The organism is Bradyrhizobium sp. OAE829 (assembly GCF_040546575.1).
Classification (GTDB): Bacteria; Pseudomonadota; Alphaproteobacteria; order Rhizobiales; family Xanthobacteraceae; genus Bradyrhizobium.
Genome location: NZ_JBEPOE010000001.1, coordinates 8,176,375 through 8,232,190, shown reverse-complemented (window position 1 = coordinate 8,232,190; position 55,816 = coordinate 8,176,375). Strand labels below are relative to the sequence as shown.

At 63.2% G+C, this 55,816-nt stretch carries 56 protein-coding genes (2 of these 56 running past the window's edge); 15 read left to right on the top strand and 41 right to left on the bottom strand.

What is annotated here, in order from left to right; genetic code table 11:
• Positions 1-314, top strand: the end of a protein-coding gene (locus tag ABIE49_RS39045; protein WP_192739472.1) for a GGDEF domain-containing protein. It extends 754 nt beyond the left edge of the window; the window shows 314 of its 1,068 coding nt (coding positions 755-1,068); its start codon lies off the left edge, out of view; the stop codon is at positions 312-314.
• 102 nt (positions 315-416) lie between these two features.
• On the opposite strand, the gene ABIE49_RS39040 is transcribed toward ABIE49_RS39045, so the two are convergent.
• From ABIE49_RS39040 to ABIE49_RS38990, 11 genes are all read right to left on the bottom strand, one after another.
• On the bottom strand, positions 417-872 hold the full coding sequence (locus tag ABIE49_RS39040) for a TfoX/Sxy family protein (protein WP_192739473.1): 456 nt from the start codon (positions 870-872) through the stop codon (positions 417-419).
• A 152-nt stretch (positions 873-1,024) separates the two neighbouring features.
• The gene (locus ABIE49_RS39035) at positions 1,025-1,414 is read right to left on the bottom strand and encodes a HesB/IscA family protein (RefSeq protein ID WP_192739474.1); all 390 of its coding nucleotides are present in this window, start codon (positions 1,412-1,414) and stop codon (positions 1,025-1,027) included.
• A 145-nt stretch (positions 1,415-1,559) separates the two neighbouring features.
• Positions 1,560-1,976: a VOC family protein gene (locus tag ABIE49_RS39030; RefSeq protein WP_192739475.1), complete on the bottom strand. Its 417-nt coding sequence runs from the start codon at positions 1,974-1,976 to the stop codon at positions 1,560-1,562.
• A 6-nt stretch (positions 1,977-1,982) separates the two neighbouring features.
• The gene (locus tag ABIE49_RS39025) at positions 1,983-2,369 is read right to left on the bottom strand and encodes an SUF system Fe-S cluster assembly protein (RefSeq protein ID WP_192739476.1); all 387 of its coding nucleotides are present in this window, start codon (positions 2,367-2,369) and stop codon (positions 1,983-1,985) included.
• The gene (locus tag ABIE49_RS39020) at positions 2,366-3,613 is read right to left on the bottom strand and encodes a cysteine desulfurase (RefSeq protein ID WP_192739477.1); all 1,248 of its coding nucleotides are present in this window, start codon (positions 3,611-3,613) and stop codon (positions 2,366-2,368) included. Before ABIE49_RS39020 ends, ABIE49_RS39025 begins: the two co-directional genes overlap by 4 nt.
• Positions 3,610-4,935: a Fe-S cluster assembly protein SufD gene (gene sufD, locus ABIE49_RS39015; protein ID WP_192739478.1), complete on the bottom strand. Its 1,326-nt coding sequence runs from the start codon at positions 4,933-4,935 to the stop codon at positions 3,610-3,612. The genes ABIE49_RS39020 and sufD overlap by 4 nt, the downstream gene beginning before the upstream one ends.
• Before the next feature lie 20 nt (positions 4,936-4,955).
• A complete protein-coding gene (gene sufC / locus ABIE49_RS39010; protein WP_192739479.1) occupies positions 4,956-5,711 on the bottom strand; it encodes a Fe-S cluster assembly ATPase SufC in 756 nt (251 codons plus the stop codon).
• Between the two features lie 16 nt (positions 5,712-5,727).
• Positions 5,728-5,931, bottom strand: coding sequence for a GlyGly-CTERM sorting domain-containing protein (locus tag ABIE49_RS39005; protein ID WP_192739480.1), 204 nt, complete (start codon positions 5,929-5,931; stop codon positions 5,728-5,730).
• Positions 5,932-5,936: 5 nt separating this feature from the next.
• Positions 5,937-7,418, bottom strand: coding sequence for a Fe-S cluster assembly protein SufB (gene sufB / locus ABIE49_RS39000; RefSeq protein ID WP_192739481.1), 1,482 nt, complete (start codon positions 7,416-7,418; stop codon positions 5,937-5,939).
• A 91-nt stretch (positions 7,419-7,509) separates the two neighbouring features.
• On the bottom strand, positions 7,510-8,670 hold the full coding sequence (locus ABIE49_RS38995) for a cysteine desulfurase family protein (protein ID WP_192739482.1): 1,161 nt from the start codon (positions 8,668-8,670) through the stop codon (positions 7,510-7,512).
• A 170-nt stretch (positions 8,671-8,840) separates the two neighbouring features.
• Positions 8,841-10,055: an acyltransferase family protein gene (locus ABIE49_RS38990; RefSeq protein ID WP_192739483.1), complete on the bottom strand. Its 1,215-nt coding sequence runs from the start codon at positions 10,053-10,055 to the stop codon at positions 8,841-8,843.
• Between the two features lie 31 nt (positions 10,056-10,086).
• Between ABIE49_RS38990 and ABIE49_RS38985 the strand changes: the two genes are divergently transcribed.
• The 4 genes from ABIE49_RS38985 to ABIE49_RS38970 all read left to right on the top strand — a co-directional run bounded on the left by ABIE49_RS38985 (position 10,087) and on the right by ABIE49_RS38970 (position 13,177).
• On the top strand, positions 10,087-11,055 hold the full coding sequence (locus ABIE49_RS38985; protein WP_192739484.1) for a LytTR family DNA-binding domain-containing protein: 969 nt from the start codon (positions 10,087-10,089) through the stop codon (positions 11,053-11,055).
• Between the two features lie 173 nt (positions 11,056-11,228).
• Positions 11,229-11,876 carry an alpha/beta hydrolase gene (locus tag ABIE49_RS38980; protein WP_027536583.1) on the top strand — a complete coding sequence of 216 codons (648 nt, stop codon included), beginning with the start codon at positions 11,229-11,231 and terminating at the stop codon, positions 11,874-11,876.
• A 15-nt stretch (positions 11,877-11,891) separates the two neighbouring features.
• Positions 11,892-12,404 (top strand): DUF1697 domain-containing protein, encoded by a 513-nt coding sequence (locus ABIE49_RS38975; RefSeq protein WP_192739485.1) that lies wholly within the window; start codon positions 11,892-11,894, stop codon positions 12,402-12,404.
• 5 nt (positions 12,405-12,409) lie between these two features.
• Positions 12,410-13,177 carry a hypothetical protein gene (locus tag ABIE49_RS38970; protein ID WP_192739486.1) on the top strand — a complete coding sequence of 256 codons (768 nt, stop codon included), beginning with the start codon at positions 12,410-12,412 and terminating at the stop codon, positions 13,175-13,177.
• Positions 13,178-13,205: 28 nt separating this feature from the next.
• On the opposite strand, the gene ABIE49_RS38965 is transcribed toward ABIE49_RS38970, so the two are convergent.
• The 3 genes from ABIE49_RS38965 to ABIE49_RS38955 form a co-directional block, all read right to left on the bottom strand.
• A complete protein-coding gene (locus tag ABIE49_RS38965; RefSeq protein ID WP_192739487.1) occupies positions 13,206-13,535 on the bottom strand; it encodes a DMT family transporter in 330 nt (109 codons plus the stop codon).
• A 2-nt stretch (positions 13,536-13,537) separates the two neighbouring features.
• A complete protein-coding gene (locus ABIE49_RS38960) occupies positions 13,538-14,215 on the bottom strand; it encodes a glutathione S-transferase family protein (protein WP_192739488.1) in 678 nt (225 codons plus the stop codon).
• A 119-nt stretch (positions 14,216-14,334) separates the two neighbouring features.
• A complete protein-coding gene (locus tag ABIE49_RS38955; protein WP_192739489.1) occupies positions 14,335-15,438 on the bottom strand; it encodes an anhydro-N-acetylmuramic acid kinase in 1,104 nt (367 codons plus the stop codon).
• A 176-nt stretch (positions 15,439-15,614) separates the two neighbouring features.
• On the opposite strand from ABIE49_RS38955, the gene tyrS reads away from it, so the two are divergent.
• Positions 15,615-16,868: a tyrosine--tRNA ligase gene (gene tyrS, locus ABIE49_RS38950; protein ID WP_192739490.1), complete on the top strand. Its 1,254-nt coding sequence runs from the start codon at positions 15,615-15,617 to the stop codon at positions 16,866-16,868.
• A gap of 56 nt (positions 16,869-16,924) precedes the next feature.
• Positions 16,925-18,172: an MFS transporter gene (locus tag ABIE49_RS38945; RefSeq protein WP_354067724.1), complete on the top strand. Its 1,248-nt coding sequence runs from the start codon at positions 16,925-16,927 to the stop codon at positions 18,170-18,172.
• Positions 18,173-18,202: 30 nt separating this feature from the next.
• On the opposite strand, the gene ABIE49_RS38940 is transcribed toward ABIE49_RS38945, so the two are convergent.
• The 4 genes from ABIE49_RS38940 to ABIE49_RS38925 form a co-directional block, all read right to left on the bottom strand.
• Positions 18,203-18,493, bottom strand: a complete 291-nt coding sequence (locus tag ABIE49_RS38940; protein ID WP_192739492.1) for a GlsB/YeaQ/YmgE family stress response membrane protein — start codon at positions 18,491-18,493, stop codon at positions 18,203-18,205.
• Between the two features lie 131 nt (positions 18,494-18,624).
• Positions 18,625-18,939 carry a hypothetical protein gene (locus ABIE49_RS38935; RefSeq protein WP_192739493.1) on the bottom strand — a complete coding sequence of 105 codons (315 nt, stop codon included), beginning with the start codon at positions 18,937-18,939 and terminating at the stop codon, positions 18,625-18,627.
• A gap of 116 nt (positions 18,940-19,055) precedes the next feature.
• On the bottom strand, positions 19,056-20,159 hold the full coding sequence (locus ABIE49_RS38930; protein ID WP_192739494.1) for a mandelate racemase/muconate lactonizing enzyme family protein: 1,104 nt from the start codon (positions 20,157-20,159) through the stop codon (positions 19,056-19,058).
• Between the two features lie 94 nt (positions 20,160-20,253).
• Entirely contained in the window at positions 20,254-23,979 is a 3,726-nt protein-coding gene (locus ABIE49_RS38925; protein WP_192739495.1) for a YhdP family protein, read from the bottom strand.
• 228 nt (positions 23,980-24,207) lie between these two features.
• On the opposite strand from ABIE49_RS38925, the gene ABIE49_RS38920 reads away from it, so the two are divergent.
• Both ABIE49_RS38920 and ABIE49_RS38915 read left to right on the top strand, forming a co-directional pair.
• On the top strand, positions 24,208-25,017 hold the full coding sequence (locus ABIE49_RS38920; RefSeq protein ID WP_192739585.1) for a redoxin domain-containing protein: 810 nt from the start codon (positions 24,208-24,210) through the stop codon (positions 25,015-25,017).
• Between the two features lie 101 nt (positions 25,018-25,118).
• On the top strand, positions 25,119-26,468 hold the full coding sequence (locus ABIE49_RS38915) for a M23 family metallopeptidase (protein ID WP_192739496.1): 1,350 nt from the start codon (positions 25,119-25,121) through the stop codon (positions 26,466-26,468).
• A gap of 77 nt (positions 26,469-26,545) precedes the next feature.
• On the opposite strand, the gene ABIE49_RS38910 is transcribed toward ABIE49_RS38915, so the two are convergent.
• Positions 26,546-27,721, bottom strand: coding sequence for a DUF5666 domain-containing protein (locus tag ABIE49_RS38910; RefSeq protein WP_192739497.1), 1,176 nt, complete (start codon positions 27,719-27,721; stop codon positions 26,546-26,548).
• Positions 27,718-28,584 carry a DUF6502 family protein gene (locus tag ABIE49_RS38905; protein ID WP_192739498.1) on the bottom strand — a complete coding sequence of 289 codons (867 nt, stop codon included), beginning with the start codon at positions 28,582-28,584 and terminating at the stop codon, positions 27,718-27,720. The genes ABIE49_RS38910 and ABIE49_RS38905 overlap by 4 nt, the downstream gene beginning before the upstream one ends.
• 900 nt (positions 28,585-29,484) lie before the next feature.
• On the opposite strand from ABIE49_RS38905, the gene ABIE49_RS38900 reads away from it, so the two are divergent.
• The 3 genes from ABIE49_RS38900 to ABIE49_RS38890 all read left to right on the top strand — a co-directional run bounded on the left by ABIE49_RS38900 (position 29,485) and on the right by ABIE49_RS38890 (position 32,335).
• Positions 29,485-29,637 (top strand): DUF1127 domain-containing protein, encoded by a 153-nt coding sequence (locus tag ABIE49_RS38900; protein WP_016846063.1) that lies wholly within the window; start codon positions 29,485-29,487, stop codon positions 29,635-29,637.
• Between the two features lie 135 nt (positions 29,638-29,772).
• Positions 29,773-31,206, top strand: a complete 1,434-nt coding sequence (gene trmFO, locus ABIE49_RS38895; protein ID WP_192739499.1) for a methylenetetrahydrofolate--tRNA-(uracil(54)-C(5))-methyltransferase (FADH(2)-oxidizing) TrmFO — start codon at positions 29,773-29,775, stop codon at positions 31,204-31,206.
• Between the two features lie 4 nt (positions 31,207-31,210).
• Positions 31,211-32,335, top strand: coding sequence for an AMP-binding enzyme (locus ABIE49_RS38890; protein ID WP_192739500.1), 1,125 nt, complete (start codon positions 31,211-31,213; stop codon positions 32,333-32,335).
• Here ABIE49_RS38890 and ABIE49_RS38885 read toward each other — a convergent pair.
• From ABIE49_RS38885 to yajC, 5 genes are all read right to left on the bottom strand, one after another.
• Positions 32,332-33,195 carry a phytoene/squalene synthase family protein gene (locus tag ABIE49_RS38885; RefSeq protein ID WP_192739501.1) on the bottom strand — a complete coding sequence of 288 codons (864 nt, stop codon included), beginning with the start codon at positions 33,193-33,195 and terminating at the stop codon, positions 32,332-32,334. The genes ABIE49_RS38890 and ABIE49_RS38885 overlap by 4 nt on opposite strands.
• Entirely contained in the window at positions 33,192-33,587 is a 396-nt protein-coding gene (locus ABIE49_RS38880; protein ID WP_192739502.1) for an Mth938-like domain-containing protein, read from the bottom strand. Before ABIE49_RS38880 ends, ABIE49_RS38885 begins: the two co-directional genes overlap by 4 nt.
• A gap of 45 nt (positions 33,588-33,632) precedes the next feature.
• On the bottom strand, positions 33,633-34,634 hold the full coding sequence (gene secF / locus ABIE49_RS38875; RefSeq protein ID WP_192739503.1) for a protein translocase subunit SecF: 1,002 nt from the start codon (positions 34,632-34,634) through the stop codon (positions 33,633-33,635).
• 122 nt (positions 34,635-34,756) lie between these two features.
• A complete protein-coding gene (gene secD, locus ABIE49_RS38870) occupies positions 34,757-36,361 on the bottom strand; it encodes a protein translocase subunit SecD (RefSeq protein WP_192739504.1) in 1,605 nt (534 codons plus the stop codon).
• 39 nt (positions 36,362-36,400) lie between these two features.
• Positions 36,401-36,766, bottom strand: coding sequence for a preprotein translocase subunit YajC (yajC, locus tag ABIE49_RS38865; RefSeq protein WP_192739505.1), 366 nt, complete (start codon positions 36,764-36,766; stop codon positions 36,401-36,403).
• Positions 36,767-36,944: 178 nt separating this feature from the next.
• Between yajC and ABIE49_RS38860 the strand changes: the two genes are divergently transcribed.
• Positions 36,945-37,916: an ATP-binding protein gene (locus ABIE49_RS38860; protein ID WP_192739506.1), complete on the top strand. Its 972-nt coding sequence runs from the start codon at positions 36,945-36,947 to the stop codon at positions 37,914-37,916.
• Positions 37,917-38,099: 183 nt separating this feature from the next.
• On the opposite strand, the gene ABIE49_RS38855 is transcribed toward ABIE49_RS38860, so the two are convergent.
• Together ABIE49_RS38855 and ABIE49_RS38850 are read right to left on the bottom strand one after the other, a co-directional pair.
• Positions 38,100-39,485: a peptidoglycan DD-metalloendopeptidase family protein gene (locus tag ABIE49_RS38855; protein WP_192739507.1), complete on the bottom strand. Its 1,386-nt coding sequence runs from the start codon at positions 39,483-39,485 to the stop codon at positions 38,100-38,102.
• A 110-nt stretch (positions 39,486-39,595) separates the two neighbouring features.
• Positions 39,596-40,240, bottom strand: coding sequence for a protein-L-isoaspartate(D-aspartate) O-methyltransferase (locus tag ABIE49_RS38850; RefSeq protein ID WP_502915970.1), 645 nt, complete (start codon positions 40,238-40,240; stop codon positions 39,596-39,598).
• 257 nt (positions 40,241-40,497) lie between these two features.
• Here ABIE49_RS38850 and ABIE49_RS38845 point away from each other — a divergent pair, with 257 nt between their 5' ends.
• Positions 40,498-40,875: a response regulator gene (locus tag ABIE49_RS38845; RefSeq protein ID WP_192739508.1), complete on the top strand. Its 378-nt coding sequence runs from the start codon at positions 40,498-40,500 to the stop codon at positions 40,873-40,875.
• 114 nt (positions 40,876-40,989) lie between these two features.
• Here ABIE49_RS38845 and surE read toward each other — a convergent pair whose 3' ends face one another.
• The 12 genes from surE to ABIE49_RS38785 form a co-directional block, all read right to left on the bottom strand.
• On the bottom strand, positions 40,990-41,757 hold the full coding sequence (gene surE / locus ABIE49_RS38840) for a 5'/3'-nucleotidase SurE (RefSeq protein WP_192739509.1): 768 nt from the start codon (positions 41,755-41,757) through the stop codon (positions 40,990-40,992).
• Positions 41,758-41,853: 96 nt separating this feature from the next.
• The gene (locus ABIE49_RS38835; protein WP_192739510.1) at positions 41,854-42,399 is read right to left on the bottom strand and encodes a hypothetical protein; all 546 of its coding nucleotides are present in this window, start codon (positions 42,397-42,399) and stop codon (positions 41,854-41,856) included.
• A 12-nt stretch (positions 42,400-42,411) separates the two neighbouring features.
• Positions 42,412-43,746, bottom strand: coding sequence for a serine--tRNA ligase (serS, locus tag ABIE49_RS38830; protein WP_192739511.1), 1,335 nt, complete (start codon positions 43,744-43,746; stop codon positions 42,412-42,414).
• An 81-nt stretch (positions 43,747-43,827) separates the two neighbouring features.
• Entirely contained in the window at positions 43,828-44,652 is an 825-nt protein-coding gene (gene tatC / locus ABIE49_RS38825) for a twin-arginine translocase subunit TatC (protein ID WP_192739512.1), read from the bottom strand.
• Positions 44,649-45,170: a Sec-independent protein translocase protein TatB gene (gene tatB / locus ABIE49_RS38820; RefSeq protein WP_192739513.1), complete on the bottom strand. Its 522-nt coding sequence runs from the start codon at positions 45,168-45,170 to the stop codon at positions 44,649-44,651. Before tatB ends, tatC begins: the two co-directional genes overlap by 4 nt.
• Positions 45,171-45,325: 155 nt before the next feature.
• A complete protein-coding gene (locus tag ABIE49_RS38815) occupies positions 45,326-45,565 on the bottom strand; it encodes a twin-arginine translocase TatA/TatE family subunit (protein ID WP_192739514.1) in 240 nt (79 codons plus the stop codon).
• 230 nt (positions 45,566-45,795) lie between these two features.
• Positions 45,796-46,527 carry an SMC-Scp complex subunit ScpB gene (gene scpB / locus ABIE49_RS38810; RefSeq protein WP_192739515.1) on the bottom strand — a complete coding sequence of 244 codons (732 nt, stop codon included), beginning with the start codon at positions 46,525-46,527 and terminating at the stop codon, positions 45,796-45,798.
• Between the two features lie 21 nt (positions 46,528-46,548).
• Positions 46,549-47,379 carry a segregation and condensation protein A gene (locus tag ABIE49_RS38805; RefSeq protein WP_192739516.1) on the bottom strand — a complete coding sequence of 277 codons (831 nt, stop codon included), beginning with the start codon at positions 47,377-47,379 and terminating at the stop codon, positions 46,549-46,551.
• On the bottom strand, positions 47,376-48,398 hold the full coding sequence (gene nagZ / locus ABIE49_RS38800; protein WP_192739517.1) for a beta-N-acetylhexosaminidase: 1,023 nt from the start codon (positions 48,396-48,398) through the stop codon (positions 47,376-47,378). Before nagZ ends, ABIE49_RS38805 begins: the two co-directional genes overlap by 4 nt.
• Positions 48,399-48,444: 46 nt before the next feature.
• A complete protein-coding gene (locus tag ABIE49_RS38795) occupies positions 48,445-49,905 on the bottom strand; it encodes an SPOR domain-containing protein (protein WP_192739518.1) in 1,461 nt (486 codons plus the stop codon).
• A gap of 120 nt (positions 49,906-50,025) precedes the next feature.
• Positions 50,026-51,819, bottom strand: coding sequence for an arginine--tRNA ligase (gene argS, locus ABIE49_RS38790; RefSeq protein WP_192739519.1), 1,794 nt, complete (start codon positions 51,817-51,819; stop codon positions 50,026-50,028).
• Between the two features lie 24 nt (positions 51,820-51,843).
• Positions 51,844-53,052, bottom strand: coding sequence for a deoxyguanosinetriphosphate triphosphohydrolase (locus ABIE49_RS38785; protein ID WP_192739520.1), 1,209 nt, complete (start codon positions 53,050-53,052; stop codon positions 51,844-51,846).
• 107 nt (positions 53,053-53,159) lie between these two features.
• Between ABIE49_RS38785 and erpA the strand changes: the two genes are divergently transcribed.
• Positions 53,160-53,489 carry an iron-sulfur cluster insertion protein ErpA gene (gene erpA / locus ABIE49_RS38780; RefSeq protein ID WP_192739521.1) on the top strand — a complete coding sequence of 110 codons (330 nt, stop codon included), beginning with the start codon at positions 53,160-53,162 and terminating at the stop codon, positions 53,487-53,489.
• A gap of 16 nt (positions 53,490-53,505) precedes the next feature.
• On the opposite strand, the gene ABIE49_RS38775 is transcribed toward erpA, so the two are convergent.
• Complete coding sequence (locus tag ABIE49_RS38775; protein ID WP_354067271.1) at positions 53,506-54,345, bottom strand: amidohydrolase family protein; 840 nt, start codon at positions 54,343-54,345, stop codon at positions 53,506-53,508.
• Between the two features lie 17 nt (positions 54,346-54,362).
• On the bottom strand, positions 54,363-55,816 hold the final stretch of the coding sequence (locus ABIE49_RS38770; protein WP_192739522.1) for an efflux RND transporter permease subunit. It continues 1,675 nt past the right edge of the window; 1,454 of the gene's 3,129 nt are visible here — the last part of the coding sequence; the start codon falls outside the window, past its right edge — the gene reads right to left on this strand; it ends in the stop codon at positions 54,363-54,365.

Below are 55,816 nucleotides of genomic sequence, written 5' to 3'. Positions count from 1 at the left end.
TCACCGCGCGTTATGGCGGCGAGGAATTCGCGGTCGTCTTGCCCAACACCGCGCTACGCCAGGCGCTGACGGTTGCCGATCACATCCGCCGCGCCGTGATGGCGAAGGAATTGAAGAAGAAATCCACCGGCGAAATCCTCGGCCGCGTCACCATCTCGGTCGGCGTTTCCATGCTGAAGCCGGACGACGACACGGATTCGCTGATCGAACGCGCCGATGCCTGCCTCTACGCCGCCAAGCGCAACGGCCGCAACCGCGTGATCTGCGAAGTCGACCCCGAATACGCCGCCGACCAGCGCAGCCAGGTGGCTTGAAGCCAACTCCTCATGGTGAGGAGCGCATCTTGCGCGTCTCGAACCATGAGGCCTCGATCTCGCCCGCGGCCATCCTTCGAGACGCGACCAAGGGATCGCTCCTCAGGATGAGGATTTTTTTCGTGGCGCCTTCTTTTTCGCTGTCGGTTTCTTCTTCGCCACCGGCTTTCTCGCTGCAACCTTCTTCGCGGCTTTTGCGACAGTTTTCTTCGCCGCCTTGCGCACCCTCGGACGCTTGCGCAACGCGGCGCGCTGCGCGGCGGCCAGCGCCGCCCTCGCCCAATCGCTCAGCTCTTCTGAATCGTCGAACAGCCGCGCCGGCAATTGCCAATACGAATTCACGGTCACCGTCTTCGTACGCGTCTGATACGAAAACGGCTGCGAGCCCTCCGCCTCGAACTGCGGAATCGTCGTTTCATCAGCCCTGAAGTAGAGGCCGGCGCGCAGCGCGAGTGCGAAGTTGGTGCCGTCAGCGGAAATGCCGAAGCCGGAAAACATCCGGCGGATCGTCACCGGACCGAAATCGGCAAACAGGTCGATCAGGAAATCTCGATCCATATTCCGTCGTCCCGGCGAACGCCGGGACCCATACGCCGCGGCCCACATTGTTGGAAAAGGAAGATAACGACCAGCGCGCAAACAACTGCCGCCGGTGGTTATGGGTCCCCCGATGCGCAATTGCGCATCTGAGCTCAAGGCCGGGACGACAACTAAACCTTCGCAGGCGTCAGCTGCACCGACTCGCCGCAACCGCAGGCGGAGACCTGGTTCGGGTTGTTGAAGATGAACTGGGCCTGCATCTTGTCGGCCTTGTAGTCCATCTCGGTGCCGAGCAGGAACAGCACGGCCTTGGGGTCGATCAGGATCTTGACGCCGCGGTCTTCGACCACCTCGTCGGTGGGACGGACGTCATGGGCGTATTCGACCGTGTAGGACTGCCCGGCGCAGCCGCCGTTCTTGATGCCGACGCGCAAGCCGACGATTTCGGAATCGGCGCGCTTGGTCAGTTCCGTAATGCGCTGCGCCGCCGCTTCGGTCAGTTTCATGACCTGCGGGCGCGGCCGCGGCTTCGGCTTGGCGACGGGTGCGGTAGTGTCCATTGCAGTGGATCTCCTTACGCCGCGCGGTGGCGACGAAATCCTATACCGTTAAAGTAACAACGAAATTCCTGCTGTGAAGGTCTGATATCCCGAATTTGGTTAGAACCTGTCCGAACGAAACCGTATTCCTTTTCGCAGATCACTCCTAATAAATCGCCCAAACTCCCGGCGTCACCAGCTCCAGCAGATGCCGGTCCGGGTCGCGAAAGTAGATGCTCTTTCCGCCGCGCGGCCAATCCGTCCTGCCCTCGATAGCGACATTGTGCTCGCCGAACCGCGTTTCCCAGGCGGCCAGTTCGGCCGCCGTGATGGCAAAGGCCACATGAATCGGGCCGCTGCCGTCATGCGGCGGAATAGTCCCGCCGGGCAAATGGAGCGTGTCTAGCGTCGCGCCGCGACGAAACAGCAGAAGCACGTTGCTGCCGCCGACATCGAAAGCAAAAAATCGCGAATCACGCGTCAGCGCTACCAGCCCAAGCACGTCTTCGTAGAATGCACGGGCGCGGTCGAGGTCATCGACATAAAGTGCGGTCTCGAGAACACCGGATAGCTTCGGCGCCAAGACCCGTCACCACATATTGAGCACGAGGCGGGCCTCGTCGGACATGCGATCCGGCGTCCAGGCCGGCTCCCACACCAGATTGACATTGACGACGCCGACGCCGGGAACGCTGGCGACGGCGTTCTCCACCATGGTCGGCAGTTCGCCCGCCGCCGGGCAGTTCGGCGTGGTCAGCGTCATCATCACATCGACGCTGCGATCGTCCTTGAAATCGACCTTGTAGATCAGGCCGAGTTCGTAGATGTCGGCCGGAATTTCCGGGTCGAACACCGTTTTCAGCGCCGCCACGATCTCGCCGCCGAGACGCTCGGTCTCCTCCGGCGGCAGCGCCGACTGGGTTTCCATATTGGCTTTGACTTCGTTGGCGGTTTTGACTTCGGCTGTGTCGGTCATGAAAACAAATCCTGCGCCTTGATCAGCGCCTGCACCAGATGGTCGACTTCTTCACGGGTATTATACATCCCAAACGACGCCCGGCAGGTGGCTGTGACATTGAACCGCTCTAAAAGCGGCATCACGCAATGGGTGCCGGCCCGCACCGCAATGCCCTGGCGGTCGATCACGGTGGCGATATCGTGGGCGTGGGCGCCCTTCATCTCGAACGAGATCACCGGTCCCTTGCCGCGCGCGGTGCCGATCAGCCGCAGCGAATTGATTTCGCGCAGGCGATCCTGGGCGTAGGTCATGAGGTCGTGCTCGTGGGCGGCGATGCGCTCCTTGCCGATCGAATTGACGTAGTCGATCGCAGCCCCGAGCCCGATCGATTCCACGATCGCGGGCGTGCCGGCCTCGAATTTATGCGGGGGATCGCCATAGGTGACCCAGTCCCGGGCGACTTCGCGGATCATCTCGCCGCCGCCGTTGAAGGGGCGCATCGCGACCAGATGCTCATGCTTGGCATAGAGTACGCCGATGCCGGTCGGGCCGTACAGCTTGTGACCGGTGAAGACGTAGAAGTCGGCGTCGATGTCCTGGACGTCGATCGTCATGTGGACCGCGGCCTGGCTGCCGTCGATCAGCACCGGGATACCGCGGGCACGCGCCAGCTTCACCACGTCCTTGACCGGCACGATGGTGCCGAGCGCGTTCGACATCTGCGTGACTGCGACCAGTTTGGTGCGGTCGCTCAGCAGCTTTTCGAATTCCTCGATCAGGAAATTGCCTTCATCGTCGACCGGCGCCCATTTGATGACCGCGCCGTGACGCTCCCGAAGGAAATGCCAGGGCACGATGTTGGAATGGTGCTCCATGATCGAGATGATGATCTCGTCGCCGGCCTTGATGTTGGGCTCACCCCAGGACGACGCCACGAGGTTGATCGCTTCGGTGGCGTTGCGGGTGAAGATGATCTCTTCGGTACGCGCGGCGTTGAGGAATTTTGCCACCTTGGCGCGGCCGCCTTCATAGGCTTCGGTGGCGGCGTTGGCGAGGTAATGCAGCCCGCGATGGACGTTGGCGTATTCGCTCTTGTAGGCTTCCGTCATGCGGTCGAGCACGGCAGTGGGCTTCTGGGCGGAAGCGGCGTTGTCGAGATAGACCAGCGGCTTGCCATAAACCTTCATCGCCAGCGCCGGAAAATCCTCCCGCACCCGCGCCACGTCATAGGCGCCATTTTTCACCGCCGGATGCATGGTCAACCCCTCGCCTCCAGCCAGCGCTGCGCCGCTGCAATCGCAAGCTCGCGCAGGCCGTCATTCACAATCGATTCAATCGCCTCGCCGACGAAGGCCTGGATCAGCAACGCCTGGGCTTCCTTCTCGGACAGGCCGCGGGCGCGCAGGTAAAACAGCAGGCTCTCGTCGAGCGCGCCGGTGGTGGCGCCATGGCCGCAGGTGACGTCGTCGGCAAAGATCTCGAGCTCCGGCTTGTTGTCGGCCTCGGCGTCGTCGGACAGCAGCAGCGCCCGCGTCATCATCTTGGCATCGGTCTTCTGGGCATGCGGACGCACGATGATGCGGCCCTGGAACACCGAGTGGGCGCGGTCGTCGACAACGGCGCGGAAGATTTCGCGGCTGTCGCAGTGCGGCACCGCGTGGTCCATGAACAGCGTGGTGTCGGCGTGCTGCTTGCCGTTGAGCAGATTGACGCCGTTGGTCTCGACCCTGGAGCCCTCACCGGCAAACGCGATGGTCGCCTGGTAGCGGCTGACGCCGGCGCCCGACATCATGCCAAAGGTGTTGAAGTGCGCGTGTGCGCCGAGGCTCACCACACCAGAGGAAATGTTGAAGGCGTCGCGACCGTCTTCGTTGAGACGGACATGATCGAGGCGTGAGTTGTTGCCGATCGAAATGATCAGGGAATCGTGGACCTGATAGGCCTTGGCGCCGTCGGCCGCGATGTAGCTTTCGACCAGGGTCGCACCGGCATCCTTGCCGAGGCGCAGCAGCGAGCGCGTGAACATCGCCGCCGGCACAGTGCCGCTGGCGATATGGACGATCTGCAGCGGCTGCGACAGCACGACGCCGTCGGCGACATCGATCACCACGCCGTCGGTCATCATCGCGCTGTTCAGCGCCACCATCGGATTGGCATTGTCAGGCGTGAACAACAGCGCCTGCAGCGCGGCGTCGCCGGTTTCCAGCGCCTCGCGCAGGGTGCGGATGCCGAGGCCCCTCTCGAGACCGCCGAGTTCGGAAAGCTTTGGCGCAAACACGCCGTCGACCAGCACCAGCCGGCGGACGCCTTCGATGGCGTGCAGCTTGGCGGCGCTGGCAGCTCGCGAAAATTCCGCTGCATCCGGCGCGGGCGCCAGCGGCAGCACTTCGCGCATCAGCGCGCGCAGATCGGTGTATTTCCAGTCCTCGATCCGGCGATGCGGCAGACCCGCTTGGGCATAGGCTGCGAAAGCCGCCTCGCGCGCCGCAGCGACCTTGCCGGTGCCGGGAAGCCGGTCGCGCGCGATCGCAAAGCTGTCGCTCAGCGCGCTCCCGGTCTCATTTTTTACCAAAGCCACATTCATCACAAAATCCGTATCCCGCCTCAGGCTGCGTCTTCGAACTGGGCGTAGCCGGAAGCCTCGAGCTCCAGCGCCAGTTCCTTGCCGCCGCTTTTGACGACGCGGCCCTTGGACATCACGTGCACGAAATCCGGCACGATGTAGTTGAGCAGCCGCTGGTAGTGGGTGATGACGACCATGGCCCTGCCCTGCGAACGCAGCGCGTTGACGCCGTCGGCTGCGACACGCAGCGCGTCGATGTCGAGGCCGGAATCCATTTCGTCGAGGATGCAGACGGCCGGCTCGAACAGCGCCATCTGCAGAATCTCGTTGCGCTTCTTCTCGCCGCCGGAAAACCCGACATTGACGCCGCGCTTGAGCATGTCGCGCGGAATGTTCAGGCTGGCCGCCGCGGCATAAGCCTTCTTCAGGAATTCCGGCGTCGTGAGCTGGCTCTCGCCGCGCGCCTTGCGCTGCGCGTTCAGCGCCACGTGCAGGAAGTTCATGGTGGCGACGCCGGGAATTTCGACCGGATACTGGAACGCCAGGAACACGCCCTTGGCGGCGCGCTCATCCGGCGACATCTCCAGGAGATCCTCGCCCTTGAACAGGATTTCACCGCCGGTGACTTCGTAGCCCGGCTTGCCGGCGATGACGTGCGAGAGCGTCGATTTGCCGGAGCCGTTCGGCCCCATGATCGCGTGCACCTCGCCCGGGTTCACCGTGAGCGACAGCCCATGGAGGATCTCACGCTCCTCGACACGGACTTTCAGGTCTTTCACTTCAAGTAACGCAGTCATATTCTTTCCTTCTGGCCTAAAACGCCCGAACTAGTGCTGGCAAAAAAAGCCAGGCAAAAAACCCCAGAGATCCACCACCTGCAGCCAGTTTGCCGAATTCGGTAACATCAACCGATCCCGCCAAACTCCCGATCAAAACGGCAAACAATCCGACGATCGCAATCATCAAAAACAGCGCGAGCGGCGCAAACCGTATGAAGTAGAAGATGTTTCGAACCATCCGGGTTACCCGACGCTGCCCTCCAGCGAGATCGAAATCAGCTTCTGTGCTTCCACCGCGAATTCCATCGGCAGTTGCTGCAGCACATCCTTCACAAAACCGTTGACCACGAGGCCGACAGCTTCTTCCTGGCTGAGCCCGCGCTGCACGCAGTAGAACAGCACGTCTTCGGAAATCTTCGAGGTGGTGGCTTCGTGCTCGAACAGCGCCGAGGAGTTCTTGGCTTCGACGTAAGGCACGGTGTGCGCGCCGCATTTGTCGCCGATCAGGAGCGAATCGCAGGCGGTGAAGTTGCGCGCGCCTGTTGCTTTCCTGTGGGCGGTAACGAGGCCACGATAGGTATTTTGCGAGACGCCGGCGGCGATGCCCTTGGAGATGATCCGGCTGGTCGTGTTCTTGCCGAGATGGATCATCTTGGTGCCGGAATCGACCTGCTGGTGACCGTTCGAAATCGCGATCGAGTAAAACTCGCCGCGTGAATTGTCGCCGCGCAGGATACAGCTCGGATATTTCCAGGTGATCGCCGAACCGGTCTCGACCTGGGTCCAGGAGATCTTCGAATTGTTGCCGCGGCAGTCGCCACGCTTGGTGACGAAGTTGTAGATGCCGCCCTTGCCTTCGGAGTTGCCGGGATACCAGTTCTGCACCGTCGAATATTTGATCTCGGCATCGTCGTGCGTAACCAACTCGACGACGGCGGCGTGCAGCTGGTTCTCGTCGCGCTGCGGCGCGGTGCAGCCTTCGAGGTAGCTGACGTAGGAGCCCTTGTCGGCGATGATCAGCGTGCGCTCGAACTGGCCGGTGTTGCGCTCGTTGATGCGGAAGTAGGTCGACAGCTCCATCGGGCAGCGCACGCCCGGCGGTACGTAGACGAACGAGCCGTCGGAAAACACCGCCGAATTCAGCGTCGCGAAATAATTGTCCGTGGTCGGCACGACCGTGCCGAGATACTTCTTCACCAGTTCGGGATGCTCTCGGATCGCTTCCGAGATCGGCATGAAGATCACGCCGGCGGCCTTGAGCTCCTTCTGGAATGTGGTCGCGACCGAAACCGAATCGAACACGGCGTCGACCGCAATCTTGCGCTCGCCTTCCGGCCGTACGACGCCTTCCAGCACCTCGACTTCGCGCAGGGGGATGCCGAGCTTCTTGTAGGTTTCCAGGATATCCGGATCGATCTCGTCGAGCGAACCGATCGTCTTCTTCGGCTTCGGCGCCGAATAGTAATAGAGATCCTGGTAGTCGATCTTGGGGTAGTTGACGCGGGCCCATTGCGGCTCGGTCATGGTCAGCCAGCGGCGATAAGCCTCCAGCCGCCATTCCAGCATCCAAGCCGGCTCGTTCTTTTTTGCGGAGATGAAGCGAACGGTGTCTTCCGACAGCCCTTTTGGAGCCTTGTCGGACTCGATCAGCGTCTCAAATCCATATCGATATTGGTCGACGTCGATCTGCCTGACGCGATCGACCGTCTCCTGTACGGCAGCCATTCCATCCTCCGCTCGCGGTTTCAAGGACCGCGGTGGATCAATCCGGCGGTTCTAGAGCCTGATCGATCCTGATTGGTTCAGAACCGATTGCTTAGAACCGTTCAACCTGTGTTTCGTTGCTCTTAAGTAAGGTATTGGCGAGCTTTCGCCAAGCCTTGAGGGCTAATTCAATCTCTGTCTGTGATGTAGACCACCCCAGACTGAGCCGCACAGCTCCCTGAGCCAGTTCCCGGCCCTGGCCCATGGCGTCCAGGACATGCGATGGTTGGACCTTGCCGGAGGAGCAGGCCGACCCGGACGATACCGCAATACCGGCGAGATCGAAGCCAATTACAGCGGTTTCGGCCTTTAGGCCGGGAACGCTGAACAGAGTGGTATTGGGTAACCGCGGCGCTGCTTCCGAAAACACAATCATCCTGGGCGTCTGCTTCAAACCGTCCTCAAGACTGCTCTTGAGGCCCGCCAGACGGCCGGCGTCCACTTCCAGAGCCGCCATGGCGGCCTTGGCAGCCGCGCCAAACGCCGAAATCCCCGCAACATTCTCGGTGCCCGCCCGGCGGCCCAATTCCTGTCCGCCGCCGCGCAGCAGCGGCTCCAACCCCTGCACGTCCCCGGCCAAAACAACCGCACCGACACCCTTGGGGCCACCGATCTTGTGCGCAGAAAGCGTGATCAGATCGCCTTCGATCGAGTTGATATCAAAGGCTATTTTTCCGAATGCCTGGATCGCATCGACATGCAGCAGGCCACCGGCCTGATGGACGATCCGAGCCACCTCCGCCACCGGCTGAATGGCTCCGGTCTCGTTATTAGCCAGCATCACCGACACCAGCGCGGGAGGGCCCCTCAACAGCTCGCTCAGATGGTCGAGGTCAACAAGGCCCGAGGCCGTGACCTTGATCGTCTTGATGGTGTCGGGTGGAAACCGTCCGCCCGACAGCACAGAGGCGTGTTCGATGGCGGACACCAGCAGCTGCTGAACCGGTTGACCCGCGCCCCGCCGCAGGCCCGGCGTCAGCGCCAGCGCGTTGGCTTCGGTTCCACCTGATGAAAAGACCACGTCCTGCGGCCGGGCGCCGACCGCCGCCGCGACCGCGGCGCGGGCGTCCTCGACCAGCCGGCGGGCCTGCCTGCCCTCGGCGTGGACCGAGGACGGGTTGCCGGCGAGCTCCCAGGCCGCCGCCATCGCCGCCTTGGCTTCCGGGCGAAGCGGCGTGGTCGCGTTCCAGTCGAGATAGATCCGGTCGGGCATGCGCCGTCTTAACACCTTTCCTAGAGCATTATCGGTTCTGATTGAATCAGAACCGAAGCTCTTCTTGTTTTGACGCGTTTTCTACCGCAGATAAGTCTACGCAATCTGCGTAAACTTGATTGCTGTGCGAACCGGCATTCACTTCGCTCGAAAACGCTCCAGGCGGCCAATCATTGCGCCGGCTGGCTCGTCGCCCGCACCGGCATGGCCGGTTCGGCTGCCATCCGCAATCCGAACAAGGGCCTCAAGATAGTGACGCGCCGAACGATCTCATAGGTCGCCACGCAGGCCGCGATGGTGCCCGAGATGACGATCCCCGCCTCAAGCCAGGCTGGCAGGCCCTGTCCGCGCAATGCATGCGCAATCATGATGATCGCGGTCTGGTGCACGATGTAATACGGGAAGATCGCATCGGTGAGATAGCGCCGCGCCGGCGAATCCGCGGTCAGCCATCGCCGCGCGAAGCCGAGCAGCGCGACCATGCAAAGCCATTGATAGGATCCGTAGGCCAAGCCGGCCAGGATTTTCAGCGGCATGCCGCCGTACCTGGTCGCCCACACGGCGAGAAAGCACAGAAAGAATCCGGCCGCGAGCGACAGCGCCAGCCAGCGCAGACGCTCCATCGCCTCCCAGATGGCCGCAGCGCGGGCCAGCACGAAGCCGAACAGGAAGACGGTCGCGAACAGCGCGTGATTGTACCAGTCGCCGAACAGCGCGTGCGTCGATGGAAAGTGTGGCAGCAGCACCAGACGATAGGCCGCAAGCAGCAGCGGCGGCACGACCAGCAGCAGCACGCCCGATAGCGCCGATGCCAGCCGCCGCTCGATCCAGCCGAGCAGCCCGGGAGCCAGCCACAGCACGCCGCCCAGCGCCACCGTGTAGACCCACAGATAGACCACGAACCAGAGATGGTTCCAGGTCGGGAGCACGATGCAGGGGTTTGGGCAGAATTGCGGCTCGAAAGCGAGATAGTGCCGCTGGTAGAAATCGACAAAGCCGGCCGGATAGCCAAGCGCCTCGACGATCTGGTCATAGGCCTGCGGCGGCACGATCACCAGCATGCCGAACACCAGGGGTATCAATAGCCGCGCCGACCGCGACCGCAGCAGCGGCCCCAGTTTGTATTTCCCCAGCATGAAGCGGGTCGCCACGCCCGAAACCAGGAACAGCAGCGCCAGCCGCCATGGATTGAGCACCAGCATCACCGGTTCCAACGCAGCGATCCGATGCGCGCTCTTGATGTGGAAGCCCCAGGAAACGTAGAGCATGCCGACATGGTAGAAGATCAGGAGGCCGAAGGCTGCGATCCGCACCCAGTCGAGATCGATGCGCCGCTCGGAGCCGGAAGCGGAATCCGGTGGTTGTGATATGGTTTGCTGCCACATGGCTCGATCCCTCAATGCGCGACGAAGTTGGATGACCGACGTCAAAAATGCGCCTGATGGCGGTGGCGTCGAGCCGGTTTGGGATCAAAACCAGCCGGCTTGGGACGAGACGACCCCGCGTGGGACCAGCGGCTTGTTTCGCGGGATAACCGGCGCCGACTGGCTGGTCTACGCCGCGGTCGCAGCCGTCGCGCTAGCGATCGGCAGCGTCAACGCGCTGTCGACCGCCGACGACATCGCCCGGCGCGGCGGCTCGTATAACCTCAAGACGCCGCTGCTCTGGGAGATGACCAGCATTGCCGTCATCATCCTGCTGGCGCCGGCCCTGTTCGCCGCGGTCAGGCGAATCCGCCGGGAACCGCGCTGGCTGCTCCGTTTCGCGCTGGTGATCGCGGCCATCATCGTCTTCTCCGCCGTGCACATCACCGGGATGGTGGCGTTGCGTAAACTCGTGCTGTGGATGCTCGGCGGCAGCTATGATTTCCACCTCTCGCTCGCGACCTTACTCTATGAGGCTCGCAAGGATGCGGTCACGTGCCTGTTGATCGGTGGCGGCATGTGGCTGATCGACAGCCGCCGCGAGGTCGGGCAGGCTACGAGGGCGGCCCCCGCCGCGGCAGCGGAAGCGCTGCCGCACATGGTCTGGCTGCGCGACGGCACCACCCGTATCCGCATCGAACCCAAAGAGATTATCTGGATCAGTTCGGCCGGGAACTATGTCGAGTACAGCCTCGCCGATGGCCGCAGCCATCTGGTCCGCGGAACGCTGGCAGCGGCCGAGGCTCAGCTTGCGCTATACAAACTGGCACGTGTCCACCGCACCCGGCTGGCCAATCTCGACCGGGTGACCGCCGTGGAGCTGAAGCCATCGGGAGATTTCGAGCTCACCTTCGACACCGGTCAGACCGCGGTGGGCAGCCGGCGCTACCGCAACGCCATCGCCTCGCTCGAGACGAAAACAGATCTTCCAAATCCTTCAAATACTTATCCCGGGCGCTGAATTCGCATTGGCGCGGCCCTGGGTGCATAAAGTCCTTGCTTTTTGCCCCTCGCGTCATGTTAGAACGCGGCCACAAGTTCACCGAGCGCTGTCCGCGCATCGCCCCAACGACGTCCGATCATCGTTTCTGCCGCGTCACGTCCGTTGCCAAGGAAGACTTCCAAGGATCATCAATGCCTGAAGTTATTTTCACCGGTCCTGCGGGCCGCCTCGAAGGCCGTTACCATCCGGCGAAGCAGAAGAATGCGCCGATCGCGATGATCCTGCATCCGCATCCGCAGTTTCACGGCACGATGAACCACCAGATCGTCTACCAGTGCTACTACGCGTTCGCGCATCGCGGCTTTTCGGTGCTGCGCTTCAATTTCCGCGGCGTCGGCCGCAGCCAGGGCTCGTTCGACCACGGCACCGGCGAATTGTCGGACGCGGCATCCGCGCTCGACTGGGCGCAGACCATCAATCCCGAAGCGCGCGCCTGCTGGGTCGCCGGCTTTTCGTTCGGCGCCTGGATCGGCATGCAGCTCTTGATGCGCCGGCCCGAGGTTGAAGGTTTTATTTCGATCGCGCCGCCCGCCAACCTCTATGACTTCTCCTTCCTCGCCCCCTGCCCGTCGTCGGGCCTGATCGTGCATGGCGAAAAGGATGCGGTGGTGCCGCCGAAGGACGTCAACACGCTGGTCGAGAAGCTCAAGACGCAAAAGGGCATCGTGATCGACCAGCAGGTCATCCCCGGCGCCAACCATTTCTTCGACGGCAAATTGCAGCCGTTGATGGAGACGGTGACCGGCTATCTCGACATGCGGCTCGCCAACGTCCGGTAAATCAGGCGTTACGGTGTGACCGCGTTCGTCGCCCTGCTCCGTGCCGTCAATGTCGGCGGTACCGGCCAGCTGCCGATGAGCGAGCTCAAGACGATGTGCGAGGCGCTCGGGTTCGAGGCCGTCCGCACCTACATCGCCAGCGGCAATGTGGTGTTCACCAGCCGCAAAGCCGAATCTGCGGTCAAGAAAGCGCTTGAAGCGCAACTGCAAGCCTATGCCGGCAAGCCGGTCGGCGTGATGGTGCGCTCATCGGCCGAGATGCAAGCCGTGCTGAAGGGCAATCCTTTTCCCAAGGCGCCCGGCAACCGGACCGTCGCGATCTTTCTCGACGCCAAGCCACCGGCGGATACGCTTGCCGCAGTCAAAGGCCGCAAGGATGAAGAAATCGGATTGGGCGCGCGCGAGATCTACGTCCACTATGGCGACGGCATGGGACAATCGAAACTGGTGATCCCTGCTGCCAAAGCGGGAACGGCGCGCAACATGAATACGATTGCGACGCTCGCGACGATGGCGGCGGAGTTGTAAGCGCCATGCGTCCCGCAAAGAAGCGAACCGGAAAACTGGTTGGTGGCATCCTCATAATCGCCTGTCTTATTCTCGCATTCCTCGGTGCCGCGCTAGTGATCACATCGAACGGCATGCCGGCGCACATCGACGAAGTCCGAGCGACAGAGCTGACGGACTTATATCAGTCGAAATACGTCACGCGATCGCTTGAAGAACGTGCGGCTGCCGAACGGGATATTGCGGCTCTCAGAACCTCCAAATGGCAACGATACAATACAGGACTGAGCTTGTGCGTTATCGCCTCGGTGTTGCTGGTCGCAATCCTCCGGTTTCGCTTGTGGAACATCCTCAATTTGCAGGACGCAACAACACCATCGACTCGCGTGGGATTCCTGACACTGGCGAGTGTTGCCTGGCTGGCCCTTCTTCCCGCAACGCTTCTTCAATTAGAGGCCGACTACACCCAAGATGACCTGACTCCCACCTTTGATACCGGTCATGGTTCATTCATAATATTCGGTACGCAATTAATTTTGATCGGCTGGCTTCTCATCTTGGTGATCGGCCGTTTCATCCTGCTGAGAAACAAGCGGCTTCCGGCCAATCTTTGGCATTGGGACCCCTCGCGCCCCCGCCACCGGTGGTTACTCGGGATTTTCGGACTGTTAACCGCGTTGCTTCTGATCGCCGCAATCTGGTCCGCGCAGAATATGCCATGGACGTTCCCAAGTCTGGCCGTTGCGATCTATCTCGCGCTGTCAACTCGCGCCGCGCTATCAACGCATACCTGAATCTGGGCCAACGAGATCGTTGGGACGCTTATGCAGGCGCCAGCTTCAACGCGACGATCCCGCCCATGACCAGCACGATGCCGGCGATCTTCACCGGATTGAGCGCTTCCCCGAACAGCAACACGCCCATCGTCAAGGTCCCGACCGCGCCGATGCCCGTCCACACCGTATAGGCGACGCCGATCTCCAGCACCTGCAGCGCGCGGCCGAGCAGGAACACGAACGCCGCGAGCAGCGCCAGCGAGGCGATGCTCCAGCCGAGCTTCGTGTAGCCGTCGGCGTATTTCATCGAGATCGCCCAGCCGACATCGAGCAGCCCGGCGGTAACCAGCGCGACCCAGGCGACCTGCGGCGACATGGTTATGCCGCCAGCTTCAGCATGTGTGCGTTATGGCGAACCAGGAACGCGTGCAGCAATTGCGGATAGTCGGCGCCAACGGCTCTCTGAACACTGTCCCGTTTTGCCAGCTCCCTCCGCCATGCGCGCACCTTCGGCGTCTCTGCGAAGATGGAGAGGTCGATCAACTCGTCGAACACATCAAAATAGCGGAAGATCGGCGCGAACACGGCATCTACCAGGCTGAATTTCTCACCGGCGAAGAATGGACCCAGGCCCAACGCTTCTTCGACGCGTGCGAACCTCGCCGCTACCGCGACGCGTTTGGCTTCGAACTCCGCGGCATCGCCTGTTGTCTCTAGTCCCCAAAGCTCGCTCAGGATCGTCGACCCGAATTCCATCCAGGCCCGGTGCTGCGCCCGCTGCAAGGCATCCTGCGGGTGCAGTTTTGCACCCGCTTGCGTTTCCTCGATGTACTCGCAGATCACGTTGCTCTCGAACAGCGCCACCTCGCCCGCATCGCTGCGCACGATCAGCACCGGCACCTTGCCGAGCGGCGAAAGTTTTAAGAACCAGTCCGGCTTGTTGGCGAGGTCGATATCGACGCGCTCGAAAGGCAGGCCCTTCTCGTTCAGCGCGATCACCGCGCGCTGCACATAGGGACAAAGCTTGTGGCTGATCAGAGTGAGTTTTGCCGTCATGACGACCTCCAAAAGGCGAGGCCAAACGGCTCGCTTCATGCATCTGCATCAAATTAGATGCATTTGCATGAAGTCGTCAAGGTCGATGCAGTTGCATCAACAGATGTTGATCCTGGCGGCTACGGCCGGGCCATCAGCCCCCCGGTCATCGGGATCGGGACCCCCGTGGTGGCGGGATAGCTCAGCGGCAGGCCCTTGAGCCCTCGTGCCGCGAGAAAGCCAAAGGCCTGCGCCTCGATTGCGTCCGAGGCCCAGCCGAGCCCATCGGCGGCCTCGACGGTGGCGGGCTGAAGCCGGTCGCGCAGCATCCGCAACATGGTCAGGTTGCGGGCGCCGCCGCCGGCCACGATCCAGCTCTTCGGCACCTTCGGCAGCAGCGGCACGATCCGGGCGATCGATGCGGCCGTGAACGCGGTCAGGGTCGCGGCGCCGTCCGCAGGCGACATCCCGTCGACCTTCAGCGCGGCAAAATCATTGCGGTCGAGCGATTTGGGCGGCCGCTTGGCAAAGAACGGCATCGCCAGCGCGCGGGCGATCCAGGCGTCATCGACCTTGCCTTGCGCGGCGGTCTGGCCTGCGGTGTCGAAACGCTGGTTCAGGGCGCGGTACATATGGTCGTCGAGCAGTGCGTTGCCGGGACCGGTGTCGCAGGCGATCAGCGTGTCGGTCCCGTCGATATAGGTGATGTTGGAGACCCCGCCGATGTTAACCACGACGATCGGCCCCTCGCGCTCGAGCGACTGGGCCAGCGCGCGGTGATAGACCGGCACGAACGGCGCACCCTGCCCGCCGGCGGCGACGTCGGCAGCGCGGAAATCATGCATCACGGGGATGTGGATCGCCTTGGCCAGGGCTGCGGCATCGCCGATCTGTACCGTCAATTTGCGCTCGGGCCGGTGCAGCACGGTCTGGCCGTGAAAGCCGACGATATCGATGTCCTGGGCGGAAATGCCGTGTTGCGCGGTAAAGGCGGCGACCGCCTCGGCATGGGCCAACGTGACGGCCTGTTCGGCGTCCCGCAGGACACCCGGCCGCGCATCGCGCTGAGGCAGGTTAACGGCCTCGTACAGCGCCTGGCGCAGCAGGCGGCGTTCCATTTCGCTGTAGGGACGGTATCCGGACGGCCCGAAGGCCCGGACTTTCCGGCCATCGGTTTCGATCATGGCGACATCGACCCCGTCGAGCGAGGTGCCACTCATCAAACCTATTGCCGTCAACATCATAGTAATCGTGCCTTCGCCACGCCCTGCTCGAATCGTCCCGCCGACGACGACCAGCTTGTGCCAAACACGGACATCTTATAATGCCACACCGCACGCGCTTGCGGCAGGCCATTCCGCTATGGTTCCGCAACTCGTTACAATTACCGTGAAAATAGAATGATCAGAGTCGCAGACCAATGACCGCATTTAAATCAGATTTCCTGAACATTTTACAGGAACGCGGCTTTATCCACCAATGTTCCGATTTCGACGGCCTCGACGCGCTCGCCGCGAAGGGCCAGGCGACCGCCTATGTCGGCTACGATTGTACCGCGCCGTCGCTGCATATCGGCAATTACCTCACCATGATGATGCTGCACTGGCTGCAGCAGAGCGGCAACAAGCCGATCACCCTGATGGGCGGCGGCACCACCATGGTCGGCGACCCCTCCGGCAAGGACGAATCCCGCGCGATCCGCTCGATCGCGGAAATCGAGGCCAACAAGGCCTCGATCCGCGGCGTGTTCTCAAAAGTGCTGCGCTATGGCAACGGCGCCAGCGACGCCATCATGCTCGACAACGCCGAATGGCTGACCAGGCTGAACTGGATCGAAATGCTGCGCGACATCGGCCGGCATTTCTCGGTCAACCGCATGCTGACGATGGACTCGGTGCGCCTGCGGCTCGAACGCGAGCAGGAGATGAGCTTCATCGAGTTCAACTACATGGTCTGCCAGGCCTACGATTTCGTCGAGCTGGCGCGGCGCACCGGCTGCCGGCTGCAGATGGGCGGCTCCGACCAATGGGGCAACATCGTCAACGGCGTCGATCTCGGCCGCCGCATGGGCACGGAGCAGTTGTTCGCGCTGACCACGCCGCTGCTGACGACCGCCTCGGGCGCCAAGATGGGCAAGACCGCGCAAGGCGCGGTCTGGCTCAACGCCGACGCGTTCTCGCCGTACGATTTCTGGCAATACTGGCGCAACGTCGAGGATGCCGACGTCGTCAAATTCCTGAAACTGTTCACGATCCTGCCGATGAGCGAGATCAACAAGCTGGCGGCGCTCCAGGGCGGCGAGATCAACGAGGCCAAGAAGGTGCTGGCGACCGAAGCGACCGCGCTGCTGCACGGACGCGATGCCGCCAACACGTCAGCCGAAACCGCGCGGCAGACCTTTGAGGAAGGCGCGGTCTCGGAAAGCCTGCCGACGGTCGAAATTCCGCGTGGCGAACTCGACGCCGGCATCGGCGTCCTCGCGGCGTTCGTCAAGGCCGGCCTCGTCGCATCGAATGGTGAGGCGCGCCGCCAGATCAAGGGCGGCGGGCTGCGCGTCAATGATGCTGCCGTGACCGACGAGAAGATGGTCTTGGACGCTGAAAATCTCACGCAGGAAGGCGTCATCAAGCTGTCGATGGGCAAGAAGAAGCACGTCCTGCTCAAGCCTGCATAGGCGTATTCGCTTTACGCGCTTGCTCGGCGGCGCAGAAGCGCGCTCCCATGCCTTCCATGGATCAAAAGACGCCACGGGGAGACGCGCTGACGACGCCGCCAAAACCGGCGCGCACGGCCCTCAATGTGCTGGCGCTGTGTTTTGCGCTGTCGGTGGTCGGCCGCGGCCTCGGCGAGAGCTTTACGGTTTTCCTGAAGCCGATCGCCGAGAGTTTCGCCTGGGACCGCGCCGAAGTGGTCTCGGTCTATTCGCTGACCTGGCTCGCGGGCGGGCTGATGGCGCCGTTCGTCGGCCGGCTGTTCGACCGTTCCGGGCCCCGCCTCGTCTATTCGCTCGGACTGCTGCTGCTCGGCGGCTCGTTTTTGATTGCCTCGCGCGCGCAGGCGCTGTGGCAGTTCCAGATCTCTATTGGACTATGCGTCGGCATCGGCATTGCGCTGATCGGCGTGGTGCCGAACTCGATCCTGCTCGGCCGCTGGTTCGGACCGCGATTGCCGACCGCGATGGCGATCCTCTATTCCGCGACCGGTGCGGGCATCCTGGTGCTGCTGCCGGCGTCGCAGGTGCTGATCGACCGCATCGGCTGGCGTGACGCCTATCAATGGTTCGGCATCGTGGCGCTGTGTCTGTTGCTGCCGCTGCTGCTGATGCCGTGGCGGCTGTTCGCGACCGGCTCGCCGCATGTCGTCAAGAAGACCGACGACGGCTTTGTCGATGACGGCTGGACCCTGAAGAGCGCGATGCTCAACCACGTCTTCTGGGCGCTGTTCTCGACCTTCTTTTTCACCGCAGTGGCGATGTACGCCATCACAGCGCAGATCGTGGCGTATCTAATCGACGCCGGCTTCCCTCCCCTGGAAGCTGCCACCGCCTGGGGATTTTCCGGCGTCGTGCTGCTGTTCGGCATGCTCGGGATCTCGACGCTCGACGGCATCATCGGCCGCAGGCCGTCGGTGCTGTTCAGCTACGGCGTCTCGATCGTCGGGATCATCCTGCTCTGGCTGCTGCAATATTATCCGAACTACTGGCTGCTGACCGGCTTCATCATCTCTTTCGGCAGCATGATCGGTTCGCGCGGCCCGCTAATCACCGCGACGGCGCTGAACATTTTCCGCGGCAAACGGGTCGGCACCATCTTCGGCACGATTTCAATTGGCAGCGGCCTCGGGTCGGGACTGGGCTCATGGGCCGGCGGCCTGATCCATGACTGGACCCACAGCTATAACGCGCTGTTCGTGTTCGCGCTGGTCAACGTGGTGCTGGGATTGATTCCATTCCTGGTGGTGCCGGCGCTGCGGCGCTGACAATACAATCCAGGGACGGCGCAATTGTCGTCACGGGCGCCACCAGCTCCTTCGCCATCGGCCGCCACCACGAACCAGCCGCACGACGACGAGCAGCAATATCGCGCCGATGGTCGCATTGATGATTGCGCTGATGATTCCGGTTCCGAGATGAATGCCGAGCTGCGGCAAAAGCCAACTTCCGATAAAGGCGCCCACAATCCCGATAAGGAGATCGCCGACGATCCCAAAACCAGTCCCCTGCACGATTTGGCCCGCGAGCCAGCCGGCCACGAGACCGACAAACAAGATGACCACCAAACTCTCGCCCGACATATGCATATCGTCACCTCAGCGGTTGGCCGCAGCGCCAGCATTGCAGGCTGGTCCGCATCTGCCTGTATAAGATTGATCATGCCCGACCGAACAAAGTCGGCCGGGCAGATATTCTTTGGTCATTCGCAGCGCGTGGCTCAGTAGCGACCGCCGCCGACACCAATGCTCACGCCGGGCGCATGAATTCCAATACCGGGTCCGCGCTCTTCATAGCCGCGGCGCTCGATATAGCGCTCGCGCGGCGCATAGCCATACGAGTCGCGAGACTCGCGCAGGATGACGCGGCGCTCCCCGCGCTCACGCCAGCAACGGCCGTCTTCGTCGCAAACCATGCGTACGTTCTGAATATGGCTGTCCGATGCGACCGGGCCAATGGAAAGCGGAGCCGCCGAGGCAGCAGTGGCAAACAACGCCGCAGCGCCGGCTGCCAGCGCGAGGGTGAGCGTTTTCATAATTTCTCCGGGGGTTGATGTGTCAGGAGACCAATAGGCCGCTGGCCCTTTGGTTCCTGCGACATCTTCACGTGTTCTGCCTGGATCGACCGGCACGGGCAGTGGCGTTGCGCAGGTTAGACGCGATAGCGCTCCATGACCTCGCGGTCCGGCTCGTAACCGAGCCCCGGCCCTTCCGGCACCGCGACCGCGCCATCGGCGCCGACATCGATCGCACCGCGCCACAGGCACGCGGCACGGTTCATATAAAAGAACTCGACGAAGGTCTTGTCGTCACGCAGCGACAGCAATTGCAGCGTCGCCAGAAGGCCCGGACCGAAATAGGGCGAATGCGGCGCGAGCCGGACGCCCCTTTCGTCGGCCAGATCAACCACTTTCAGATATTCGGTAATGCCGCCGACCTTGGTCACCGAGGGCTGCGCGTAGCTGACCGCCCCCGCATCCATCATCTGGCGGAATTGATTGACGGTGCAGGCATTCTCGCCAGCGGCGATATCGAGCCCGCCCTTCGTGCGGGTCTCCGCCAGCGCGGCAAAATCTTCCGGCGGCCACACCGGCTCTTCCAGAAACATCGGCGCGGCCGCTTTGCATTCATGCGCGAAGGCGATGGCTTCCGCCGACGTCATCGGGCAGTTCATATCGACCATCAGCGGAATGCCGTCGCCGATCGCGCGCCGTGCGGCGAATACGGCGGGCGACGTCGTCTCATGAAGCTTGATGGCGGTGTAACCCCGCCGCAGCGCCGTCTCGCATTCGCTGGCGACGAGATCGGGTGCTCCGATCCGCAGCAGACTGGCATAGGCCGGAATCCGCGCCCGCTTGCGCGCACCCAACAGGCGGTGAAGCGGGACGCCTTGCGCGCGCGCCGCGAGGTCCCACAACGCGATATCGAGGGCGGAGATCGCGAACATCGTGATGCCGTAGCGGCCGAACAGATGCAGATTGCGCTGGATACGATCCATGAAGGCGGAAATGCCGGCGGCGTCGGGGGCCTCGAGACCCCTAGCCTGCGGCGCAATCATTTCATCGATGGCGGTGGCACAGGATCGCGGGCACACATAGCTGAAGGCGTCACCCCAGCCGGTCAGTCCCGCATCGGTCGAGACCTCGACAAGAACGATTTCGAGCGCCGATATCGCCGAGGCGCCCTGCTTGAAGCTCGCCACGCCAGCATCATAGGGAATGCGGATATGATGCGCACGGACGTTGGTGATCTGCATGACGCCAGCCTCCCGGTTTTTTGAAAGCTAGCGCGAGACGATGCCGATTGGCCAGATCAATCGCTGATGGCAAAATCCCTCAACAGCTGACGCGCTAATTATTGGTCGGCGGGAATTCGATCGGGTTGTTCTGCTTGCCGGTGTTGAATTCGAAGATCTTGCGCAGCACGCCGGGCGCCATCGCTGAAATCGGATTGACGCGCAGCACCGGCGCTGCCGGCGTGCCGACGACCTCATAGGTGACGCCGATCAGGCCCTCATTGCTGCCGCCGCCGAGGAACAGGCCGAGCACGGGAATCTGGCCGAACATGTTGTTGAGCCCGTACATCGGAACGAAGGTCCCGCTCATGCGTACGGAGTTGCCGATATAATCAAGCGTGCCTTCGATGGTCGCGCCGATGGTCGGGCCCTTCACGACGCCGTCCCGGATCGTGAGATGTCCGCTCTGCCGGGTGAATTCCGCGCGCAACGCCGAGAACGACACGCCGTTCTGCACGCCTGTCGGTGCGCCCGCCGCCGCGCGCTCCAGTTCAGGGACGCCTTTGACGGAGAAGTCGCGGATGTTGATCAGGCCATCTTTGGCTGATGGTTCGACCGTCGGCGGCTCCATCGCGAGCGAGAGCTGACCGCCGAAGACCTTCGAGTTGGTATCAGTGAAGCGGAGGAACGCTCCGGCGTCATTGGTCTGCAGAATGATCAGGTCACGCCCCTGTCCCTGCACGCGACCGCGCAAATCGGCGGTCACCGGCGTATCGCGCCCGACCTTGCCGGTCATTGCAAACGTCTTGATGACGCCATTGCGCCGGGACATCTTGGCATCGACGCTGCGCAGCGCCTCGCCATTGTGGCCGGCGACCGCGCCGAGCTTGACGTCGATATCCAGGTCGATGTTCTTGGTCTTCTTGGCGTCGGCTTCCTTGCCCGAGATCGCCGATTTGAGGAAGCCGCGGCCGTCGAACACGTCGCCGCGCATCGTCACCTTCACGACGCCATCGGCGTTGCGTTCGGCTTTCAGCGAGGTCTTGTCGCCCTCCGACGGCGAGTAGGTCGGGAAGTTCGCGGTCATCAGCTCGCCATTCGCGTCGACTTCCAGCGAGCCCTTGATCGAGACGCCGCCACCGTCGACGACGATGTCCTGGAACAGCGTCGACTGCTCCTTTTTGACGACGCTGAAGGTCGCCTTGCCGGACCTGCCCGGTACCTTGACCCAACCCGGCAGGATGTTGTCGAGCCGGAGCGCGGTGAGATCGGCCTCGATACCGACGCGGCTGTCGTTTTCACCGATCTTGCCGATCAGTTTGATCGGGATCGCGCCGCTGACGGCCGGACCAAGATCGAGCCCAAGCCGCGCGCGGCTGGCGTCATCCAGTGTCGCCGACAGTTTGATGTCGGCGTCGCCTTCGTTCGGCTTGCGATAATCCAGCGACGCCGCCTGGCCGTTGATCTTGACGTCGCCCCTGACCTGATAGCCGTTATTGTTGGCAACGACCTTCAGCGTGTTGGCCTCCAGCTTCTGGTTCATCACCAGCTTGTCGATGGAAACCCCGCCGAGATCGGCGGTTACGGAATAAGTGGTATCGGCCTTTGTCAGCACGCCCTTGACTGGCATGCCCAGCATGACGGTGGCCGTCACATTTCCCTTGCTCGCGTTCGGATCGACGAAGGTGGCGGATACGTCGCTGAGCCGATCGGACGCCAGAATCTCGGCCGCTGCCGGGATGGTGGCGTCGATGCGGAATTTGACCTTTGCCGGCGATGGCTTCGGCGCCATGTCCGGCACCTCGAAGACGAAATCCGAAATGGTGACCTTGCGACCGGCCGGCGTATCGGCGATGCCCTGGCCGATGTTGACGGTGGCGGTGCGGCCCGTCACCCGCGCCTTCAGGTCGGCGTCGCGCACGACCGGCATGTCATCGACAGGGCGCACCGTCACGCCCGTCGCCGTGATATTGACCGCCAGGCCGTCGTCGGGAATCGGCGGGCCTTTGCGCGACAAATTTCGCACCGGCGAATTGACGCCGACCTCGATGCGCTGGAGCGTGCCGCGTTCGATCCGCTCGATCACCCATTCGCGCACTTCCGGCACGATCAGGACCGGCCACATCCGCTTGAGCGCGGAGGCCGACATTGGCGTACCGGCAAAGCCAAGCTGGAGCCGCGCCTCGCCGGAATAATCGACGCTGCCGGTTCCGGCGACGCCGATCTCGCCATTGCTGATATCTGCCTGCGTCAGCAGAAAGCGCTTCCTGTCGGTGTCGAAGCGCATGCCGATCGCGATACGATTGAAGATCAGCGGCTGTTCGCCCTCATTGCCGGCCAGCACGATGGTGCCGCCGCTCAACCCGGCCTGCCATTCGGTCGTGGTTCCATTCGGCGGCTCAAGATGGCCGAGCAGCGTGACGCGGTTGGCACCGGAAACGATCTTGAACGGGGCGACCAGCACGCGCCGCGCGGAATCCCATTCGACGTTCATTTCCGCCGCATCGATCGCCATCGGATAATCGGGCGTATCGCTGTCGATGATGTGGCCGGCACCGGCGGTCAGCTTGCCGCGGAAATAGGTCGGCAGGCCATCGCGGCCGAGTTCGCCTTTCAGTTCGCCCGACAGCGGCAGGTTTGCGCTGTAGGTGAGATCCTTGACCCGCATCGCCAGCAGGATATTGGCCGTCGGTACCTTGTCGGCACGCAGATCGACCGAGCGCACGCCGTTGGTCGGCGGCCCGATCACCGCCCGCAGCGACCATGGTCGGGCGCCCTCCTCGCCAACGCTCAGCGCCACGCCACCGGCGCTCGGCCGGCGAAGGCTCATGCTGATATTGTCGAACGTCCATTTGTTGCCGCGCTGCTGGTCGTCGACGACCAGATTGCCGTTCTTCAAGCCGATCTCGTTGAGATTTTGCCCGTCGAGACCGGTCAGGCTCAGGCTGTCGAGCCAATCGAGGCCGGCCAGCAATCCGTTCTGTGCCGTCTCGGGCGCCGGCGTGCCAGGGGGCGGTGCCGGCCGCGGGAACGTGGGCGCAAGACCCGCGTCGCGCTTCGAGGCTACGCCGGTCGCCAACGGTTTGGCCGTGTCACCGGCGGATACCGTCACCTGGCCATCCGGTGTGATCCGTACCGCGAGTTCGGCATCGACCAGATTGAGGCTCTCGGCGCGAAGCCGCCCCATCAACAGCGCGGTGCCGGATAATCTCACCTCGGCTTTCGGGGCGCTTGCGACAATCGCCTGGTCGCGGTCCCTGACCACGATGTCGCGGATACGCACCGCGATTCTAATTTTGCCGGCGCGCTCGATTTGCGTGCCACCGACCTCGACCGTATTGCCGTGCCCGATATTTTCCTCGATCGCCTTCGCAAGCCAGGGCGTCGCCAGGTCGAGATTGATCGGGCCGGCGCCGAGCCGCCACCAAAGCCCGCCGAAACAGCTGGCAAAGATCACGGCCAGCACCGCGATCACGACCGATAGGCGCTTGACCCAACGTTCGCCGGTGACCCATCGGTTCAGCGCGGAAAAATTGTCGCTGAGCCAGTGAAAACGGGAATTGGAACGGGACAATAGCCGCCGTGCGCGGTGGCGCGCCGCCTCGTCCTGGTCGGTATCCCAGCCGGCCTCGTCATCCCATTGCGAGATTTGGGCGTCAGCACGCGGATTCGACCCTTGGCGTCCCGAACCCTGGGGTCCAGAACCTTTGAGCCCAGAACCTTGGAGCCCAGGACTTTGGGGCGAACTATTCCTAGCCATTGCCTCTCGGTGCTGGCGCTGAGGTTGATCGTCGCCGCAGGCGCGCCCATCGATCTGTATCGAGCGCTCCCGTGCCGGCATCGCTGCCAATCCTCGATTAATACTGTTACTCGTAGCCCAGCCCAAGGACTCAATCGCCGACTTAATCAAACGGGCCGTCAACGAGCGGACGGGTGGTGCGTCGAATTCCTTGTAACCATACTCCGAGGTCATCAAACTTGCCCAGCAGCCGGAGCGAATCCGATAGGCCGGGACAAGACCCGCAATACCCTATTGGTTGATCCGCCGAAAGCGACGAAAGGAAGGCGTATGTCCAAGAAAACGCGCAAGAAATCCTCCAAGGGATCCGCAAAGACACCCGTAAAGACACCTGCCAAGTCATCCGCGAAGACGCCTGCCAAGAAATCCGCCAAAAAAACGATCCCGGCGAAGGCAGCCCGCAGTGGCTCGAAAACTCCAGTCAAAACGCCCGCGGCCAAGGCCGGCAAGGCGGTCGCAACAAAATCAGGCAAAGCGGCCAAAAGCGCTTTGACCAAAGAATCCCACAAGCCGGCGTCGAAATCGTTAAAATCCAAGCCATTGACGGCACCGAAGCCGGATTTGACGCCGATTCCCGAGGTGGCCGCGAAGCCGGACAGCAAACCAGGCGTGGTCTCGGGTCGGGTTGAAGGCGCCAAAGCGCCCAGCTTCCGGCTGCCCCGGGACGGCGGTGACAGCGTGTCGCTGGCCGATTACGCCGGGCGGAACCTGGTGCTGTTCTTCTACCCCCGCGCCGACACCCCCGGCTGCACCAGGGAGGCGATCGATTTCACCCGCCTGAAGGACGCGTTTGCCGAAAGCGGAACGGCGGTACTCGGCATCTCCGCCGACACCGTAAGGGCCCAGGAGTCCTTTCGCGACAAGCACCAGCTGTCGATTCCTCTAATTTCGGATGAAAAACACGAGATGCTGGAGGCCTATGGCGCCTGGGGCGAAAAATCCATGTATGGCAGGACCTTCCTTGGGATTCTTCGCACGACCGTTCTGATCGGCAAGGACGGCAAGATCGCCAAAATCTGGCGTAACGTGCGGGTCGATGGCCACGCCGATGAGGTATTGGCAGCAGCGCAAGGATTATAGTTTTCCAGGTTCCATTTCCCAAAAATTAACCATGAGTGAGTCAAATCGGCCTCGCAAATTGAGCCGTACGGAACCCCTGTCCGACCGGCGCGGGAGTGTCGATGTCGTACCGTTCCGGTCATCATTCCGAGTACCACCAGCACCATCATCCCCATGACAGCCGGGCGCGACGTCCCGCGGCGCAGGCCGCGGCACTCCCCCCGGCTAATGATGGCTACGCCATTGTCCATGCCGGCAAGCAGGTGCGGTTCGGGCCCGTGGTGTTCTGGATCGTCGTCGGCACGGTCGTCGTGCTCGGGATGTGGTCGGCGGCGACCGCCACTTATTTCGCCTTTCGCGACGACGTCCTGACCCGGCTGATCGCCCGCCAGGCCGAGATGCAATACGCCTATGAAGACCGCATCGCCGAACTGCGCGCCAAGGTCGATCGCACTACCAGCCGCCAATTGCTCGACCAGGAACAGTTCGACCAGAAGCTCGACCAGATCATGAAGCGCCAGACTGCGCTGGAATCCCGCGCCACCGCTTTGGGCTCCATTCCCGACAACACGGCCACCGGATCGATCCGGCCGCCGGCACGCGGCGCCGCCGCCGAAACCCCCGCTTCCGGGACACCGAAGCCCAGCCCGATCAGCGACACCGTGATCTTTGTGGCGCCGCCGGATCGTGAAGCCCGTCTGGAGTCGCGCGCACCGGTCGTGGTCAAGCAGCAAGCCAACCAGTACGCCAAGGTTCAGGGCGTCGACAACGTCCTGGTCCGCCTGCAGACCTCGCTCGACCAGGTCGAGCGGCGCCAGATGGCGGCGCTGAGCTCGGTCGAAGACAGCATGGAATCGCGCGTCCGCCGGATGCGCGGCGTGTTCACCGATCTCGGTCTCGACATGGCGCAGCTCGAAGCCGCGACGCCCCGTTCGGGCGTCGGCGGCCCATTCGTTCCGGTGAAGCTTGGGGCCGATGCCGGCCCGTTCGAACGCCAGCTCAACCGGATCAACGCCACCCGTGCCCAGGTCGAGCGGCTGAATCGGACGCTGGCCCTCGTGCCCTATCGCAAACCCGTCGTCGGCGAAGTCGAGTTCACCTCCGGCTTCGGCGTTCGCAGCGATCCCTTCCTCGGTCGGCCGGCGATGCATACCGGTTTGGATTTCCGCGCCGCAACCGGCGATCCCGTGCGCGCAACCGCGAACGGCAAAGTGGCTTCATCCGGATGGATGGGCGGCTACGGCCGCATGGTCGAGATCGACCACGGCAATGGGCTATCGACCCGCTACGGCCATTTGTCGGAGATCCACGTCAGGGTCGGCGACGTCGTCAAGATCGGACAGGTGATCGGTGCGGTAGGCTCAACCGGCCGCTCGACCGGTCCGCATCTGCATTACGAAACACGGATCGACGGCGATGCAGTCGATCCGCAGAAGTTTTTGCGCGCCGGCGTGCGGCTCAGCTCAGGCTAGACACAAAATCTCGAAAACAACCCCATGCAAAGATAGGTTGGAATACGGCCAGCCGTATCAAAACACCGCAGCGACGACTACCGTCGACCGCCACCGCCCATTCCACCGCCACCGGGACCACCTCCACCACCGCCAGGTCCGCCGAATCCCCCCGGCCCAGATGGGCCGCCCGGGAATCCGGGGCTGCCGCCGGGTGACATAGACCCACCGGGATCGCTCGCGCGACCCGGGCCTGGAGCTCCGCCTGGCCCTTGAGGAGAACCGCCGGGAACGTGCGTGCCGCCCTGACCGGGCGCTGAGCTCGGAGCTCTGGCGGGACCAGCCGGATTTCCGATCGACGCGCCCGGGAAGTGGCTGACGGATTGAACGGATTCGACCCGCAGGCCGCGCGAACTGTCGAGCACGGCGTTCACGACCACGCGTGCGTCGCCGGCAGGCTGGAAGCGCGACACATCGCGCGCGACATAGCCCGATCCGAATTGCAGCTGATCACCTACCCGCCGCACATAGCCCTCGATTGACAAGCGGCTGGCACCCGACAGATCGGAAAAATCGTCCCGTCTCACATGCGCGACCTGCATCACGCCTTGCGCAAACTGCCCGTCGGCGTGAACGCGCTGACCGATCAGCGCCGGATCGGCGCCGGCGAGACGCAGGCCACCGATTCGCACCCCGTCGCGATCGCGTTCCAGCAATCCTGTGACTCGCGTGGCGTTGTCGCGGCGCTTCTCGACGAGGCTGGCGACGATGACGCCGTCGGTTCGGCGGAGCCCGGACACCGCGACGTAAGTACCGGGCCGCCAGGTTTCGCGCCCGGTGAACGTCACCCGCTGGCCCAGCACCGACATCTCGCCTGCCCCGACGGATTGGATCGGTCCGATCACTTCGCTGACGGCCGAGATACCACGGGTGGTCAGCGCGCCATTGGCCTGACGCATCGCCACGACGCGCGCGACGTGTCCAATCCGCAGCGCCTTGACCGACGCCGCCTCGCCGTTGATCCGCACCGGCACGTCAGGCGCATAGCCGATGCGTTCGCCGTTGACGAAGATGCTGCCGAAACGCTGGATGACGCCGACAATGCCGGTACCACCGATACCGTGATCGTCACCGATTCTCGGGGCGCCGGTGCCGCCGATACCCTGATCGTCGCCGCTGCGGCCGCCCCGGACCTGTGCCCAGGCCGAGGACACGCCCGCAAGCCAAAACCCCGCCAGCAGCGACCGACGGGTGACGATCGGCGGTTTGCTCATGATTGGCCGCCTTCTTTGGCGTCATCGCCGTCCGGCGCCTCGTGGTAGATATAGACGCCGAAATTCCACCTGGCGCCGCCGCCCTTGTCCTTGGCGACCGCGCGGTTGGCTTCGCGGTTGGCGGTCTTCAGCGCATCCATCGCAAGTTCGCGCGAACGTGCTTCGAGGCGCTTGGCCAATTTGGGTGACAGGCCGTCGTAATGCACCGCGCGCTCGAGAAAGCGCGGCGTGACCGCCGACACGTTGTCCGCCGCCGCCGCGACGTGGTCGTGCAAATTGCGGCCGAGATAGTGCCATTTGCGATCGTCGTCGCCGCGCGGAACGAAGGCGGTATCGACCAGCACGATCTCTTCATTCGCGTTGATGCTGACAAGTTGTCGGTCGAGCCATTCGTCCAGCACCGCGCGCGGCCGGACATCCTTGGTGACCGACTCGACGAGCGCCTCGAACGACGGCGCGTCGCCATCAGCGGTGCGCGGCAATGGCAAGGGGTCGCCGGCCTTGTCGGTGAATTCGGGCGCGGCCATCCAGCGGGCGATGATCGCGCTGGTACGCGACAGCGTGGCCGGCGTTTCGTTGACGGGCGTTCCGGCGCCGCGCAGCCGGGCCACTTCCTTGCGATGGATCCCGGTCAGCAGGCTGACCCGGCTGTCGGTCTGCTCCTTGCCGTCAAGCGCGAAGTCATGCTCGGCGACATTGACGAAGAGTTCGCGCAGCAGCTGCGCCAGCGCGGGAAACGTCATGCCGCCGCGGATGCACAACCTCACCAGCGGACGCAACAGGCGCGCCAGCGGCGCCTGCAGACGGTCCGCGGCGATCGGTTGATGCGAAGCCGGCTTGGGCGGCGAAGCGTTGGCACTCATGGCGAAATTGTAGCCGCGCCCGGCGTGGGACACAATCCCACTTTTTTGCGGTTGGTTATTGACGTGTGAAATTTTCCCACATATACGCAAATCATCAACCAGGGGAACCCAACCATGCACGTCCTTTCGCCCCGCAATTCCGCTCCACCCCTCCCAGCGGCACGTCGCCTCGCCCAAAGCGCGCGGCCGGCGGTCGTCGTGCCCGTGCTGCCGGCGCTGATCCGCTGCGTGACGTTTTTTGCCGCGCTGGCGACACCGTGTCTCTCCATCGTGCGCCGATAGCGATGATCAACGCATGCGGTGTGACGTTGCGTTCAAATCGGGAGCGGTGTTCGCACAGTCTTCGTCCAGCGACACGCCAAGAGAACTGTCGTCACCACGAGTTGCGGAAGTCATCAGCGGTCGCCAGCCGCAGCACAGTGTCGGCGGGTCCCGGCTGCTGGGCTAATGCCTCCAGCACCGGGCTCGCGCCACAGTCGCGCTTGCGCCTAAGTCGCACGCTCCACCACCATAGAGTGATTTTATATTCATTATTAAGCCGAGAACTGCATGCGAATCACGCATACGAAGTATGGAGACGGCCCAAATTTGTGCAGGACGGCCAACCCTTGATTTCTGATGCCGGAGCATCACCTTTTGAGGTTGTAATAGTGACCACCGAAATTTCATCAACTATATGATCTATCGCATATAATTCATATGCATTGAGATCGGAACCGGCCTATGGCCGATCGGTCGGGCACCGGTGCCGAAGGGTTAATCAAACCTTACCCAAGCCATGCGTTTCTAGCTTAGCTGCAACGCAACATCGGAACTTCTGCACTGCAAAATACCGGCTATATTCATTTCAACGATGAGGCTTTCCTCCAAGGGCTGAATCGTAATTTCAAGGAGACTACCATGTTACTCTCGCTCATCCGCATGATCCAGGCGTTCCGGGACTATCAGCGCAATGTCAGCGAACTGTCCCAGCTTAGCGATCGCGAACTGGCCGATATTGGCCTTGATCGTTCGGACATTCCGCGCGTTGCAGCCGGGACCTACAACGGCTGATCCTTTGTCAGCCGCCTGACGAACGGATAACGCCCGCCTCGCTGCGGGCGTTGTCGTATCTGAGTCTGGATTCCTGTTCTAAAAACGCCGTTGCCGCAGGTGCACTTGGCGAGAAAACGCGCTAACCCTGCGCGCATGACCGCAGCCAAGAATCCAACTAACACCGTCCATGTGATCGGCGGTGGCCTCGCCGGCTCGGAAGCCGCCTGGCAGATCGCCAATGCCGGCATCCCCGTGGTCCTGCACGAGATGCGCCCGGTACGGATGACGGAGGCCCATCAGACCGAAGGGCTTGCCGAACTCGTCTGCTCCAATTCATTCCGCTCCGACGATGCCGCCAACAATGCGGTGGGCCTGCTGCACGCCGAAATGCGCCGGCTGGGCTCGCTGATCATGCGTTCAGCCGACGCCAACCAGGTGCCCGCCGGCGGTGCGCTCGCGGTTGATCGCGACGGATTTTCGGCCGCCGTCACCCGTGCGCTGCACGAGCATCCTTTGATCGAGATCGACCGCACGGAAATCGCCGGCCTGCCGCCGGCCGACTGGGGCAACGTGATCGTGGCGACCGGCCCCCTCACCTCGGCGCCGCTGGCGGACGCTATTCGCGAACTGACCGACGAGAACGCGCTGGCGTTTTTCGACGCCATCGCGCCGATCGTGCACAAGGATTCCATCGACATGTCGGTGGCCTGGTTCCAGTCGCGCTACGACAAGGTCGGGCCCGGCGGCACCGGTGCCGACTACATCAACTGTCCGATGACCAAGGAGCAGTACGACGCGTTTGTCGCTGAGCTGTTGGCCGGCGAGAAGGTCGACTTCAAGGACTGGGAGACCAACACGCCCTATTTCGACGGCTGCCTGCCGGTCGAAGTAATAGCTGAACGCGGCCACGAGACGTTGCGCCACGGACCGATGAAACCGGTCGGCCTCACCAATCCGCATAACCCGACCGTGAAGGCTTACGCCATCGTACAGCTGCGCCAGGACAACAAGCTCGGCACGCTCTACAACATCGTCGGCTTCCAGACCAAGCTGAAGCACGGCGCCCAGCAGCGTGTGTTCCGCACCATTCCGGGCCTCGAGAGGGCCGAGTTCGCCCGCCTCGGTGGGCTGCATCGCAACACCTTCCTGAACTCACCAAAGCTGCTGGACGGCCAATTGCGTCTGCGGGCGCAGCCGCGGCTGCGCTTCGCCGGCCAGATGACCGGCTGCGAGGGCTATGTCGAATCCGCCAGCATCGGATTGATCGCCGGGCTCTACGCCGCGGCCGACGCACGCGCGCAGTCGCTGGCGCCGCCGCCGGCAACGACAGCGCTGGGATCCCTGCTCGGCCACATCACCGGCGGGCACATTGAGACCGTCGACGCCGGTCCGCGGTCGTTTCAGCCGATGAACATCAATTTTGGCCTGTTCCCGCCGCTGGCCAGTCCGCCGACCAAAAAGCCGGACGGCACACGGCTGCGCGGCAACGAGAAGACGGTCGCCAAGAAGCAAGCGATGGGCGCGCGGGCGCTTGCCGATCTCGACCGCTGGATCGCCGATCATTTGCGCGTCGCGGCGGCGGCGTAAGATCATGCCTTTGCCAAAGGAAGACGCCGCGATTCTGTCGGCGCGATGGACCGAAGGCGTGCTGCTGAAGCGCGACGTGTTTTCGACCGTCGAACGCGGGCGCTTCAAAAGCGACGCTGGCGAGGTCGATGCGGTGTTGCGCCGGCTCGATCAGGTACCGGTCTGGTCCTATCTCCTAGCCCGCCATTTGTTTGCCCGCGAGCGCCGCGCATTGGCGCTGGCGCGCGACCTCCATGTCGGTCCAAAACTGCTGTGGGCCGGCCGGCAGGCGCTGGTGCGTGGCTTCATCGATGGCGTCGCCCTGCAAATGGCAAAGCCCCATGGCGATATCGGCTATTTCCGCTCGGCCAAGCTGGCGCTCCGAAAGCTGCATCGCGCCGGCATCTGCCACAACGATCTCGCCAAGGAGCAGAACTGGCTGCGCGGCAGCGACGGGCAGGCCTATCTCACCGATTTCCAGCTGGCCGCCTGCTTCAAGAGCCGCAGCCGGCTGTTTCGCATCGCGGCCTATGAGGATCTGCGGCATCTTCTGAAGCACAAGCGCAGCTACGCGCCTGCAGCGCTGACGCCGATGGAGCGCAAGATCCTGGCGCGCAAATCCGTCGTCGCCAGCGTCTGGCTGATGACCGGCAAGAAGGTCTATCAGGCCATCACCCGCGGCCTGTTCAATTTCACCGATCGCGAGGGCGGCGGCCGGCGTCTGGTCAATGACGCGCCCGTCCTGATCGAGATGATCCGAAAGAACCCCGACGTGCGCGAGGCGGCCATCGTCGCCTTTGCTGACCGCCGCACCGGCGTCGGGCTCTATGCGTTCGTCGAGGCAGATCAGGTTGCGCTGGAAAAGCAGCTGCGCAGCGAGCTTTCCTCCGCCAAGGGCGTCAAACCGCCGGAGCATATCCAGGTCGTGCACGCATTGCCGCGCGATGCCGCCGGCAAGCCGCGCACCGAAATCCTGCAGCTCGTCGCGATGAACCAGCTCGACCTGATCGAGCCGATGATGAAGAACGACACCGACCGCGCGTTCCTGAAGGACATCCTGGAGAGCCGCAAGAACTTGCGGGACCGGTTCAATTTTGAAGCGGCGGATATGGACTCGCCGTCGGGCGCCTCTACACGAGCAAACTCCTAACCGCCGAACTCCGCCGAGCGCGACGCGCGCCACAGCGTCCAGAGCGTCCGTAGCCGCGACGGCGGCCGAGGTACGAACGGATCGGAATCGGCCCGCGACATCCGCTTCAGGTCGCGGCGGACCAATGCCAGCGGCAGGAATACCGGCCTCACCTCCGGCGGCAGGCCGGCGAGCAGTTCGAAGGCGGTGTTCAGATGCTCCCGCGCCTCGCCGATCAGCTGGTCGATCGCCGCGCGCGCCTGCGGCGTTTGCTTGCCCGAATAGACTTCTTCCATGCCGCTGCCGTGTTGCTGCAGCAATTGCAGCGGCACGAACAGCTGGCGCCGCGCCGCATCCCACGGCAACTTCTCGACCACCTGCACCAGGCCCTGGGCGAAACCGGCGTGTCGCGCGAGGTGGTCGACCGCTTCCGAAGGCCGTGACACGACGAGCCCGGCCAGCGAAAACAGCGCCGACGACGTATCGTTGATGTAGCCTTCGAGTGCCGCCATCGACGGCATCGGGTCGTTGTAGAGATCGAACTGGTGCTCGTCGATCAGGCGGGACAGCGGATCGACCGGCAGGCGGTAGTCGCGGATCACCTGCAGCAGTTCGGCCGCGACCGGGTTGCCTTCGATGCCGCCATGGCCCGCGCCGGCCAGCATGTCGGTCCACCATTGCAGCCGCATCTCGCCGGGCAGCGGCTGGCTGACCTGCTCGCGCACCCGTGATATCTCGGCATTGAAGGCGTAGATCGCGAGCAGCGCGCGGCGCTGGGCCGCCGGCATGAACAACGTCGATGCGTATCGGACGAAATCATGGGTGCGCACCAGATCGGCGCAGAAGCCGGCGGAATCCCCTGATGCCTCGCTTGCGCTCATGGCACCGCGATCAACGCCGCGGCGACGCGCCGGCGCTCACCCATCATGATGTTGTAGGTACGGATTGCCGGCCCGGTCTGCATCGGGTCCAGCACCACCCGCACCGCGCGCAGCGCCTCGCGCAAATGTTTGGGCGGGATCCAGACGTCCGTGCCGGTGCCAACGACCAGGGTATCGATCGCATTGGCTGACTTGAAGACGCGCGCCAGCGAGTACTCATCAATTTCGCTGGGCTTCGTGACATCCCAGGCCCAGATGCCATCCGGCAGGCACAACAGCGAGCCGCGATGCGACATGTCGGCAAACGCAAAACCGCCCTTGCCGTAGGCCTCGATCGGCGCCGACCTCGGAAAATGCGGAACGTCCGAGGAGCCAGTGTTTTGAGTGGGCATGATCTTGTCCGAAAACCGGCTTCCACTTTTCGGGATCATGCCCGCTTACTTCTTTTTGGGTGTATCCGGCGCGTCGCGGTGCTCGCCGACGCCGAGATAGATCAGGATCGGCGCCGCGATGAAGATCGAGGTGTAGGTGCCGACCAGCACGACGCCGAACATCATGACCGCCGTGAAGCTGTGGATCGCGTGCCCGCCAAACAGCAGCAGCGCCAGCAGGGCCAGCGTCACCGTGACGTGGGTGATGATCGAGCGCGACAGTGTCGAATTGATGGATTCGTTGAGCAGTTGCGGCATCGGCATTTTCTTGTAACGCCGCAGCATTTCCCGGATCCGGTCATAGATCACGACGGTGTCGTTCAGGGAGTAGCCGAGAATCGTCAAAAGCGCCGCGATACTGGTCAGGTCGAAATCGACCTGTGAAATCGACATGAAGCCGATCGTCAGCACGATGTCGTGGACGTTGGCGATCATGGCGCCGAGCGCGAACTGCCATTCGAACCGGAACCAGAGGTAGATCAGGATCGCGAAGATCGCGAGCATCAGGCCGAGCATGCCGTAAGCCAGCAATTCGCCGGAAACGCGAGGCCCCACCACTTCGACGCGGCGATACTCCACACTGTCGCCGAGGGCGCTGCGGACCTTCGTCACCGCATCCTGCTGCGCCTTGTCGCCGCCGGGCTGCTCGGCAACCCGGATCAGGACGTCGGCCGGGCCACCAAACTGCTGAAGCTGAACCTCGCCGAGGCCGAGATTGCTCAAGGTCGCACGCATCGTGGCGATGTCGGCCGAGCCCGACTTGGACTGCACCTCCAGCAGCGTTCCGCCCTTGAAGTCGATGCCGAAATTCAGGCCATGGGTGAAGAACAGGATGATCGCCACGATCGAAAGCGCCGCCGAGATCGGAAAGCTGATGCGGCGAAAGCGCGTGAAATCGAAATGCGTATCGTCAGGCACGATCCGCAGCGGCGGCAGCAGATCCAATATGGCGACCACGGTCAGCACGGCAATCAGAATGCCCAGCCCGATAAGGACGTATTGTGTCAAAGCTGGCTCCGCATTGTCAGCGCGAGCATGATCCAGCGCAGCTGGATCATGTTCGTCGCTCTATTTCTGTTTAGAAGCATGATCTGCTCCGAAAACCGGTGTCCACTTTTCGGGATCATGCTTCAGATTGGCACGGTCTTCGGCCGCTTCCATCGTACCCAGCCGGCGACGATCAGGCTGGTCAGGGTAAATGCGGTGAACACGGTGGTGATGATGCCGATGCCGAGTGTCACGGCAAAGCCGCGCACCGGCCCGGTGCCGATGTAGAACAGCACCGCGGCGGCGATGAAGGTCGTGATGTTGGAGTCGAGAATGGTCGACAGAGCGCGCCTGAAGCCGGCGTCGATCGCCGAAATCGCGGTGCGGCCGTTGCGCAACTCTTCGCGGATGCGCTCGTAGATCAAGACGTTGGAGTCGACGGCGATACCGACCGTGAGCACGATGCCGGCGATGCCCGGCAACGTCAGCGTGGCGTTCAGCAGCGACAGGATGCCGAAGATCATGGCGACGTTGATGGCGACCGCGATATTGGCGAACACGCCAAACAGGCGGTACGTCACCAGCATGAACACGATGACCAGGATCGAGCCGACATAGGCTGCGAGTTCGCCCTTCTCGATTGAATCCTGACCGAGGCCCGGACCGACGGTGCGTTCCTCGATGATGGTCAGCGGCGCAGGCAGCGCGCCGGCGCGGAGCAGAATCGCCAGATCGTTGGCGGCCTGCACCGTAAAGTTACCGGATATCTGGCCGGAGCCGCCAGTGATCGGTTCCTGGATCACCGGCGCCGAGATCACCTTGCCGTCCAGCACGATCGCGAACGGTTCCTTGACGTGTTCTGTCGTTGCCGCCGCGAACTTCCGTGATCCGGAGCTGTTGAACTTGAATGAAACGATCGGCTGGTTGGTGCGCTGGTCGAAGCCCGGCTGGGCGTCGATCAGGTCGCCGCCCGAGACCAGCACCTGCTTCTTGATCACATAGGGCTGCGGATACTGCGGGTCGGCGCTGGGCAGCAGCTCCGAGTCCGGCGGCACGCTCCCCCGTTGCGCCTGGTCCGGCGGCACCGTCAGATCGACCATCCGGAATTCCATCTTGGCGGTCTTGCCAAGGATGTCCTTCAGCCGGGTCGGATCTTGCAGGCCCGGCACCTGCACCAGGATGCGGTCGATGCCCTGACGCTGGATCAAGGGTTCCACCGTTCCGAGTTCATTGACGCGGCGCTCGACGATCTGGATCGATTGTTCGACCGACTGGCGGATGCGCTCGGTGACCGCGGCCGGAGGGACGGTCAGCCGGATCACCCCACCGCCACCGTCAGTAACCTCAAGGCCACGCTGGCCGCTCGACCCCAGCAAGCCGCCAAGCGGTTGCGACAGTTCGCGCAGTTTGGTCAGCGCCGTCGGCGCGTCGGTGTCTTTGGTGATGCGCACTTCGACGACATCGGCACGGGCACTGAGGCCGGTATATTGGATCTTGGCCTCACGCAGCACACGGCGGACGTCGTCGCGCACCTGGTCGAGCTTTTCCTTCTTGACGTAGTTGGAGTCGACTTCCAGCAGCAGCGACGAGCCGCCCTGCAAATCGAGGCCGAGCACGACGTGGCGCTGCGCCCATTTCGGCCAGGTTTTGACCTGCGCCTCGGGGAAGAAATTCGGAACGGCGCACAGGCATACCACCAGGGCGGTCAGAATGATCGCCAGCGCCTTCCACCGCGTGAAATACAACATCGAGTCGACCCGTCAGATCAGGAGTATGCAGAGCGCAAATCAGCTCGCGGACGTCTCGTCCTTGGCGGTTTCGGCCTTTTCCTTGGCCGGCTCGCCCTTGGCGCGGACGCCTGAAATCATCTGCCGCATCTGGCGCACGCGAACGCCGTCGGAGATCTCGAACTCGATCTGGTCGTCGTCAACGACCTTGGTCACCTTGCCGACCAGGCCGCCGGAGGTCACGACGGTGTCGCCGCGGCGGATGTTTTTCACCAGTTCGGCATGGTCCCTGATCTTCTTCTGCTGCGGGCGCAGAATCAGGAAGTACATGATGACGAAGATCAGTGCGAACGGCAGCAGCGACATCAACATGCTGTTGGCATCGCCACCGGCTGCAGCCTGGGCGTACGCAGGGGTAATCAGCATTCGAACAATCCTCGTGAGACGGGAAACGACCGGCGACGCAAGCGTCTGGCCGGTCCGGGCAAATTCGCGCGGACTATAGCGGCGGCCGTCCCAATTGCAACGCTGCCAGCCCCCTCATTTAGGCCGCTTGCGGGAGCTTCCAAGGCCCGTTATGGCTGCGCGGTCAGGAACAGGGAAAATGTCGAAAAAGTCCAAGAAAACAGCGGCTCGCGCCACCTCCAAAGCAGGCCGGCGGAAGCCCGCAAAAACCGCGACAAAACGTCCGGCAGCCCCCTCGAACGACGCCACCGCCGAACGCATCGCGGACGCGCTGGAGGCTATCGCGAACCACCTTTCCGCGGCCTCCCCGGCCAACTCGGGACCTGAGTCGTTCGGGGCTGCGGACGCCTTCGTCTGGCACCCGGACGGGCGGCTGGCACCGGTCGCCCGCGTCAGCCGGGTCGACCTCGGGTTGCTCAAGGGCATCGACCGGATGCGCGACATCCTGATCGAGAATACCGAGCGGTTCGCCGACGGCCTGCCCGCCAACAACGCGCTGCTGTGGGGCGCGCGCGGCATGGGCAAGTCGTCGCTGGTCAAGGCCGCGCATGCCGACATCAACCTCAAGCGCAAGCCGGCCGACAGACTCAAGCTGATCGAGATCCATCGCGAGGATATCGAGAGCCTGCCGGGCTTGATGGACCGGGTGCGCAGCTCTTCCTTCCGTTTCATCGTCTTCTGCGACGACCTCTCCTTCGACGGCAACGACGCCTCCTACAAATCGCTGAAGGCGGTGCTGGAAGGCGGCATCGAGGGACGCCCGGACAATGTGATCCTCTACGCCACCTCGAACCGGCGGCATCTGCTGGCGCGCGAGATGATCGAGAACGAACGCTCGACCGCGATCAATCCCGGCGAAGCGGTCGAGGAAAAAGTCTCGCTGTCGGACCGCTTCGGTCTGTGGCTCGGCTTCCATCGCTGCAGCCAGGACGAATATTTGGCGATGGTCCGCGGCTATTGCGGCCATTACGGCATCAAGCTTGCCGACGAGGAACTGGAGCGCGAAGCGCTGGAATGGTCGACGACACGCGGCTCGCGCTCGGGGCGCGTCGCCTGGCAGTTCACGCAGGAGCTGGCGGGACGGCTGGGTGTGCGGCTGACGGGGAAGTAGTTCGTTACGCGCAAACAGCACACGACTGTCGTCCTCCGCGAAAGCGGGGGACCCAGTACGCCGCGGCCTCTCGGCTCAATCACACGTCTCTGGAATACTGGATCGCCCGCTCCAGTGCGCAATTGCGCACAAGGCGGGCGACGAGAGCTCGGTTTGTGGAAGCTTGGTGAGGCGTCTAACGCCTCACGCCCCGTTCAGGAATTGAAGCGGGTCAACCGGTGAAGATCCTTTGCGGATCTCGAAGTGGAGTTGCGGCGACCCCACCTCACCCGATTGGCCCGACTTGGCAATAATCTGGCCGCGCTTGATCGTGTCTCCGCGCTTCACCATCAGCTCACTCGCATGGGCATATGCGGTGACGTAACCGTTGGAGTGCCGAACCAGAATGAGATTGCCGTAACCCTTCAATTCATTGCCCGAGTAAGCGACGACGCCGTCTTCGGCGGCCTTCACGGGGGTGCCTTCCGGCACCGCCAGATTGATGCCGTCATTGGCCTTGCCGTTGGTCTTGGCGCCGTAGGTCGTGATGACCTTGCCGCGCACCGGCCAGCGGAAGGTCGGCAGCGCGCCAGTGGCTTCGCTCGGCTTCACGGCCGGCGCTTCCGAGACGACCGACTTTTCCTCGACATTGGTTGTCGCCTGCGCCAGGCGCGCGCTTTGCGGCTGTGCGGCGGGCGTACCCGGCTTGGCCGCAGGCGCTGCGACGGCGGCGACCTGCTGTACGGGCGCGACAGGCTGAGCCGCAGGTGCGGCGGCGGTCTTGGCGCCCGGCACGGTCAGCTTCATGCCGAGGCTGAGCTTGGCCGATGTGTCGAGGTTGTTGGCCTTGGCGAGATCCGCCACCGGGAGGTTGTTGCGGCGTGCAATGCTCATTAGCGTGTCGCCGCGATTGACGACGTGCACGCTCGACGGCCCAGCCACGGCCGCGACCGGCTTGCTGGCCGGCGGCGCGACTGCCGGTGCGGGCGCAGCGGCAACGGTCTGGCGCGGGATGATCAGTTGCTGGCCGGGCGATAGCGCGCGCGGTCCCTTGTAACCATTGGCCTGCAGGATCGCGGCCGACGAAACGTTGTAGCGCTTGGCCAGGATATCGAGCGTGTCGCTGGTACCGACGATGATCGTGGTGCCGCCATGCGCGGGCGCAGCGGCAACCGAGCGCGGCGCAACGGTGGCGGTGGTCTCAAGCTTGGGTTGGCCCGGCGGGGTATAGGACGAAAGCCCGCGGCCTCCTCCCGACACGCCGTTGCCTGCGGCCGGATAGGACCGCGGCGCCGTGACCACCGGCGGCGGTGGCGGCAAGGCCGACGACTGGTATTGCGACTGATACTGCGGAGGCTGGGCTTGCGGCCGCGCATATTGCGGCAGCTCGCGACGCTCGACCTGGGGCGCCGGCGCCTGCTGCACCGTACCGGTCGCGTCCGGCTGATAGTTGAACGGGTTTGATAAAGTGTTCTGGGACAAGCGCGTCTGCATATCGGCGCTGCAGCCGGCAAAGCCAACCGACATCAGCGTCAGCACCGCAATCTGCGGCATGCGACGCGAGCGAAGTAACTCGGCGACACGGGACATGGTTACTCACTTGTACGCAACAAAATACTCTTTTGAGTAAACACGTCCCGAGTAAATAACCGCTTAACCCTTCAAATAAGATGTTGGCGGCAACCGCCAATCCCGTGCTTCTACAGTTCGCGGGCAATTCCCGGCAGTGCCGGCACGAAGCGCACGTCGACCAGCGCCTTGCGATCGAAGCCGGCCTCGGTCCTGGTGACGCGCACCAGCGTCTGGACGCCCTGATGCGGCCCCACCGGCGCGAGCAGGATGCCGCCCGGCTCCAGCCGCGCCAGCAGCTGTTCGGGAATTTGCTCCATCGCCGCGGTCACGATGATGCGGTCGAAATCCCCGGCACCTGGCGGGATATCGAAGCCGTCGCCAAGCAGGACCTCGATATTGTCGTAGCCCAGCTTTTCCAGCCGGGCGCGCGCGCTGTCGGCCAGCGTCCGGTACCGCTCCATGGTCAGGACGTGCTTGCAAAGCCGGGACAGGATCGCGGCTTGGTAACCGGAGCCGGTACCGATCTCGAGCACCTTGTGTTGCTTTTGCAGCTGCAATTGCTCGGTCATGTAGGCGACCACGAAGGGCTGGCTGATGGTTTGCCCGCAGGCGATGCCGAGCGCGCTGTCGCGATAGGCATGGCCGCGATCGGCCGCGGTCACGAACATCTCGCGCGGCACCTCTTCCATGGTGCGCAGGATGGTCTGGTCGCTGATCCCCCGCCGCCGCAGGGAGAGCTGGAACATCATCTTTTCGGGCGGTTCTTGCGACATTAGCGACTCAAGGGTCACGGCTGGCCATTCATCTAGTGCTTCGGCAGAGATTGGATGCAATAGCCGGCAGAGTTTTAAGGAAGAATTTCCTCAAAAATGGGTTCCGATCGCGGAACCACGGTCCGGGAACAGCGTTAGAGCCCGGAAAATCCGGGCTCTCGACGGGCGGGCCGCAGGCCTTGGTCTATCCCATCTTGTCGTTGCGCCGACTGGTGTTATTTGCGAACCTTGAGCTCGGGAAGGGCAAGGAATCCATCATGATAGCGACGCGGCCGCAGGGCTGTTCAGTGTTTCTCGTCGAAGACGAGGTCATGATCCGGATGATGGTCGCCGACATGCTCGAAGAGCTCGGCTACAGCGTCGCCGCCGAGGCCGGTGAAATCAGCGAAGCCGTCAAGCTCGCCCAATCGACCGAGTTCGATCTCGCCATCCTCGACGTCAACGTCAACGGCAAGGTGATCACGCCGGTGGCCGAACTGATCAAGGCACGCAACCGCCCCTTCATTTTCGCGACCGGCTACGGCTCCTCGGGCCTGCCCGAGGAATATCGCGATCGCCCAGCCCTGCAAAAACCGTTTCAACTGGAAACGCTGGCGCAGATGATCAACAGCGCACTGAAGAGCGCTGCGGCTTAGTTTTCACATCCGACCGCGCGTAGCCCGGATGGAGCGAAGCGCAATCCGGGATTCAGTTACCGGCCTTTGAGATCGTTCCCGGATTGCGCTTCGCTCCATCCGGGCTACCGTTCATCACTTCAGCGTCGTCGTCAGTGCTTCCGAAAACGCTTCATCGGTGCGGTCGAGCCGCAGCGGCGTCACTGAGACGTAGCGTGCGGCAAGCGCGGCGAGATCGGTGCCTTCGGCCGGCGTGTCCAGCATCGCGGCGCGTTCGAAGCCGATCCAGAAATAGGGATTGCCGCGACCGTCATGGCGCTTGTCGACTTTCAGGAAACCGAGATTGCGCTTGCCCTGCCGCGTGACCCGGATGCCCTCGACCTGGTCGGGGGTGCACGCCGGAAAGTTGACGTTGATCACGGTGTTCTTGGGCACGCCGGCGTCGATCACCTTGCGCACGATATCCGGCCCGAATTTCACCGCCGTGTCCCACAGCGGCGCGGTCCGCGTTTCGATGGAAAATTCCTGGCTCAGCGCGAATGACGGAATGCCCAGAATGGTGCCTTCCAGCGCACCGGCGATGGTACCGGAATAGACCACGTCCTCGGCAACGTTGCGGCCCTTGTTGACGCCCGACAGCACGAGATCCGGCAGCTTCTCGCCGAGGATGTGGCGCGCGCCCATGATGACGCAATCGGTCGGCGTGCCGCGCACCGCAAAATGGCGCGGGCCGACTTCGCGCAGCCGCAGCGGATCGTTCAGCGACAGCGAATGCGAAACGCCGGATTGATCGAGTTCGGGCGCCACGATCCAGACATCGTCGGACAGTGCACGGGCGATTTCCTCGACGACCTTCAGACCGGGAGCGTGAATGCCGTCGTCATTGGTGCAGAGAATGCGCATCCGTCAAATGCCTTCCGGTTCGATTCGATCCCGTTTCTTATTGCCGGGCGCCGTATTATCCGGCTATCGCGGCCGAGGCAAACCGGCACAATACGGTCACTGCCGCACCCGGACGCGCCAGGGACGAACAAATTTTGCGTAGCCTGAAAACAGCATGTGGAATTTCGGCGGCACGGGCTCAGCCGCCTCGGGCTCAGGTGTTGGGATCGCAATTGCCTGCAGTATGACGGGCGGAGACGGAGTCGGTTTAACCGGATCAGGCTCTCGAGGCCGGGGCTCTTCCAGCTTTGCGATCTGAGGAGGCGGCTCGATTGGTGCGATGGGCGAAACCAGCACAGGCGCCGGCGCAATCGGTGCAGCCGCCTGACGCACCGTCGGCGCAACAGGCGGAGCCGGCGCGATCGTTTCCGGCTGCACCACGCTGCCCGGAGGAAACCGCTTCCGCGCCACCTCGAGGCCCTTGTCGAAATCCGCGACGTTGAGCCATTCCTTGGCTCGCATGGTTTCGATCAGCGCCTCGTCCCACAATTGCGGGACCTCGATATCAAAGAAGCCCTTCAGCTTCTGGTCGATCAACTGCATCCCGTGGCCGGTAACTGCCCATTGCCGGCCGATCCAATGGATGTTGCGATGCAGGGGCATTTTTCGACTTTGCTATTTGTCGTGCTCGATGACTTTGAGGCCGCCCATATACGGCTGCAGCACGTCGGGCACTGCAATCGATCCATCCTGCTGCTGATAGGTTTCCATCACGGCAATCAGCGCGCGGCCGACCGCGGTGCCGGAGCCGTTCAGCGTGTGCACGAAACGCGGCTTGCCGTCCGGCCCGCGATAGCGCGCATCCATACGCCGCGCCTGGAAATCGCCGCACACCGAACAGCTGGAGATTTCGCGAAAAGCACCGCCGTCGCCCTGCCCCGGCATCCACACTTCGATGTCGTAGGTTTTTTGTGCGGAGAAACCCATGTCGCCCGCGCACAGCGTCATGACACGATAATGCAGGTCGAGGCGGCGCAGCACTTCCTCGGCGCAGGACAGCATGCGCTCGTGTTCGTCACGGCTGGTTTCCGGCGTGGTGATCGAGACCAGTTCGACTTTTGTAAACTGATGCTGGCGGATCATGCCGCGGGTATCGCGACCGGCGGCACCTGCCTCCGCACGGAAACATGGCGTCAGTGCCGAAAGACGCATCGGCAATTCCTTGTCGTCGACAATGGATTCGCGGACGAGGTTAGTGAGCGATACTTCGGCCGTGGGAATGAGACCAAGACGTTCACTCTTTAAGCGGCCATCATGTGGAGCCGCCAGCAGTTCGCCCTTGATCGCCCAGAACTGATCATCCTCGAATTTCGGCAATTGCCCGGTACCGAACATCACGTCGTCGCGCACCAATAGCGGCGGATTGATCTCGCTGTAGCCGTGCTCATTGGTGTGCAGATCGAGCATGAACTGCCCGATTGCACGCTCCAGTCGCGCGAGGCCTTTTTTCAGCACGACGAAACGCGCGCCGGACAGTTTCGCCGCCGCCTCGAAATCCATATAGCCGAGCGCGCCGCCGAGATCGTCATGCGGCTTCGGCGCAAAACCGTAAGTGCGAGCCTTGCCAAACACCTGACGCTGCACATTGCCGTGTTCGTCGACGCCGTCGGGCACTTCGTCGAGCGGCAGGTTCGGGATCGCGGCCAGCTCTTTTGCAAGCTCGTCGTCCGCCGTCTTTGCCGCAGCTTCAAGCTCGGGCATCGTGGTCTTGAGTTCGGCCACCTCGGCCATCAGCTTCGATGCGCGCGCTTCATCCTTCGCCTTCTTTGCGTCGCCGATTTCCTTCGAAGCGGCATTCCGCCTTGCCTGCGCCTGCTCGGACGCCAGGATCGCCGCGCGGCGCCTTTCGTCGATCGCCAGCAGCGACGGCGACAGCGGCGCCAGGCCACGGCGCTTCAGTCCGGCGTCGAAGGCTTGCGGGTTATCGCGGATCGATTTGATGTCGTGCATGGCGGGTCATTCCTGAATCGTGCCGGTAAAGGCGCGCATCAAGTAACCCGAATGGACGGCTTTTGGAACAGCGAAGCGGCCCTACTCGGCCGGATTGGCCGCAGGCGGCGGGGTCGCGGAGGGCGGTGTACCGGTCGCGGCCTTGGCCGCGGCGGCCCGCTTCTCCACCAGGGCGACCGCAAGGATCGAGCCCTCGTAGAGAACCAGCAACGGCAGCGCGAGCGAGGCCTGGCTCAACACGTCGGGCGGCGTCAGGACGGCCGCGATGACAAAGGCGACCACGATGAAATAGCGCCGCTTTTCGCGAAGCTGTTTTGCGGTGAGGATGCCGATCCGCCCCAGCAGCGTCAGGATCACCGGCAGCTGGAACGCGATGCCGAAGGCGAAGATCAGCCCCATCATCAGCGACAGATATTCGCCCACTTTGGGCAACAGCTGGATCTGCGCGGTCTCGTCGCCGCCGGACTGCTGCATGCCGAGCGAGAAGCGCACCAGCATCGGCAGCACGATGAAATAAACCAGGAGCGAGCCGAGCACGAAGAAGAACGGGGTCGCCACCAGATACGGCAGGAACGCGCCGCGCTCGTGCTTGTAGAGCCCGGGCGCCACGAATTTGTAGATCTGCGTCGCGATGATCGGGAACGAGATGAAGCCGGCGCCGAACAGCGCAAGCTTCAACTGCGTGAGGAAATATTCCAGCAGCGCCGTGTAGATGAACTTCGAATTCTCGGGGCCGGCGACCCAGACGAACGGCCACACCAGAACGTTGTAGATCTGCTTGGCGAAGAAGAAGCAGAAGATGAAGGCTATACCGAACGCGAGCAGCGCCTTGATCAGCCGCGAGCGCAGCTCGATCAAATGGTCCATCAGCGGCGCTTTGCTGGCCTCGATGTCTTCGTCGCTCATGACGCTTTGGCGTCCTTGAGAATGTCCGGCGCCGCTGGCGCGATGTCCTGCTGCTGCGCCGCCTGAACTTCACGCGTGATGATCAGCGGCTCGGAGGCCGCCTGATGGGTTTCGGCCTCGACGAAGGTCTCGGCCGTCGGGGCGGCCGGCGTGGTCGGCGCGACGATTTCGGGCGTCACGGTTTCACCGATCGAGGTTTCCACCTGCGAATTCACGGGCTTGTCGATGTCCCCGATCTGCAAGGCGTCACCGACGTCCTTTTGCAGCGAGGTCATCAGATTGGTGGGAGACATGCCTGTCGCGACGTCCTTGACCTCGTCAAAACTCTTCTTGAGGTCGGCCATTTCGGCCTCGCGCATCGCTTCCTGGAACTGGCCCTGGAATTCGGAGGCCATCTTGCGGGCCTTGCCCATCCATTGCCCGACCATGCGCAGCACGCCCGGCAGCTCTTTCGGGCCGATGGCGATCAGCGCGACAACCGCGATGACGACCAGTTCACTCCACCCGATGTCGAACATGAAAATTTCCGCTTACGCGCCCCCGCCCCAACCAAATCTCATTAGCAAGATTTTGGGGCGGCCCGCGTCTTTTCTCAACCGGCGTCCATGACTTCAATAGGCCATGGCTTCACCGGACACCGGTCCGCGCCAGATGGGCGCCTACAACTAAACCGTCAAACAGCCTTGCTGCCGACATCGGTGCGGGCCGCCGTCGGCGCCGCATTGTGATCAATGGTCTTGGTCGGCTCGACCGCGGGCTTTTCCGCAGGCTTGTCATCGTCCTGCAAGCCCTTCTTGAAGGACTTGATGCCCTGCGCGACGTCGCCCATCAGGTCCGAAATCTTGCCGCGGCCGAACAACAGCAGGACCACTGCGATCACGACGATCCAGTGCCAAATGCTAAGCGAACCCATCCTGCAACCCTCCAAAAGAGACGGCCGGCATCCGGCCCAAGCTTTGCCGGAAGGTAGGCCCGGGAGGTGTCAAAAACAAGGACCCAAGCCGCGGCAAATCGCTGTCGCGACTACGTATTATTGCTACCGTTAATCCGTTTTCGAGGACCAACCGGCCCCTAGCGGAACAGGCCCCGAACCGGGCCCGTTCTACTTTGAATGGGGTTGTTTTCGATATTCTTGTCCGCGCCTCAGCTTTCGCTGGGGGTCTCGGGCTCGGCCGCGGGCGCCAGCAGCAGTTCCAGGGTGTCGCCGGCATCCAGCGGATCCTCGTCCTCTCGCAGCGCCACGTCGTCCGACGGGGTCGGAACGCTGAAGCCGGAAGGCAGCCGCGAATCCAGCAGGCCGGTGCCCTTCAGCTCTTCCAGGCCCGGCAGATCGCCGAGCGCTTCGAGGCTGAACTGCGACAGGAACCCATCTGTGGTGCCGAACGTCAGCGGACGGCCCGGCGTCTTGCGGCGGCCGCGGGGACGGATCCAGCCGGTCTCCAGCAACACATCCAGTGTGCCCTTGGAAGTGATCACGCCGCGGATTTCCTCGATCTCGGCGCGCGTCACCGGCTGGTGGTAGGCGATGATCGCGAGCACCTCGATGGCCGCGCGCGACAGCCGCCGCGTTTCCGTGCTCTCCCGCGTCATCAGCCACGACAGATCGCCGGCTGTGCGGAACGTCCACTTGTTCGCGACCCGCACCAGATTGACGCCGCGCGTGGCGTATTCCGCCTGCAGTTGCGCCAGAGCGACCTTGACGTCGACGCCGTCGGGCATGCGCTTGGCCAGCGCGGCCTGATCGACCGGCTCGGCGGAGGCGAACAACAGCGCTTCCAGCAGCCGCAATTCTTCGGGCCTCGCTTCGGGCTCGTTCGTGGGATCGACGGAATGTTCCTCGGCTTCTTCCATGCGCTTTTCCGCGAGGCTCGCCATGGCTAGGTCTCCTTCTTCCACTTACTCGACCGAGAGATCCGAAGCGGACATCGCCCCGGACGCTTGCGGCTGACGCTTACGAAAATACAGCGGCGCGAACGCCTCTTTCTGATTCAGTTCCATCTCGCCTTCCCGCACCAGCTCGAGCGCTGCGGCAAAGGTTGAGGCAAATACCGTCGCCTTCTGCGAGGGATCCACAACATAACTGAGGAGAAATTCGTCGAGGCAGCTCCAGTCCTCGGCCATGCCGACCAGCCGCTCCAGCGAGGCGCGCGCTTCCGACAGCGACCACACCGTGCGCTTGGCCAGATGCACCGTTGCCAGCACCTTCTGTTGACGCTGCGTGGCATAGGCCGTGAGCAGGTCGTACAGGGTCGCGGTGAATTTGGGGTGGCGGATTTCCGCGATCGATTCCGGATTGCCGCGCGGGAAAATATCGCGCTGGAACTGTGGCCGGTTCATCAGCCGGTTGGCCGCCTCGCGGATGGCTTCCAGCCGGCGCAGCCGGTTGGCCAGCGCGGTCGCCATCTCCTCGGCGCTCGGGCCGTCGGGCGTCGCCGGCTCGGGCAACAGCAGCCGCGATTTCAGGAACGCCAGCCAGGCCGCCATGACGAGGTAATCGGCCGCGAGTTCGAGGCGAATCTTTCGCGCCGCCTCGATGAAGACGAGATACTGGTCGGCCAGCGCCAGGATGGATATTTTGGACAGGTCGACCTTCTGTTGCCGCGCCAGCGTCAGCAACAGGTCGAGCGGACCCTCATAGCCCTCGACGTCGACAACCAGCGAGGGCTCGCTGTCGGTGCCATCAGCGGCGGGCCGTCCGGTCTCAAACGATAGAATCTCCGCGGTCATACCGTCCCTACCCGATCCATCAACGCGTCCAGTTCAGCCCGCGCCGCCTGCCGGTCGAGCGGCAGCGGCGCCTTTCGCGAGGCCAGCGCCCGGTTGGCGCGATTGAGTGCCTCGCCCGTCAGTTCCGGCGTCTCGGCTGCGACATCGCGCATTTCGTCGAGCTTGCCGTTGCAATGCAAAACCATGTCGCAGCCGGCGTTGACGATGGCTCGGGTCCGCTCGGCGATCGATCCCGCCAACGCATTCATGGACACGTCATCACTCATCAACAAACCTTGGAACCCGATTACGCCGCGAATCACCTGCCGGATGATTGTCGCAGAAGTCGTCGCCGGATGGACGGGGTCTAGCGCGCTAAACACAACATGTGCGGTCATCGCCATCGGCAGGTCCGCCAGCGGTTGAAAGGCGGCAAAATCGGTCCGATCGAGCTCTTCCCTCGTCGAATCAACCGTCGGCAGCCGAAAATGGCTGTCCGCTGTGGCCCTTCCATGGCCGGGAATGTGCTTCAGGACCGGCAACACGCCGCCCTGCTCCAGCCCCTCGGTGACGGCGCGGGCGATCGCGGCCACTTTGCCCGGCTCGGTTCCATAGGCCCGGTTGCCAATGACGGCGTCAGCCCCCGCAATCGGCACGTCTGCGAGCGGCAGGCAGTCCACCGTGATTCCGAGGTCGATCAGGTCGGCTGCGATCAGCCGTGAGCTCAAACGGGCGGCGTTGAAGCCCAACTTGGGGTCAATGTCGTACAGCGCCCCAAAGACGGCACCTGGCGGATAGACCGGCCAATGCGGCGGTCCGAGCCGCTGCACCCGACCGCCTTCCTGGTCGATCAGGACGGGCGCATCGGCATTTCCGACCAAATCGCGCAATTCGCTAACCAGCGAAACAACTTGCGCCGGGGTCTCAATGTTGCGTTTGAATAGGATGAAGCCCCATGGCAGCTCGCAACGGATAAACGCGCGCTCGTCAGCGCTCAATTCCAGTCCGGATATGCCTGTGATGAATGCGCGGCTGCTCATGGGGGCCGATTAGGCCCCTCACAGCTCCGGGTCAAGGAAACGGCCGTTAATTCCTGAGGATGACGCACTGTCCGCCGGCGGTTTTCAGGTTGCCGCACAGCTGCGCCGCCTCCTCCTGGGAGCCAAACGGCCCGACCATCGAGCGGTAAACGACGCCCTTTTCGCCGAGATCCGCCCGCCTGATCGAAGCCGAACGTGTCCCCAGCACGGATGGATACTTACCCTGCAGCGCCCGGTAGGAAGCCAGCGCATCGGCCTCGTTCTTCTGCGAGGAGACCTGAACGAGGTATCCGACGCCGGCGGGCGCGACCTGCGCCGGATTGGTCGCGGCGACACGGGTGGGCGCCGGATCGGGCGCTGCGCCGCCTTGCGGCGTCAGCGCGAGCGGGCCATTGGCGCTGGCGTTGGCGGATGACGGGTTGCGCGGCGCGGCGGCCGGGGTTGGCGCCGGTGCGGCTGTACGGGCAGCCGGCGCCGGCTTCGCCGATGCAACCCCCGCAGGAACGCCACCATTATCGGCGTCGCCCTTGACGGCAAGGGTCTTGATCTTGCGCGGCTCGTTGTTCGGCAGGGAGCCGTTCGCGGCGGTCGCGGGCGGCGGAGCGGCCGGAGAGACGCTTGCGACCGAGGGCGGGCTGCCATTCGGGTTCAGCGGCGGAAACACCACGCGCGGGCCGGATCTGGAGTTGACGTCGACCGGAGCCTCTTCGCGCGAAACGATCTTTTCGCCGCCATCGCCGGGCACCATGCGGTCCGGCGTCTTGGCAGCGGCGCCATCGCCGGGCGTCGCCATGACCTTGGTCGGGCTGTTGTCGGCCTTGATGATCGGCGGCTCGCCGCTGCGGGGTGAACCGACATAGGTTCGATAGGCGAAGGCAGCCCCCGTCCCGACCACGGCCAGCGCCAGAACAGCGGCGACCGTGATCAAGCCGTTGCTGCGCTTGCGCGGCGGCTCCGGCTCTTCCTCATAATCACTCTGATAGGCGTAGGGATCATCCGGAAACGCCGGATCACGCGCAAATTCCTGCTGCCCGGATTCGAGCTGGCCATACAGCGCGTCGTCATACCGCGAGGGATCCACCGGCTGCTCGTCTGCGTATTGCTGCGCCGGCGCGTGATGGTCTTGTTCATGCGTCGCCGGCTGCTGAGCCGCGTAGCGGTGCAAGGGATGCACGGGGCTCGGCTGGTATTCCGGCTCCGGCTCTTCGTATTCCTGTTGCGGTTGCGGTGGCGGCGCATCGTGCCTGGCGCGCTGCATCCATGGCGGCGGGCCCGCGGCCACGTTGACCTCTTCCTCGTCCACGGCGTCGTATTGCGGTCGCACGTTGGCCCGTGACTGCAGTGGGTGCGGGGTCTTGGTGCCGCTGCTAAACGGATCGGACTGCCCGATCAGCCGCGCCAGTTCCGCCAGCGGATCGCTGTCGCCCCTCGCCGGTGCAGCCGGGTTCGCGCCGCGATCATCGTCGGCGTCGGAAGGAAAAGGTCGTTCCTGATATCGATTAGCCATCGTGAAGATGCATCCCCTTCGGGACAGCGCCAACCCGCCATGACCATACGAGCCATGAATACGAATTGGCTCCTGCCAGATACCCTCACAATCCCCATTGCGAGGGCCTATGCCCCTTGCCTACCGCATCTCGGTCGGAGCGTGGACGCCGAGAACGGCTAAGCCCGATGCCAGAACCGAGACGACGCCCTGGACCATTGCCAGTCGCGCCCTCGTAATGTGTGCATCATTAGTGATAATGAAGCGTAAATAGGGCAAATCCCGCCCCCTAGTCCAAAGCGCGTGAAATTCACTCGCGAGATCATAGAGGTAAAAAGCGATTCGGTGGGGCTCATGCGCCACCGCCGCCGCCTCGATCATCCGGGGATAGAGCGCCAGCTGCTTCAGCAGGCTGAGTTCCGCAGGGTCCGTCAGCCGCTCCACGGCGGCATCCCCGAGATAGGCCGCCCGGGCGGAATCGCTCTCCGGCAGGTCGGGAACCATTTCCCGGGCGTTCTTGAAGATCGAATGGCCGCGGGCATGGCCGTACTGGACGTAGAACACCGCGTTGTCCTTGGACTGCTCGATCACCTTGGCAAGGTCGAAATCCAGCACCGCGTCGTTCTTGCGGAACAGCATCATGAAACGAACGGCGTCCGAGCCCACCTCGTCGACCACCTCGCGCAAGGTGACGAACTCGCCGGAGCGCTTTGACATCTTCACAGGCTCGCCGTCGCGCAGCAGCTTGACCAGCTGCACGATCTTGACGTCGAGGGCGGCCTTGCCCGAGGTCACGGCCTTGACCGCGGCCTGCATGCGCTTGATGTAGCCGCCATGATCGGCGCCGAACACGTCGATCAGGTTGGTAAAGCCGCGATCGAACTTGTTCTTGTGGTTGGCGATGTCGGAAGCGAAATAAGTATAGCCGCCATCCGACTTGATCAGCGGACGATCGACATCGTCGCCGAACGCCGTCGCCCGGAACAGCGTCTGCTCGCGGTCCTCGTAGTCGTCGACTACCTTGCCTTTGGGCGGCGCCAGGCGGCCTTCATACACATCGCCCTTGGCACGCAGATAATCGATGGTCTCGGTGACCTTGTTGTTGCCGGTCTCGATCAGCGAGCGCTCCGAGAAAAACACGTCGTGCTTGATGTGAAGCGCCGAGAGATCGCCCTTGATCATTTCCATCATCATGTCGATGGCCTTGAGGCGCACGATCGGCAGCCAGACGTTTTCCGGCATCGCCTTGAGCTTGTCGCCATATTCAGTCGCGAGCGCCTGCCCCACCGGAACGAGATAGTCGCCGGGATAGAGCCCTTCCGGAATGGCGCCGATGTCCTGGCCGAGCGCCTCGCGGTAGCGCAGGAAAGCCGAGCGCGCGAGCACATCGACCTGCGCGCCAGCGTCGTTGATGTAATATTCGCGCGTGACGTCATAGCCCGCGAACTGCAGCAGGCTGCACAGTGCGTCGCCGAACACCGCGCCCCGGCAGTGGCCGACATGCATCGGCCCGGTCGGGTTGGCCGAGACATATTCGACATTGACCTTTTCGCCGCCGCCGATCGCGCTCGCCCCGTACGTAGCGCCCTCGCGCAGTACCGTGCGCAGCGCATCGGCCCACACCGCTGGCTTCAAGGTGAGATTGATGAAGCCCGGCCCGGCGACTTCGACGGAGGCGATCAGATCGTCCGCGCGCAGCTTTTCGGCGAACTTGTCGGCGAGATCGCGCGGCTTTGCCTTGGCTTCCTTGGCGAGCACCATCGCGGCATTGGTCGCCATGTCGCCATGGGTCGCGTCGCGCGGCGGCTCGACCACGACGCGGGAGAAATCGATGCCGGCGGGCCAATTTTCTTCGGCCGCAAGCGCGGCACAAATCCTGTGCACGCGCGCAAGCACATCGGCGAAAAGGTGCGGAGAAGTGGGTTTTTCGGCCATTTTTCTAAGTTCCTGGGCCGCCGCCTAACGCAAATCCGGGGTCGAGTCAAAAAGCCTTTGGTGCTCGATCAGGGCGAAGCGGTCGGTCATCCCGGCAATGAAATTGCCGATCCGGCGGGCACGCCCGGCGTCGGTCTCCTGCTCGGTACCCTCGACCCACTCGGCCGGCAGGTCATCCGGCGACTTCTGGTAGCGCGCGAACAGGTCGAACACGATCTGCTCCGCCTCGCCCATCACCCGCATCACCCGCTTGTGGCGGTACATCCGCAACTTCAGGAACGCCTTGATCTCGGCCTCCTCCGCAGCCACCGCGGGAGGAAACGCGACCAGCGGCTGATTGTGGTGGCGCACATCATGGGCCGATTGCGGCTTGGCCGCCTCAAGCCGCCTGCCTGCCTCGGCGACAACAGCCGAGATCATGTAGGAGATCAGCTCGCGCACCAATTCCGCCCCGCGCCTGACGTCATCGAGATCAGGATAGTGCTTGCCGATGTCGGCGATGATGGCGGCCGTGAGCGGCATCACTTTGAGGTCGTCGACCCCAAACAGGCCCGCGCGCAGGCCGTCATCGATATCGTGGGCGTCATAGGCGATGTCGTCGGCGAAGGCTGCGACCTGGGCCTCCAGCGAGGCGTAGGTCCACAGCTCCAGATCATATTTGCGGTTGAAATCGGCGATCCCGACCGGAATCCCGCTGTCGCTGTAACGTCCGGCCGGGTCCCCGCTCCGCATCGTCAGCGGGCCATTGTGCTTGACGATGCCCTCCAACGATTCCCAGCTCAGATTGAGCCCGTCGAACTCGGGGTAGCGATGTTCCAGCGAGGTCACGACGCGCAGGGTCTGGGCGTTGTGATCGAAGCCGCCATGGGCCACCAGGCATTTGTCCAGCGCCCGCTCCCCGGCGTGGCCGAACGGGGGATGGCCGAGATCGTGGGCCAGCGCCAGAGTCTCGGTGAGGTCCTCGTCGAGCCCGAGCTGGCGGGCCAGCGCGCGGGCGATCTGGGCCACCTCCAGCGAATGGGTCAGCCTTGTGCGGTAATGATCGCCTTCATGGAACACGAAGACTTGAGTTTTGTGCTTCAGGCGGCGGAAGGCGGTGGAATGGATCACCCGGTCGCAGTCGCGCCGGAACGGGCTGCGGGTCTTGCTCGGAGGCTCCGTAAACAGCCGGCCGCGGCTGCGATCGGGATCGCAGGCATAGAGCGCGCGGGGGGCAGCCATTCCGACCGACACGTTTTTTTAGTCCTTATCCATTTGATTCTGCGAGATTACATACTTAACTATGGGGAGTGCGGGATACCAAATGAATTGGGTATGACGCCTTCGACCGGAGACCACGCATGACCACTGCCATCACCGTCAGCGAGCGGGCCGCCCGCCGCATCGGGCAAATCCTCAAGACCGAGGGCGACGGCGCCATGCTGCGCATCTCCGTCGAAGGTGGCGGCTGCTCCGGCTTCCAGTACAAATTCGACGTCGAGCACGCCCAGGCCGAGGACGACCTGGTGATCGCGCGCGAGGGCGCGGTGGTGCTGGTCGATCCGGCATCGGTGCCGTTCCTTGCCGGGTCGGAGGTCGACTTCGTCGACGACCTGATCGGCGCGTCGTTCCGGGTCGTCAATCCGAACGCCACCGCTTCCTGCGGCTGCGGCACCAGTTTTTCGATCTGAGCGATATCAGCGCGACCTAACGCTTCTCGGCGAACAGCGCCTTCGCATTGCCGTTCGCGATCTGCTCGGCGATTTTGGGCGATAGCTGCGCCAGCCATGCGCGATAGCTCGCCATGATCTCACCATAGCTCGCCCAGCGCTCCGGCACCCAGGTGTCCGATCCGAGCAGGAAGCGATCGGGATAGCGTTCGAACAGCGTCCGCCACTCAGCCGTCAGCTTGCCTGCGCCGTCGGTGATACCGCTGCGATACGACAACTCTCCCCACAGCTTTGGGTATTTCGACAGCATCGCCGTGACGCGATCGGTCGACAGCCCAAAGCCGGTATGCGCCCAGATGATCCGGGCCTTCGGATTGTGCCGCATCAGGATCTCGACCGCCTCGTCATCGGCATGGGCGTGCAGATAGAGGTCGTTGGCAACAGCAAAATCGACGGTCTTCTTCACCCACTCGTTCTCCGCCGACTTGCCCGACAGATGGAATTCGCCGATGCCGCGGTAATAGCCGCGCTTGAATTCATCCTGCACGAGATCGAAGATCACGGGATCGCCGAACCAGCTCTGGATATCTGACCGGACGCGGTAGGGCCGGATGAAAGGCACGACCTGCAGGCCCTCGGCCTTGGCATCCACCAGCGCATGCGTTCCGGCATTCGGGCGGCTGGTCGCGAGGATGCCGGTGACGCGATGTTTCCTGAACAGCGCGAGCACCTCGTCGAGCTGGTAATAGGGCTTTGGTTCCCAATTGTAATGCAGATGCGCGTCGAAGATTTCGATCGGCTCGGCCGCAACAGCCGCCGTCCCGCCAGTCCACGCAAGCGCGATCAGGACGACGATGCATCGCAAGGCGGTCCGCATTGCCCGCGCCGGGACCATTACTCGGCCGCGACCACGTGCGGCCGCTTGTCGTCGCCGGTTTCCTCGAGCTGCGGCTCGAGCCGGCGCTTCAGGCGGCGGTCGATGCGGTCGAGATAGATGTAGATCACGGGCGTGATGTACAGCGTCAGGAGTTGCGACAGGCACAGACCGCCGACCACCGCGACGCCGAGCGGCTGCCGCAGTTCGGCGCCGGCGCCAGCGCCGAGCGCGATCGGCAGCGTGCCGAAGATAGCGGCGAACGTCGTCATCATGATGGGGCGGAAACGCAGCAGCGCGGCTTCCCGGATCGCATGCTCCGCACTGAGGCCGACGCTGCGGCGCTCCAGCGCAAAGTCCACCATCATGATGGCGTTCTTCTTGACGATGCCGACCAGCATCACGATGCCGATCATCGCGATGACGGACATCTCCATTCCGAACAGCATCAGGGTCAGGATCGCGCCGATGCCGGCCGACGGCAGGCCGGAGATGATGGTGATCGGGTGGATAAAACTCTCGTAGAGGATGCCGAGGATGACGAAGGCGGCGAACACGGCGGCAAGGATCAGGACGCCCTGCCCGCGCAGCGAATCCTGGAACACCTGAGCCGTTCCGGAGAAGCCGGTGGCAATGGTCGCCGGCAGGTTGGAACTCTGCTCGAGCGTGGTGATCTTGTCGACCGCATAGCCCAGCGAATAGCCGGGCGCGAGGTTGAACGAAATCGTCACCGCCGGCTGCTGCGCCTGATGGTTGATTTGCAGCGGCCCCACCGTCGGAACCAGCTTCGCCACCGCCGACAGCGGAATGGTCTGGTTGTTCTGGGTCTTCATGTAGAGCCTGGACAGGTCGGACGGATCGACCCGGAACTGCGGCTGCACTTCCAGGATGATCTGGTAGTCGTTCGACGGCATGTAGATGGTGCCGACCTGACGCGAGCCGTAGGCGTTGTAGAGCTGGTTGCGAACCTGGTCGACGGTGACGCCGTAAACCGCGGCTTTCTCGCGGTCGATGTCGACCGTCATCTGCGGGTTCTTGATGTAGAGATCGGTGGTGACGTCGAGCAGGCCCGGCACCTTCTCGATCCTGTCGCGCATTTCCGGCGCCAGCCGGTACAGCGAGTCGGTGTCGCCGCTCTGCATCACGTACTGGTATTGGCTCTTGGAAATCCGCCCGCCGATATTGAGGTTCTGGATAGGCTGGAAGAACGCCTGCATGCCTGGAATCTGGCGGGCCTTGCTCCGCAGCCGCCCGATGATCGTCGTGAGGTTGTCGCGCTCCTTCTTCGGCTTCAGCGCGATGAACAGCCGTCCGTAATTCGCCGTCGCGTTCGGTCCGCCGGCGCCGACGGTGGAATTGATGTATTCGACCGCGGGATCGCCTCTCAGCACCGCGACCAGCGCCTGCTGCCGCTCCTTCATCGCATCGAAGGACGTGTCGGTCGCAGCCTCGGTCACGCCGATCAGGAAGCCGG

What these genes read in the sequence shown, in the direction of transcription:
- ABIE49_RS38915 (WP_192739496.1), top strand. Translation starts at nt 25,119, where the DNA reads ATGTCGTACCGTTCCGGTCATCATTCCGAGTACCACCAGCACCATCAT.
- secD (WP_192739504.1), bottom strand. Translation starts at nt 36,361, where the DNA reads ATGTTGTATTTCACGCGGTGGAAGGCGCTGGCGATCATTCTGACCGCC.
- ABIE49_RS38805 (WP_192739516.1), bottom strand. Translation starts at nt 47,379, where the DNA reads ATGACCGCGGAGATTCTATCGTTTGAGACCGGACGGCCCGCCGCTGAT.
- ABIE49_RS38890 (WP_192739500.1), top strand. Translation starts at nt 31,211, where the DNA reads ATGCCTTTGCCAAAGGAAGACGCCGCGATTCTGTCGGCGCGATGGACC.
- ABIE49_RS38935 (WP_192739493.1), bottom strand. Translation starts at nt 18,939, where the DNA reads ATGAAAACGCTCACCCTCGCGCTGGCAGCCGGCGCTGCGGCGTTGTTT.
- ABIE49_RS38775 (WP_354067271.1), bottom strand. Translation starts at nt 54,345, where the DNA reads ATGCGGACCGCCTTGCGATGCATCGTCGTCCTGATCGCGCTTGCGTGG.
- ABIE49_RS38970 (WP_192739486.1), top strand. Translation starts at nt 12,410, where the DNA reads ATGCGTCCCGCAAAGAAGCGAACCGGAAAACTGGTTGGTGGCATCCTC.
- surE (WP_192739509.1), bottom strand. Translation starts at nt 41,757, where the DNA reads ATGCGCATTCTCTGCACCAATGACGACGGCATTCACGCTCCCGGTCTG.
- ABIE49_RS38965 (WP_192739487.1), bottom strand. Translation starts at nt 13,535, where the DNA reads ATGTCGCCGCAGGTCGCCTGGGTCGCGCTGGTTACCGCCGGGCTGCTC.
- trmFO (WP_192739499.1), top strand. Translation starts at nt 29,773, where the DNA reads ATGACCGCAGCCAAGAATCCAACTAACACCGTCCATGTGATCGGCGGT.
- ABIE49_RS38985 (WP_192739484.1), top strand. Translation starts at nt 10,087, where the DNA reads ATGACCGACGTCAAAAATGCGCCTGATGGCGGTGGCGTCGAGCCGGTT.
- ABIE49_RS38930 (WP_192739494.1), bottom strand. Translation starts at nt 20,159, where the DNA reads ATGCAGATCACCAACGTCCGTGCGCATCATATCCGCATTCCCTATGAT.
- sufC (WP_192739479.1), bottom strand. Translation starts at nt 5,711, where the DNA reads ATGACTGCGTTACTTGAAGTGAAAGACCTGAAAGTCCGTGTCGAGGAG.
- ABIE49_RS38835 (WP_192739510.1), bottom strand. Translation starts at nt 42,399, where the DNA reads ATGCCCCTGCATCGCAACATCCATTGGATCGGCCGGCAATGGGCAGTT.
- yajC (WP_192739505.1), bottom strand. Translation starts at nt 36,766, where the DNA reads ATGCTGATTACCCCTGCGTACGCCCAGGCTGCAGCCGGTGGCGATGCC.
- ABIE49_RS38905 (WP_192739498.1), bottom strand. Translation starts at nt 28,584, where the DNA reads ATGAGTGCCAACGCTTCGCCGCCCAAGCCGGCTTCGCATCAACCGATC.
- sufD (WP_192739478.1), bottom strand. Translation starts at nt 4,935, where the DNA reads ATGAATGTGGCTTTGGTAAAAAATGAGACCGGGAGCGCGCTGAGCGAC.
- ABIE49_RS38850 (WP_502915970.1), bottom strand. Translation starts at nt 40,240, where the DNA reads ATGTCGCAAGAACCGCCCGAAAAGATGATGTTCCAGCTCTCCCTGCGG.
- ABIE49_RS38945 (WP_354067724.1), top strand. Translation starts at nt 16,925, where the DNA reads ATGGATCAAAAGACGCCACGGGGAGACGCGCTGACGACGCCGCCAAAA.
- tatB (WP_192739513.1), bottom strand. Translation starts at nt 45,170, where the DNA reads ATGTTCGACATCGGGTGGAGTGAACTGGTCGTCATCGCGGTTGTCGCG.
- ABIE49_RS38815 (WP_192739514.1), bottom strand. Translation starts at nt 45,565, where the DNA reads ATGGGTTCGCTTAGCATTTGGCACTGGATCGTCGTGATCGCAGTGGTC.
- ABIE49_RS38900 (WP_016846063.1), top strand. Translation starts at nt 29,485, where the DNA reads ATGTTACTCTCGCTCATCCGCATGATCCAGGCGTTCCGGGACTATCAG.
- tyrS (WP_192739490.1), top strand. Translation starts at nt 15,615, where the DNA reads ATGACCGCATTTAAATCAGATTTCCTGAACATTTTACAGGAACGCGGC.
- ABIE49_RS38920 (WP_192739585.1), top strand. Translation starts at nt 24,208, where the DNA reads ATGTCCAAGAAAACGCGCAAGAAATCCTCCAAGGGATCCGCAAAGACA.
- ABIE49_RS38925 (WP_192739495.1), bottom strand. Translation starts at nt 23,979, where the DNA reads ATGCCGGCACGGGAGCGCTCGATACAGATCGATGGGCGCGCCTGCGGC.
- ABIE49_RS39005 (WP_192739480.1), bottom strand. Translation starts at nt 5,931, where the DNA reads ATGGTTCGAAACATCTTCTACTTCATACGGTTTGCGCCGCTCGCGCTG.
- ABIE49_RS39035 (WP_192739474.1), bottom strand. Translation starts at nt 1,414, where the DNA reads ATGGACACTACCGCACCCGTCGCCAAGCCGAAGCCGCGGCCGCGCCCG.
- ABIE49_RS38885 (WP_192739501.1), bottom strand. Translation starts at nt 33,195, where the DNA reads ATGAGCGCAAGCGAGGCATCAGGGGATTCCGCCGGCTTCTGCGCCGAT.
- nagZ (WP_192739517.1), bottom strand. Translation starts at nt 48,398, where the DNA reads ATGAGCAGCCGCGCATTCATCACAGGCATATCCGGACTGGAATTGAGC.
- erpA (WP_192739521.1), top strand. Translation starts at nt 53,160, where the DNA reads ATGACCACTGCCATCACCGTCAGCGAGCGGGCCGCCCGCCGCATCGGG.
- ABIE49_RS38955 (WP_192739489.1), bottom strand. Translation starts at nt 15,438, where the DNA reads ATGATGTTGACGGCAATAGGTTTGATGAGTGGCACCTCGCTCGACGGG.
- ABIE49_RS38940 (WP_192739492.1), bottom strand. Translation starts at nt 18,493, where the DNA reads ATGCATATGTCGGGCGAGAGTTTGGTGGTCATCTTGTTTGTCGGTCTC.
- ABIE49_RS38855 (WP_192739507.1), bottom strand. Translation starts at nt 39,485, where the DNA reads ATGTCCCGTGTCGCCGAGTTACTTCGCTCGCGTCGCATGCCGCAGATT.
- ABIE49_RS38845 (WP_192739508.1), top strand. Translation starts at nt 40,498, where the DNA reads ATGATAGCGACGCGGCCGCAGGGCTGTTCAGTGTTTCTCGTCGAAGAC.
- ABIE49_RS38860 (WP_192739506.1), top strand. Translation starts at nt 36,945, where the DNA reads ATGTCGAAAAAGTCCAAGAAAACAGCGGCTCGCGCCACCTCCAAAGCA.
- ABIE49_RS38995 (WP_192739482.1), bottom strand. Translation starts at nt 8,670, where the DNA reads ATGCCCGACCGGATCTATCTCGACTGGAACGCGACCACGCCGCTTCGC.
- sufB (WP_192739481.1), bottom strand. Translation starts at nt 7,418, where the DNA reads ATGGCTGCCGTACAGGAGACGGTCGATCGCGTCAGGCAGATCGACGTC.
- ABIE49_RS39025 (WP_192739476.1), bottom strand. Translation starts at nt 2,369, where the DNA reads ATGACCGACACAGCCGAAGTCAAAACCGCCAACGAAGTCAAAGCCAAT.
- ABIE49_RS38980 (WP_027536583.1), top strand. Translation starts at nt 11,229, where the DNA reads ATGCCTGAAGTTATTTTCACCGGTCCTGCGGGCCGCCTCGAAGGCCGT.
- ABIE49_RS38795 (WP_192739518.1), bottom strand. Translation starts at nt 49,905, where the DNA reads ATGGCTAATCGATATCAGGAACGACCTTTTCCTTCCGACGCCGACGAT.
- serS (WP_192739511.1), bottom strand. Translation starts at nt 43,746, where the DNA reads ATGCACGACATCAAATCGATCCGCGATAACCCGCAAGCCTTCGACGCC.
- ABIE49_RS38910 (WP_192739497.1), bottom strand. Translation starts at nt 27,721, where the DNA reads ATGAGCAAACCGCCGATCGTCACCCGTCGGTCGCTGCTGGCGGGGTTT.
- tatC (WP_192739512.1), bottom strand. Translation starts at nt 44,652, where the DNA reads ATGAGCGACGAAGACATCGAGGCCAGCAAAGCGCCGCTGATGGACCAT.
- ABIE49_RS38960 (WP_192739488.1), bottom strand. Translation starts at nt 14,215, where the DNA reads ATGACGGCAAAACTCACTCTGATCAGCCACAAGCTTTGTCCCTATGTG.
- ABIE49_RS39040 (WP_192739473.1), bottom strand. Translation starts at nt 872, where the DNA reads ATGGATCGAGATTTCCTGATCGACCTGTTTGCCGATTTCGGTCCGGTG.
- argS (WP_192739519.1), bottom strand. Translation starts at nt 51,819, where the DNA reads ATGGCCGAAAAACCCACTTCTCCGCACCTTTTCGCCGATGTGCTTGCG.
- ABIE49_RS38880 (WP_192739502.1), bottom strand. Translation starts at nt 33,587, where the DNA reads ATGCCCACTCAAAACACTGGCTCCTCGGACGTTCCGCATTTTCCGAGG.
- ABIE49_RS38990 (WP_192739483.1), bottom strand. Translation starts at nt 10,055, where the DNA reads ATGTGGCAGCAAACCATATCACAACCACCGGATTCCGCTTCCGGCTCC.
- scpB (WP_192739515.1), bottom strand. Translation starts at nt 46,527, where the DNA reads ATGGCGAGCCTCGCGGAAAAGCGCATGGAAGAAGCCGAGGAACATTCC.